The organism is Rhodothermales bacterium, from assembly GCA_041391505.1.
Taxonomy (GTDB): Bacteria; Bacteroidota; Rhodothermia; order Rhodothermales; family JAHQVL01; genus JAWKNW01.
The window spans coordinates 1-57,671 of record JAWKNW010000024.1; the positions used below are offsets into that span (position 1 = coordinate 1).

Here is a 57,671-nt window from a genome sequence, read left to right on the forward strand (position 1 = left end):
CACCTGCAGGATCATGGCTGATGCGCCAATGGCCGGCGCCCGAAGCACCCATAGCTCTACCGTTTTATGACCATCCATCCGATATTCCAGGAAGCGCCGCAGGAAGCCGGCCAGGCGGACGACGCGATCCACACCGCGTACGACAGCACCTGGGCGATCCAGCAAATTCCTGAACGTGGGCCCGTAGGCTCGGAGCGCTTTATGCTTGCCGAAGACAAACTGTTCGTCGTACTCGCGGTCGTCCTGATCATCTGGGCGGGAATCTCATTGTTTCTCATCCGGAGCGACCGCAAATTGACCCGACTGGAGAAGGCCCTCAAGGAACGAAGCTGACCAGCCGGCATTCATTACGATACCGCCTTGAACCGGGCGTCGACACCACGATCACGATCCTGCACAGGACCATGAAAATAAAAAACATCCTCGCACTCGCCCTCGGCATTGTATTCGTCGGGGTGCTGTTCATGAACTTCGGCAGCTCGGTGGGCGGCTACATGGATTTCCAGGAGGCCCAGGCCTCGGGTTCGTCGGCGCACGTGGTGGGCACGTGGGCGAACGACCATCCGATCAACTACGACCCGCAGACGAACACGTTCACGTTCCACATGCGGGATGAAAACGGCACCCTGCTGAAGGTCGAGTACCCGAACCCGAAGCCGGCCAACTTCGAGGACGCCGAAAAGCTGGTGATCGAAGGCAAGATCAAGGGCGATGTCTTCGCCGCCGAGCATATCCTGGTGAAGTGCCCGTCGAAGTATAACGACACCAACGTGATGGGGACGTGAGCTTGATCCCGTTACCCTTTTCAGGAAGGCCGGCGCTGCGCCTCGCAGCCGCCGGCTTTTTCGTTTTCAGCCTCCTCTTCGCGCAAGCGATGTCCGATCCCGTGCCCCCCTGTCCCGAGACGCCGAACTGCGCCCGGGAATCCGCCAGTTTCCCCGTCGCGCCGGACACCCTCCGCGCCCGGGCCCGCGCCGCGCTGGAGGCGATGGGCCCCGGCTCGATCGAAGTCACCGACGAGGGCGCGTTCCACGCCGTCTTCCGGGTCGTGATTTTCCTGGACGACGTGCATGTCGCCGTAGCGCCCGACTCCGCCGGCAGCACCCTGACAATCCGCAGCGCCAGCCGGGTAGGGCACAGCGACCTGGGTGTGAATGCGCGGCGGGTCAGGCGGTTCTGGAGCATATTGAAAGCAAGTGAATCGAAATAAAAAGCCGATTGACACCCGAAACGTTACGGGTTACATTCGGTATATCCCAGCACAACGCTCCCCAGCTTGATACAGTCCTTCCGACATAAGGGATTAAAACGTCTGTTCGAGGAGGACGACCGTTCCCGCGTCAATCAGGAGCACGTCGCCCGACTCCGACGCATACTGACGCAGCTGGAATTTGCACAACGTATCGAGGACATGAACGCCCCAGGCTGGGGACTACATGCGCTGAAAGGCGATCTGAAAGGTTTCTGGGCAGTTAAAGTGAGCGGCAACTGGCGCGTGACGTTTCGTTTCGATGAAGGACACGCCTGGGATGTCGATTATATCGATTACCACTGACAACAAGCGATACGACCATGCGGATGCGTAATCCAGTCCACCCGGGTGAAATACTGCGGGAAGAATACCTCCAGCCTCTGGGCCTGAGCATTACGACGGCCGCCGAAAAAATCGGAGTAACTCGGAAAGCGCTCTCCGAACTGGTCAACGAGCGTTCCGGCGTAAGCCCGCTGATGGCGTGGCGGCTCTCCATCGCCTTCGACACCAGCCCCGAGTTGTGGACCAATATGCAGACAGGCTACGACCTGGCTCAGGAGCGTGACAACCCGGCGCTATCGGCGGTGCAGAATATCTATCGGCCTGAGGGCGTGGCGCGTTGAAAAGCCGGCGAGGATTCTATTATGCGTCCGCCTCTTGGTCATCCCGAGGGAGATGTTCGAGTATGCTCTGTCATTAGTGAAGCGCTCCAATGCCGGCACACTTGACAACATTATTTCCTTCCACGTCACTTCGTGATGCCCGGCCGCATGCTCCCCGTCAGCGAGAATGACTACCTCGCGGCCAATGATATCGAAGACTCGCAGATCGATCACCCCATCCTGCGGCAGATCCGATCCGATCGTTGTGGACGGGTTAAATGGGTTCGGATAATTCTGGTCGAGTATTATCTTCCTGGGCGCCTCGACCTGCAACTCGATGACCCGGGATCCAATCCGCGCTCCGCTATCTGTAAAAACCCCAAACGAGAGGTGCTCCGTAGCACGAATAGGAGCACTTCGATCTATCGAGAAAGAAAATCTAAAAGCCCCTCCCCTCCTGATGCTATCGATGAAATAGCACTTTCTCTTTCATCCAGCCTCAACCACGAAGGTGCTTGCTCTACCCTCACGGCAACACGCTCCGATGTTCGAGATCCGCTGTTCACCACGGAAAGCTCATCTGGTTGCCCTCAGTCGCGAACGGAATGAGGTAGGCTTCACCTGCTTTCTTGGCGCTTTCCTGACCATAGGCCTGCACAGTGAATACCATTGCAATAAAAAGGGGAGACCACGTCATCATAATACCTTTATTGAATACGGATCCTGAGGGCATTCACCGCCGGATTTGTTATTTCGAAAGACGTCCCCGGCCCAATGGTTCGAGTCGCCACCACTTGGCCATTTGCCATTTCTTCCACTATCATCGCCTGGCCTTGACCAATACCGGCCGTTTCAATCGTTACCGGATATGCGCTGGACTGTATCACCACAGTACCAAGACTCCCCTCGACTAGATCGCTGCCAAGTGTATATCGTGCATCGAAGCTATCGGGCACAGGAGGAATGGGCGGCAAGGCGTGTGAATGCCGGTGCTGAGTTGGTAGGTTTCCTCCCATAAACAGCATCCGACTTTTCCCGGTCCTATCGCGCAGGACAAGAGATGTAAATCCATTCTCTTCAGGGCGGAATGCCGCAAACGCGCGTTGTCTCTTACCAGGAGCCGCCGAACAATCCAGCGTAACCTGCCCGCTGGCTATGGTCTTTACCCAATACCCTTTACCCTGCTCGAACGAAGTAGGATTAACGTATTGTCCATCCCAACCGAATATCAATTCATTGCCTTCTCCCTCGATGATTCCCCCTGGGTCGTCAATTGATGAGATGTCGAATTCACAGCTCGGCCCAGCCACCAGATTCCATCCTTCACCAAGATCTAATGTTATAACTTCTACTACGGTACCTATTACGGTCTGATTGCCCGCGGTCCGTGACCAGGCCCAATAGCCTTTACCCATCTCCAACTCCTCTTGGCTTACATAGGCCACACCTGACCATACAAACGGAGGTTGCTCAAGTAATATTTCATCAAATATGGTTTTATAGTTGCTAGAAGGTGGTTGAAGTGGTAATCCAATCATTAAATAGCTACCATTTAAAGGTATATTAACTTCTGAAGGAGGAAATACTCCCAATATATTTCGACTATATCCCTCAATAAATGGCTTTACACTATAATACTCGCTTTCATATCTATCGAGTGCGTTCTTCAGTTCCGAGCCATCACCAATTCTACCCATGATCTGCAATGTCGCAACCTGTAGTTGCCAGGCTGCAGCAGTTGCTGCTCTCAACGTTTCAACTTCTTCGGTAAATTCAACAGGCGTATCCTTAGTCAATTCGCGATATGCTTGATTCAGCGTAGCGTGATCCGTCGCAGTGTCAAGATATACTCGCCGCAATATAACTTTTGATGCCTCAGTATTGATGGCCTCTAGCAACAGTAATAACCCCTCGTATCTACCTGCCTGCATTGTCTCCGGGTACTCTATTAAGTTGGCCGGTAAAACAATCTTTTCACTTATTTTATCCACATACCCATCTGGATCTGACAGCATCCTTTTTAGGGCGTCTGATGTGGGTGTGTCTGGATAATATACCCCATCAGGAGATGATAGTAACAACACAATATCACTCTCAATCTGGCCTGATTGTGCATTTGATGCGTAGTGAAATAGCATAATGCTAATAACAAATGCCAGAAGCATGGCTTTGCCGAATGTTCTCTTCATGTTATTGCTGTATATGAAGAACTGGATTAGTCCGAGCCAGATCCGTTTCTGCTTCTCAGGGCTTTCGCACCGACCCCGACATGGCTTCAAAACAATCTATAAGACAGGGGTAAAGCAGGCCTTCAGTCAGCGCAAATGCCGGAGAGAGGGCTTCAGGATGGCGCCGAGCGGTGTTTTTTACGGCCGATGTGCTGGTGGGCGTGTAGGCCGATGGGGCCGGCAGCACGTTGACGATCCGCAGCAAAAGTCGCGTGGGTCACAGCGATCTTGGGGTCAACCGGCGGCGGGTGCCGCGGTACTGGTGTATGCTACTGGACGAAGGATGAGACCGGTCGACGTTGTGTCGCATGCACGTTCCCGGATCAGGCCGCAGGGATGCGGTAAACCGATGCGCGAGGATGCGCCTAGGGGAGGATCGGCCGGAGGACATGCCGGCCATACGCCACGAAGGCCATGAGCAGGCCAAGCGCAACACTCATCACGATGGGCGAGATCTCGTAGTACTTGAGGTGCACGAACACGAAGACCAGCGTTTCGGCGGCCAAGAGTGATGCGGCCAGGACGGTAAGTTGCGGCTGCCACCGCAGTGCGCTGGGGACGATCAGACCTACGACGCAAACGAGCTCCAGTATGCCCAGCCCCATCCAGACCTCCCGGGGCAACGCGCCGAAGGAAGCTACGTCCTGACTGACCGTATCGAACATGAAGATTTTCATGACCGCCGACGAGCCAAAAATGAGCGCGGCGAGCACTTGCAGAACCCAGAGCAGCACGTTCATAGCACATTACTCCATCGGTTTCACCCCCGTCATGCCGGGGTGCAGGCCCCAACATGATGTGTGAACATGTGATACGCCGGCGTTATCGCTTGTTCCAGCCCTGCGTGGCAAGGCGGAAGTCGCGAGGCTCCTATCCAAAACCACCTATCGCCTCGGACTCGCATACTTCAGTGGCGCGCAGTTGAAAAGTATGGAAGCATACCACATCTTCATACCGAGCCCGGCGAAGCATCAATCCAAGGCGCTACGCCCGGCGACAACGGCATGGGTCGCCTTTCAGTCAGATTACCTTCCATTAGTCACTTCGCTCGTTTCTTCAAGGCGTTCAGTATGACAGGCGCGCATGAGTGCTTAAGACCACTTACAGATAAATAAGCGTCGCGATCAGGAAGTAGACGGTGAGCCCCAGGATATCGTTCAGCGTCGTGATAAACGGCCCCGCCGCCAGCGCGGGGTCGATGCCGAATTTATCGAGGAGGAGGGGGACGAAGGTGCCGATCATCGTCGCGAACATGACGATGCAGATGAGGGACAGGCCGGTCGTCATGGCGAGGTGGACGGGGTCGGAGACGGTGGCGGCGAAGCTATCGACGAGGTGGGGTAAAATCATGATCGCGCCGGCCACGAGGGACGCCAGACAAAGCCCGTTGATCAGCGCCGCGGTCGACTCCTTCCCCAGCCGGCGAATGACGTCGCTCGTCCACACGTCCCCCGAGGCGAGGCCCTGCACGATGATGGCGGAGCTTTGTATCCCCACGTTGCCGGCCGTCGACATCATAATCGGTAAAAACGAGGCCAGCACCACGGCGGCCTCCAGCGCGTGCTCGAAGCTGCCGATCACCATCCCCGAGAAGCCGGCGCCGAGCAGGCCGGCCATCAGCCAGGGCAGCCGGCCGCGCGAAATCCGCAAAACGGAGTCGGTCCGTTCGAGGCCGCCCGTCACGCCGCTCATCAGCTGGATGTCTTCCTCGGCCTCCTCGCGGATGACGTCGACCACGTCGTCGATCGTGATGCGCCCGATCAGGCGGCCCTCGGCGTCGACGACGGGGAGCACCACGAGGTCGTACCGTTCCATGATGCGGGCGACTTCCTCCTGGTCGAGTTCGGTGGTCACCGCCTCGAAGTCGGTCTTCATCAGCGCGTCGATCCGCGCGTTCGCGGGCGAGAGCAGGAGCTGCTTGAGCGACACGACGCCTTCGAGGTGGCCCTCCTCATCGACGACGTACACCGCGTAGATCGGCTCGATGTGTTCGGCGAGCCGGCGCACCTCTTCGGTCACCTGCGCCACGGTCCACGAATGCAGCGCCGGCACGTACTCGCGCTGCATGATGCCGCCGGCGGACTCCTCGTCGTACGCCAGCAGTTCACGAACGTGGTGCGCATCCTCCAGCCCGTGGAGCACCTGCTCGGCCATCTCGTCGGGCAGGTCGGCGAGGATGTCCGTCGCATCGTCGGTGTCGAGGTTATCGAGCAGCTCCGAGATGCGGCCGGGGCGCGATTCCTCGAGCAGGCCGGTCCGGATGTCGCTGTCGAGTTCGGCCAGGACGTCGCCGCCCACTTCGACGGGCAGGTGGTCGAACAGGAGCTGGGCGTCTTCCTCGGCGAGGTGCGAGATGAGGTTGGCCAGATCGGCGGGGTGGAGGTCCGCGATCAGGTTATTCAGCATGCCACGGTCGTCCGCCCGCAGCAGCGCGGAGATGTCGTCGACGAGTTCGTCGTCGACTTCCAGCGAGCTACCCTTTCGGTCTCGATTGTCGTCCATCACGGGATTCGCCATGTTTTCGGTCCTCATTCATGGATGACAGGAGCTAGATGACGCGCCAGCGCGACGAAGTCGGCCGGCGACAGGGTTTCGGGCCGGAGGCCGGCGACCGATTCGGGCAGTTCAACGCCGCGGGCCGATGTCAGGGCGCGCAGGCTGTTGCGCAGGGTCTTCCGCCGCTGGTTGAAGGCCGTCCGCACGACGGTGCGCAAAAACGACACCTCGTCGCCGGCGGCGAGCGCCTCGTGGCGCCGGAAGGTCAATCGAACAACCGAACTCTCCACATCAGGTTTCGGGAAGAAGACGTTCCTCGACACATTAAACAGGAGTTCGGCGTCGGCCTGGAGCTGGACGAGCACGCTGAGGATCCCGTACGTCTTGCTCCCCGGGCCGGCCACGAGCCGTTCGGCGACTTCGCGCTGCATCATCAGCACGGCCTCCGCGAACAGCGCATCGTGGTCCAGCAGGTCGAAAACGATGGGACTGGTGATGTTGTACGGCAGGTTGCCGATCACATGGAGCGGCCCCGCTCCTTCCGCCGCCACCGCCGGCCAGTCGACCTTCAGCACATCGACATGCCGCACATCGACGCCGGGGAGGGTCTCGTCCAGATAGGCCACCGCGCGTTCATCCACCTCGATGGCGAGGAACCGCTCGAAGCGCTCGGCGAGGTGCGTCGTGAGCGCACCGGTGCCGGGTCCGATCTCCACCACGCGCGCGCCGGCGTCGGCGCGCAGGGCATGGACGATCTTGAGCTGGAGGTTACGGTCGTGAAGAAAGTGCTGGCCGAGCCGTTTGTTGGGTTGAATGCCGGACATCCGTCACCGCATGCGTTTACGCCTGTTGCGGATAAAATCCTCGAAGAGAAATTCCCCGAGGTTATCCAGGCTCGCATAATACGCCCGGCCCTGATTCGCTTCTGTTAACTCGCGCACAAAATTCTGGAGGTACGGATCCCTCGCGATCATGAACGTGGTGATGGCGATCCCCTCCCGCCGGCACACGACTGCCTCGTCGAGCACCTTGTTGACGATCCGCCGGTCCAGCCCGAACGCGTTCCGGTACATCCGGCCGTATTCGATGTGACAGCTCGGCTTGCCGTCGGTGATCATGAAGATCTGCTTGTTGCGGTTCTTCCGCCGGCGCAGGATGTCGCGCGCCCGCTGCAGGCCGGACCGGGTGTTCGTGTAATACGGACCCACGTTGAGATACGGCAGATCCTTGATCGACACCTCCCACGCCTCGTTGCCGAACGCCACGATATCCAGCGTGTCCTTGGGGTAGCGGGTGAGGATGAGTTCGGACAGCGCCATGGCGGTCTTGCGCGCCGGCGTGATGCGGTCCTCGCCGTAGAGCACCATCGAGTGCGACAGGTCGATCATCAGGACCGTCGCCATGCTGGTCTGGAAGTCGGTTTCGTAGACCTGGAAATCGTCTTCGGACAGATTCCAGTCGCCGGCGCCGCAGCGCTTGAAGGTGTTGGCGAGCGTCCCGCTCACGTCGATCAGGCTGACGTCGTCGCCGAACTGCCAGTTGCGGGTTTCGGGCATCCGTTCGTCGCCCCGGCCCACGTGCGGCGTCTTGTGGTCTCCGCGTCCGCCCTTGCGCAGCTGGCGGAACACCTCTTCGAGCGAGCGGGAGCGGATCGAGCGCTCCATGCGCGCCGTGATGCGCGGCACGCCCTGTTCGCCCTCTTCCAGAAAGCCGCGTCGCTTCATCTCTTCGATAAAATCGCCGATGCCCATCGACTCGTCCGTCAGCCCGTACTTCCGGTCGAGCTGAGTCAGCCAGTTCAGCGCCTCGCGGGCATCGCCGGCGGTATGCTGCAGGAGCTGCTGGAAGATATCCATCAGCCGATCAAACGCCGGCAGCTGCTCGCCGTGTCGTTCGTCGTCCCAGGCGGTGTAGCGGATGTACATGCGATTAGCGAAAACGATTAGCGATTAGGGATTAGCGAATAACGATTGGCGATTGGAGGCTGGCAAGCATCCCTCACCAATCGCTACTCTTTAATCGCTATTCGCTAATCCTTCAGCCCTGATACGGCTTTTTAAGGTATTCCTCAGCGCGGTCGTGCGCGCCGGCCCAGTCATCGAGCTTGAGGACCTGACGGTAGTATGCCTCAGCGCGGCTCCGGTTCTTGAGGGCGTCGTTTATCATCCCGAGCCGCAGGTAGCCGAGCACCTTGAAGCCCGACGGCACGCCATCGCGGTCGAGTATCCGTTCGAGCCGCTCGAAGGATGCGAGGGCGGCGTCGTATTCGCGATAGGCCATCTGGCTGCGGCCGAGGTAATAAAAGGCCTGCTCGGCGATGGCGTCGCTGTACCCCGGCTCGCCGGCGTCGTAGCGCCGCACCACGTCCTCCATGATCTCCGCCGCCTGGCGCCACCGCCCCCAGCGAACGTACACGCGGCCCTCGAACGCGTGGAAAAAGGAGTTCCTGGGATGCTCCTTCCGCAGCCACTGGATGTATTCCAGACTGTGCTTGTAGTCCTCCTCGTAACCGTAATAGATCTGCAGAAGGAAATACGCCGCCTCGGTGCGGATAAAATACCCCTCGTCCATCGTGCGCCGCAGTTCGGCGAGCCCCCGGTCGATGTCGCCCTTTGGCATGAACAGGGTGAACGGCCGCACCATCGGGTACTGCCGCGGGATGACCACCGAAAAATAGTCGTAGATCCCTTTGCCGAACACGTAGTCGGCGTTCGATGGGTCCTTCTCGGCGATCTTCATCACGTAGTCGAGCGCGTTTTTACCGTCGAGCGCGGCCTTCATCCACTGACCGCGGTTCGACTTGAGCCGGCCGCTGAAGCCGTGCGCGGCGCCTTTGAAGAAGATGGCGTCGAAGTCGTCCCGGTCTCGCTTGAGCATCCGGTTCGATCGGTCGATGACCACGTCCATTTCATGGAAAAACGCATCGTCGTATTCCGTCGAGGTGAGATCGATCATGATGTCCCACCAGATGTTCAGCCCTTTGAGGAAGGGGCCGACGGGATGATCGGGATACAGCGCCTCGATCTGGAGGAAGGCCGCGTTCGCCTCCTCCTTTTCCATGTTGTACAGATGCTCCAGGCCGATCTTGCCCAGTTCGCGAACGCGCGGGTCGTCGAGGATCGTGCCGCCGCGGGACTGGGCGTGCACGGACAGGGTGGACAGCCCGGCGACGAGCAGATGAAGTAATATGGCCATGAGGGCCGGACGGAGAGCCCAGTAGCGACGGAGTGCGGTCATCCTCGAATCAAATGCGGGTACTACGCCTCCCCTCGTCATCCCCAACTCGATTGGGGATCCAAGCAACCAAACAGTCTTGCATGGATCCCCGCTTTCGCGAGGATGACGTATTCGCCTCGTCACACCTAATACAATACCAAAGACCCGATCACGACGGCTTGCCTCCGACGCAATCGGGAGGTGACGGCTACGATCGAAATCCTTTCTATCCAACCTGAAACCCATTTCGTGTAACATAGAGCCATTTACAAAGCGAAAGGGCATCCCATGGAATGCCCTTTCGTGCTAGGTTCTATCGTCGTGACGGCGGGGATGGTTCCTCCCCCGCCAGGGTGCTCAGCGCACAGGGCGCTCGGGCCAGAAGCGGCGGGTGCCGGTGTAGACGAGACTGACGAAGAGGATCTTGGCGAGGTCGACCGGCAGGAACGAAAGCCATCCCTTCACGATCGACTCGCTCCACGTCGCGTGGTTCGCCGCGTAATGGAGCCACGTCACGCCGAAGGCGAACAGGGTGAGCGACCCGAGCAGCATCGCGATCGTGCTGCCGGACAGCGTGTTCCAGTGCCGCGAGGCGCGCCCCACGACGGCGGCGGCCAGCGGCGCGCCGATCAGGTAGCCGGCCGACGCCGCGCTTGCGAGGTAGGCAAAGCCATATCCTTCGCCGGCGAACACCGGAAACACCATGCCGATCGCGAGATAAAGCAGCTGCGACAGCAGCCCCCCGCGCCATCCGAGATAGAGTCCGCTGCCGTAGATGGCGAGCGACTGCAGGGTGAACGGCACTTCCCAGATGTAGATACGCGCCTGTGCGCCCAGCGCGGTCAGCAGCGCAAAACCGACGATGCCGGCCGCCTGAACAAACGCCGAAGCGCGTTCCTGACGCAGGGCATCGACAATAGCGTGACGCGGGGATTCGACCTGGAATAATGAATGCATGGCAGTGATGAAACGTAATGGCTGAAGAACAGGCTCAGGGCGGACCCGGCAGCGGATTTCGCGCGCTGTCGCGTACGCCGGCAAGCAGCACCTGCCCCCGGGATCCGACGCGGAGTTCGGCATACCGGGCCTGCCGGTAATAGTCGGCCTGGTCCTGTTCGATAAAAAAGGCTTCGGCCCCGACGCAGAGGTGATCCACGCAGGTACGATACCGCAAGATACGCTCTTGCGGCGAAAGTTCATCGCCTTCGCCGAAGTAGCGAACCTCCGTACCCACTCGGTTGCTGTCGAGTTTCACCGCGAGCAGCCCGGAGCGCGGCGGCGCCGGCTCCCCGGCCGCGAAGCCCGTAAGCAACGGGTAGCTGAGCCGGACGTACCGGCCCTGGATGATCATCTTGTCTCCGCTGACATCGAGCGGCAGCAGCATCGGCTCGCCGTAGCGCAGCATGCGCTCTCCCTGCACGATGAGCAGGGACGGAACGGCCAGCGCCAGCATCGTCGCCGTGAAAAAGGTCCATGTTTGCCAGCGCGCCGGCGATCTTCGTCTCATGGCGTCGCCTCCTCATCGGTTTCGGGCGCCCGGTAGAGCCGCAGCACGCCGCGCATGGCCAGGAGCACCAGACCGCTGCCCATGAGCAGCAGGGAGCGGTCGAGCAGGTTCATATCGATCTCGTAGACGATATACCCCACCTGGGCCACAAACGCCGCGAGCAGAAACGCCGCCAGCGCCCGTTTGCCGCGGCCGTAGGCGAGCATCGTCAGCAGCAGCGAGGCGATGAGACCGGGGTGATCGAACGCAAAAAAGGCAAACAGCACGGCGAAGCCCAGCGCCGGCCGCGGAGCCACGCGCCGCACCACGTAGAGCAGGCCGATCGCGAGGCCGGCCGACGAGACCCAGATGCGCTGCACCGTGTAGATGGGCTCGATCTGCGCGACGAACAGCAGGGCCGGCAGCCCGAGCGTGAGCCCCAGCGCGAGAGGCTGGGCGAGCCGGGCGACGCCCCGCGCGGCGAGGGGCGATTCGTGCTCCCAGAGGTACACGGCGCCCAGCGCCATCCCGAGCACCAGGACATGCAGAAGCGCGTGCTGCTCCGATGCCGCGATCAGGGCGGCGAGACCAAACACCGCGACCAGCACGCTCAGCAGCCGGTGGATGGGGCTGGGATGGATGAAAAAAAGCAGCGCCGCCACGCCGGCCAGCGACGCCCACGTCCATTCCGGATTCTCCCAGATCTGATAGACGCCGACCGCCGCGCAGGCCTGGCCGGCCAGCCCCAGCGCGACCCCGAGCTGTTGCAGGAACATGGGCCGGCCCACATGGCCCAGCAGCACCGCCACCGCCATCAGGACGAGGCCGGCGACCAGAAACTCGGGGCCTTCGTCGACCCAGTCCACCGCGATCAAAAAAAACAGGATCAGCAGGCTCGCGATCCACGCGCTCGCCGACACCAGCGCGACTACATACCACGGCGCCGGCGCCTCCTCCGTCCGCTCGGACAGCGCCGCGCCCACCCGTTCGATGCCTGCCGCGTCGATATAGCCTTCCGCCGCCAGGGCGACCGTCAGATCGCCCCAGGTCGACCTGGAATCGAGAGGTTGCCGCTCGCTCATGCCCCGTTCGCCTCCTTCCCGATCGTCTGTTTGCGCAACCATCCGGCAGCGAGCGTGGAACCGCCCAGCACCGCGATCGCGGCGACCAGGAAGCCCCAGAACGACGCATCGAACGCGCGAACGATCGCCGAAGCGCCTACCGCGATGAGCGCCATAAATACCGCGGCAATCATCATCGGATCGGGGCGCACGCGCCGGTAATACCAGGTCATGCCGGCGCAGACCACCGCCAGCAGCACGACGGCCACCACCTGGAGCGCCCCATGGCTGAAGACATCGAATATGGCGTCGAGCGACGGTGATACGGTCGCGAACAGCAGCGCCGCGCCCAGCACGCGGGGCGCCCAGCGCGGGGCCAGCCACGAAGCGCCCCGCTGGATGCCTGCCTCCCACACGACCAGCGCCGCGCCGGTGATCAGGACAACGCCGACGAACGGCAACGCCTTGTTGAAGGCCACCATCCCCTCCGTGCTGTAACTCACCCACGTCGCATTTGCGAGGGCGATCGCGAGGATCCAGTTGCCGGCAAACCGGCTCGCCACCGTCCATCCCAGGATCAGGACGAGCCACAGCCCGAACAGCAGATACCAGGGCGAGCCGGTGGGATAGACCTGGCCGTACACTCCCAGCCAGACGCCGACCAGCACACTCGCCGCGATCGAGGCCGCGTGACCGACGGGTTTCCCCCAGCAGATCCAGGCGGTCCACACGCTGCCCAACAGGCCCGCAACCACCAGCGCGAACTTGTAGCGCGGCAACAGGTCGTCCCAGTTATAGGCAAAAAAGACGACGACGCCGGCGAGGACGAGCACTACGCCGAGCGCGAGCAGGGTCCGCTCGATGATGCGCCGCCACGCGCTACGATCCGGCAGGACCCGGATCAGCACGAGGGCGCGTTCGAGGGTCTCGGCGTCGATCACGCCGTCGCGCGCCAGTGCGCGCAGGGTGTGGGGCGAGGGGGGCGTTTCGGCGGATGATGGCATGGTGGGTGGACTCGATGGCGCGGATCGCCTGAAGGTTACGCGAATCCGCTCGATCACGCAATGATTCCTCCGTGTACGGCCGTTTGCGCCGGAGTTGCAGGATGGTCGCTCCGGAGAACGCCGCCTATTCCGCGGCGCCGGACACCCCGATCGCCGCCGGCACCTCCGGATCGTAGCCCAGGCGCGGCGCCAGCCAGCGCTCCATCTCCGCGAGCGGCATCGCCTTGCGGCGGGCATAGTCCTCGACCTGATCCCGCGCGATCTGCCCCACGTTGAAATAGCGCGCTTCCGGATGCGCGAAGTAGATCCCGCAGATCGACGCCGCCGGCCGCATCGCCAGGCTCTCCGTCAGCTCGATGCCGGTGTGGCGCTCCACGTCGAGCAGCGACCAGATCGTCTGTTTTTCGGTGTGATCGGGGCACGCCGGGTAGCCGGGCGCCGGGCGGATGCCCTGGTACGCCTCCCGGATCAGTTCCTCGTTCGCCAGGACCTCGTCCGCCGCATAGCCCCAGTAGGTGAGGCGAACTTCCCGGTGGAGCCATTCCGTGGCCGCCTCGGCGAGCCGGTCCGCCAGGGCCTTCACCATGATGCTGTTGTAGACATCGTTCGCCGCGTCGTAGGCCGCCGCGAGGGCCTCCACGCCGTCGCCCGCCGTGACGGCGAACAGGCCGATGTAGTCCTGCCGGCCCGAGTCGGCCGGGGCGATATAATCCGACAATGCGCGGTTGGGCCGGCCGGGCGTTTTGCGCGTCTGCTGGCGGAGCATGTGCAGGCGCGCCGCCGGCGTCGCGCGCGCCGCGTCGCCGAAGATTTCGATGTCGTCGCCAGTGCTCGCCGCGGGAAACAGACCGAAGACGGCGTGGATCGCCACCTTTCGATCCCGGATCAGCGCATCCAGCAGCCGTTCGGCGTCGTCCAGCAGCCGGCGGGCCTCCGGGCCCACTTCCGGGTCGTCGAGCAGCTGCGGGTATTTGCCCTTCAGCTCCCAGGCCGAGAAAAACGGCGACCAGTCGATAAACGGACGGATGGCATCCAGATCGATATGCCGGAGCGCGTGGATGCCGGGCTGCGCCGGCGGCACGATGGGCGCGGCCGGCCAGTCGATGACCGGCGCGTTGGCCCGGGCGGCTTCCAGCGACAGGTAGTCGGCCGTCGCCGTGCGGTGCTGGTGCGCCTCGCGCACGGCCTCGTATTCGTCCTCGATGCCGGCGACGAACGCGCCGCGCATGTCGTCGGACAGGAGCTGCGAGACCACGCCGACGCTCCGCGAGGCGTCGAGCACGTGCACGACGGCCCCCCCGTACCGGGGCGCGATCTTCACGGCGGTGTGGACGCGCGACGTCGTCGCTCCGCCGATCAACAGGGGCTGCGTCATCCCGCGGCGCTCCATCTCGCCGGCGACATGCGTCATCTCATCCAGCGACGGCGTGATGAGCCCGCTGAGGCCGATCACATCGGCGTTCTCGGCCACGGCGCGGTCGAGGATGATGTCCGCCGGCACCATCACGCCGAGGTCCACCACATCGTAATTGTTGCACGCGAGGACCACGCCGACGATGTTCTTGCCGATGTCGTGCACGTCCCCCTTGACGGTGGCCATGAGCACTTTTTTCTTGCGCTCGGCGGGCCGGCCGGCGTTCGCCGCCTCGATAAACGGGACCAGGTAAGCGACGGCCTTCTTCATCACCCGCGCGCTTTTGACGACCTGGGGCAAAAACATCTTGCCGGCCCCGAAAAGGTCGCCCACCACGTTCATCCCGGCCATCAGCGGCCCCTCGATGATGTCGAGCGGCGAGGGGTAATGCCGGCGCGCCTCTTCCGTGTCGGCCTCGACGAAATCGACGATGCCCTTCACCAGTGCATGTTTGAGGCGCTCGTCGACGGGCCCTTGCCGCCACGCGGCTTCCTGCGCGGTCTCCTCGGGGCGATCGCCCAGGGTGCCGGCGAACGTGACGAGCCGCTCCGTGGCGTCGGGCCGGCGATCGAACAGCACGTCTTCGACGCGCTCGCGCAGTTCGGGATCGATCTCTTCGTAGATGGCGAGCTGGCCGGCGTTCACGATGCCCATGTCCATGCCGGCCTGGATGGCGTGATAGAGGAATGCGGCGTGCATCGCCTCGCGCACCTCATCCTGCCCCCGAAACGAAAACGAGATGTTGCTCACGCCGCCCGAGACGTGCGTGTACGGGAGATGACGCTTGATCCAGCGCACGCACTCGATAAAATCGATGGCGTACCGGTTGTGCGCTTCAATGCCCGTGGCGACGGCAAAGATGTTCGGGTCGAAGATGATGTCTTCGGGCGGCATCCCGACGTCCTCCGTGAGCAGCCGGTACGCGCGCTGGCAGATCGCGATGCGCCGTTCGAGCGTGTCGGCCTGGCCGGCCTCGTCGAACGCCATCACGATCACCGCCGCGCCATACATCCGCGCCGCGCGGGCGTGTTCGAGAAACGTCTTTTCGCCCTCTTTCAGACTGATCGAGTTGATGACGCCCTTGCCCTGGATGCACTTGAGGCCGGCTTCGATCACGCTCCACTTCGACGAATCGAGGACGATGGGCACCCGCGCGATGTCCGGCTCCGTCGCGATCAGGTGGAGAAAATGGACCATCGAGGCCTCGCTGTCGAGCATGGCCTCGTCCATGTTGATGTCGATCATCTGCGCGCCGTTCTCGACCTGCTGCCGCGCCACGGCGAGCGCCTCGTCGAACAGTCCGTCCTTGATCAGGCGGGCGAACCGGCGGGAGCCCGTGACGTTCGTCCGCTCCCCGATGTTGACGAAGTTGGTTTCGGGCCGGAATTCCAGCGGTTCGAGGCCGCTGAGCCGGAGCCGCGGCGGGACGGCCGGCACGGTCCGCGGGGCGATGTCGGCCACGGTTTCGGCCAGACGGCGGATGTGCGCCGGCGTCGTGCCGCAGCATCCGCCGACGATGTTGACAAAGCCTTCGCGCGCATAGGCTTCCGCCTGCGCGGCCATAAAGTCGGCCGTCTCGTCGTAGCCCCCGAACGCGTTCGGCAGGCCGGCGTTGGGGTACAGACTCGTCGGCACCGTCGCCACACGCGCCAGCGCCTCGATAAACGGACGCATCTGCGCCGACCCGAGCGCGCAGTTCAGCCCCACGCTGAGCAGCCGGGGCGTATGGGCGATGGAGAGCCAGAACGCCTCGGGCGTCTGGCCGGAGAGCGTGCGGCCGCTCTGGTCGACGATCGTGCCCGATATCATCACCGGCAGCGCCACGCCGCTCTCGCGCGCATGCCGCTGGATCGCGACGAGCGCGGCCTTGGCGTTGAGCGTGTCGAACACGGTTTCGACGAGCAGGACGTCGACCCCGCCATCGACCAGGCCGGCGACCTGCTCCTGGTAGGCTGCCGCCAGGTCGTCGAACGAAATGGCGCGGAAGCCGGGATCGTTGACGTCGGGGGAAAGCGAGAGCGACTTGTTAGCCGGCCCGATGGCGCCGGCCACGAAACGCGGCTTTTCGGGCGTGCGCGCGGTCGCGGCGTCGGCCGCTTCCCGGGCGATGCGGGCGGCGGCGACGTTGATCTCGTACGCCAGATCCTCCATCCGGTAGTCGGCCTGGACGACGGACAGCGCGTTGAAGGTATTCGTCTCGATGAGATCGGCGCCGGCGTCCAGAAACTGCGTATGGATGCTCCGGATCATGTCCGGTCGCGTGAGAACGAGGAGGTCGTTGTTCCCTTTGAGCGGTGTGGGATGGGAGGCGAAACGGTCGCCGCGATAATCCTCCTCGGCCGGCTTGTACGACTGGATCATGGTGCCCATCGCACCGTCGAGCACAAGGATTCGCGAGGTCAGCAGGTGGTGCAATCGATGAAACGTATCGCTCATGGCGCGTTTCGCGGGATCGGTTTGGGTAACGATAAGGGGCGCGCGGCGGCGTCAGCGCGCCAGAAATGCCATCACAGCCTCGCCGAATGCTTCCGGCGCTTCGGCATGCACCCAGTGGCCGGCGCCGGGCACGGTGAGCAGCTCCGCCGAGGGGAACAGACGGTAGATGTCCTGTTCATCCGCATCGCGCACATAGTCGGATGCTCCGCCGCGTATGAATAGCGCACTGCCTGTAAAGATCCCGCTTTCGGGGACGGCGGCGCTCAGCGCATCGTAATTTCGAATGAGCGCATCCAGGTTCATTTTCCACGTAAAACCGCCCCCGCTTTCGGCGGCCAGGTTCTTCAGCAGAAACTGCCGGACGGGCCAGGACGGGATGTCGGCGGCAAGCGCCTCGTCGATGGCGGCCCTGCTGCCCAGCGCGTTCACATCGAGCCGGCTCAGGGCGTCGAAGATCGTGGTATGATGCGGCGGATAGGCACGCGGCGCGATGTCGGCCACGACGAGCCGCTCGACCCGGTCGGGGTACGTCAACGCGAAGGTCATCGCCACCTTGCCGCCCATCGAGTGCCCGAGCAGGTGGGCGCGTTCCAGCTCCTGGTCGTCCATGAACCGCGCGATGTCCTCCGCCATGAGCGGGTACGACATCGCGTCGACATGGGGCGATCGCCCGTGGTTGCGCTGGTCGATGGCGTAGGTCGAGTAGGCCGGCCCGAAGACGTTTCGGCTCATGGAGTGCCAGTTGCCGCTGGCCCCGAGGAGTCCGTGCAGAATCAATAACGGAAAACCTTCGCCGTAGTGCTGGAAGAAGAGCTTCATGCGTGGTGGCGTTGAACGATCGAATACGGGTTCAACGCGCGAACGGCAATTAGTCGCCCGCCTGGTTGGGCCGGATGCCGCTCGCCGGCGGGGAAAAGACGTCGATGCCGCTGCCGTAGGCGAAGGCGCCGACCGTGATCGGCAGCCGGCCGTTGGCGGACTGGCGGCCGCCCATGATGCGGGAGATGCTGCGGACGCTGGCGAGGGTCTGCTCGTAGGCGATCAGCAGCGCGTCCGCCTCTTCGAACGGCGTTACCGCATAGGGATTGCCCAGCGTCACGATGGCCGTCGGACCCGGTTTTTCCATCAGGCTTTTGACGAGTTCCTGCTGTTCGGGAAACAGCCCCGGGTCGCCGCGGCCGGCGACCAGCCGCAGGTACAGCGCGAAGACGATCGCATCGGCCGATTCGGCGTCCGACTCGAGCCGGCGGCGGTCCGAACCGGACACGGTGCGCCCGTACCGATGTTCGACGACATCGACCTGCGTGCCCAGCTCGTCGGCGAGCAGATCCATCGCCGCGCCGATGCTCGGCGAGTTGTCCCGATTGGTCAGCTGCACGAGGAGGACGCGTTTCGAGGCCTTGAACGGCAGGACGCCGTCGTTTTTGAGCAGCGTGACCGCGTGGTCGGCGGCGCGCTGCGCCAGCGGCTCCCCGCGCGGCAGCGCCACGATGTATTCAAACAGCGCGCGGTTGGGGCTCGGCCGGATGTGCAGGCCGGCCCGGGCCTTCGCGGCCAGGATGCGCCGCACCGAGTCGTCGATCTGCGCCTCGGTCAGCTCGCCTTTGCGGACGGCCTCGCGGACGCTGCGGACGGACTCGTCGAGTCCGGTCGGCGTCAGCACCATGTCGGCGCCGGCGCGCAGCGGCGCCGTGATGCGTTCCGCCAGCGTGTATTCGTTCTGCAGCGCCCCCATGGCCACGTCGTCCGTGATCACCAGACCGTGAAACTGCATCGTATCCCGCAGCAGGTTGTGCAGCGCGTTGCGGCTGAACGTGGCCGGGATCGGCTCGGCGTCGAGGGCCGGAATCCACAGATGCGCGCTCATGACGGCCGTCGGCTGGACGTGCTTGCTCAGCACGTAGCGGTAGGGAAAGAGCTCGACGGCTTCAAGCGCGTGCCGGTCGCCGGGGATCGTGCCCATCCGACTGTGCGTGTCGATGGACGTATTGCCGTGGCCCGGAAAATGCTTCAGGGTGGTCAGGACGCCATGCGCCTGCGCCTCGCGGACGAACGAGGTGGCCATCTCCCCCACCAGCGTCGGGTCCTCGCCGTAGGACCGGATGTTGATGATGGGATTGAGCGGATTGTTGTTGACGTCCACCACCGGCGCGAGGATCATATTGACGCCTACGGCCCGGCTTTCTATGGCCGTCAGTCGGCCGGCGGCGGCGGCGAACACGAGGTCGCGCGTGGCGCCGAGGCCCATGTTCGAGGGCCATTCGGTGAGGTTGTTGTTATGCTGCCCCACGCCGCGCTCGTAATCGGCGGCGAAAAAGAGCGGTACCCCCGAAGCGCGCTGGAGGCGGCCCGTCTCCTCGAAAAGCTCGCGGGGCTCCATCGTGCGGGAGACGAGGAATCCACCGACCGCGTAATCTTCCACCGCTTCCAGCGCGCGGTCGTTGCGCGAGCCGGGCGACGGCAGGTTGACGACGAAGAGCTGGCCGATCTTCTGGTTGAGCGTCAGCGTGGCCATCATGGAATCGACCCAGGCCGACGCGCCGGTCGAGTCCGGGCTCAGCATGGCGAGCACTTCGGGGTCGTAATCGGCGAACAGGCTGTCGAGCGCCAGTTGGAAGGGATCCGCCTCGGCCTGCTCCTGCCGGCTGGCGGCGGGAGCGTCAGCCGCCGGCCCGGTCGGCCCCAGCAGACTCACCCAGATCACCACCACGGCAATGACCACGATCAGGCTTCCAAACTGGAAGCCTTCCGTTCGGGAGATATGGCGCGTCCGTTCGATGGGCGTGTGCCGGGCTTGAGGGTGTCGGTATCTGGACCGTAATGTAAAAAATCTACGCAAAAAGGTACTGTGCTATGCTACGCGCGGTTTCAATTTTTTGGATGTATCCCTCTGGGTTTTTGGCACATAGGCCATGTCCCTATATTTCGGCTGTTTCTTGCAGCCCCATAGCCCAAAAACATGCTCGATCGGTTACGAAACGAAGGCAGACTGCTGGTGAGCACCGTCCGTGGACTGGATCGGCAGACGCTTTTCGTGCTCACGGCGGCGGCGGTCCTGATGGTGACGCAGTTCGTCTTTGGAAGCCGGACCCTTTTCCGGCAGGACATCGCCCCGCACTTTTTCCCCGAAACCTGGCATCAACTCGCTGGCTGGGGCTGGTGGTTCAGCATGCAGGGCATCACCGGCTTTGTCCTGCCCGTCGTGTTTCTCCGCGTTCTCTTCCGGCAGTCCGCCACCGACATGGGCCTCGGCCTCGGCGACTGGAGGCTGGCGTCCACCCTCGCCCTGCTCTACCTGCCCTTCGTCGTGATCGGCACCTGGATCCTCTCGAACGATCCGGCCTTCATCCGCAGTTATCCCCACTACCAGCCGGCGGCCTTCAACTGGGTCGAGTTTTTTATCTACGAGATCCTCTTTCTCTTTTACTGGTTCGGCTGGGAGTATCTGTGGCGCGGATTTATCCTCTTCGGCACCCGGCACACGCTCGGTCTCTACGCGATCCTCGTCCAGACCATCCCGTTCGCCGCGCTGCACGTGACCAAACCCACCGCGGAAGCCTACCTCTCCATCCTGGGCGGCATCGCCCTCGGCGCGCTCGTCTGGCGCTGCCGCTCGTTCTGGATCGCGGTCCCCATCCATGCCGTGCAGATGTTCGTGCTGGATTTCTGGTGCACGCTCCGGGCCCGCACCGGCGTCTCGGGCATCGGCCTCGAGGCGCTCCGCAACCTGTTCGCGACCTGGCTCGGCGGGTGATGCGGCTCTTTCGTCGCCATGCCGCGTTGATACCCTGTGTTCCGTTCAACCGATCCGCTCCGATCTTGCGCTACGTTACCCTGCTTGCCGTCGCCCTCCTCCTCGCCGGCTGCGAGCCCGCCGGCTCCAACCTCCACGCCGACGAACCCGGCTGGCAGGACGAGATCATCTACCACGTCAGCCAGCGGAGTTTTTATGACTCGAACGGCGACCGGCATGGCGATCTGAACGGCATCAAGGTCAAACTCCCCTACCTCAAGGAGCTCGGCGTCACGGCCATCCTGTTCATGCCGCTGTATCAATCGAACGTCTACCACAACTATTTCCCGACCGACTACGAGGCCATCGACCCCGAATTCGGGACGATGGACGACTACCTGGATTTCGTCCGTGCCGTGCACGAAAACGGCCTGAAGTTCATCATGGATATGGAGACGCAGTACGCGGCCAACGGACATCGCTGGTTCGACGACTCGTACAGGAATCCGACCTCCCCCTACGACGACTATATCTACTATTTCGACGACGCGAATGCGCACCCCGCGCAGATGTTCGCCGGCCCCGGGGATTCGCTCATGACCCTCAACGCGTGGCCCGACGTCCGCTTCAACATCGTCTTCCTGAACCTCAACAACCCGATGGTTCGCGCCTGGGAGCAGAACTTCTTCGCGCACTGGGTCGACCCGAACGGCGACGGGCAATTTGACGACGGCGTCGACGGCTTCCGGCTCGATCACATCATGGACGACCTCGATCACAAGGGCGTCTTCACCGACCTGTACGCCGCGTTCTGGAAGCCCATCCTGGATCGCGTCTACAGCATCAACCCGAACCTGTTCATCGTGGGCGAGCAGTCCAATTGGCTGGAATTCGGCGAAGACATGATGGCGAAGACGGGCGCGAACGCCGCGTTCGGCTTTCCGATCCGCTTCGCGATCTCCGGCGCCCCGACCCTCTACATGGGTGGCCGGATCGATCCGGCGGACCGCGACGCACTCAACGCCACAAAGATCAAGGCCGCCGTCGAAGAGACGATGCGCCGAATCCCGCCGGACCGGTACTTCATCAACTTCATCGAAAACCACGACATGGAGCGCTGGGCCAGCGCGATGGAGGGGGATCGAGGCCGGATTCGCGCCGGCGGCGCGCTGACCATGCTGCTTCCCGGCATCCCGTCGATCTACTACGGCCAGGAACTGGGCCTCCCCGGCCTCGTCGGCGAATGGGGGCACGACGGCAACCACATCCCCGTCCGCGACGCCTTCCCCTGGACGCCAAACCCGGACGACGCCGGCATCGCGGCCTTTGCAAAAGACACCGGCCCCTGGTGGGATGTCTCCTACTTCAACACCCCGGAGATCGAGCAGCTCGCCTACGCATCCCAGAAAAACGAGCCGGGCTCGCTGTGGCACTTCTACCGGGCGCTGATCGCCCTGCGCAAACGCCACCGCCCGCTGATGCACGGCGACTACGCGACCATTTCTCATCCCGACTCGTCCGTCTACGCCTTCTCCCGCGCCCTCGGCGACGATCGTGTGGTCGCGGTATTTAACCTGTCGGATGAGGCCAGGTCGCTTTCACTGGATGAGGTCGATGCCGCCGGCTACCACTCGCTCTTCGGCGAGCCGTTCGACGCTGCCGGCCTGCTGTCGCTGGAAGCGTACGGGTTTGCGGTGTTGGGGAATTGAGAGACCCGGCTAAACCGTTGAGTTGTTCTGTTCAATTCATAAAGAGCGGATGTTTGGAGTTCGCCATCCTCCTTGCAATCGTTTCTAAAGGTTGACGCCGAGTGGTGTTTTGAGGGATTCGTTTTGTCATCCCGACCGAAAGGGCCAGCGGCAGCTGGCACTGAAGCGGAGGGACCTCCTCAAATTGGCGCAGATCCGGCTTCGGGAGGTCGCTCCGCTCCCGCTTCGGCTGTCGCCGACGCGTACGGTCGCGATGACAGGGCGACAGTGAGGCTCACACCACGCTGCGCCATGCCTCCGATACGTCTGCCGGGAGCTAACGACAGCTCTGAGGATGCGTACAGGATTGCGGTGTTGGGGAATTGAGAGACCCGGCTAAACCGTTGAGTTGTTCTGTTCAATTCATAAAGAGCGGATGTTTGGAGATCGCCATCCTCCTTGCAATCGTTTCGAAAAATTGACGCCGAGTGGTGTTTAGGGATTGTTTTGTCATCCCGACCGAAAGGCCAGCGGCGCTGGCACGCGGAGGACTCTCAAATTGGCGCAGATCCTTCGGAGGTCGTCGCTCCCGCATCGGCGTCGCCGCGCGTACGGTCGCGATGGGACGACAGTGAATCACCACGATGTCGGAGAGCGTACGGTTGCGGGTGGAATTGAGAGACCCGGCTAAACCGTTGAGATGTTCTGTTCAGTTCATAAAGAGCGAATGTTTGGAGATCGCCATCCTCCTTGCAATCGTTTCGAAAAATTGACGCCGAGTGGTGTTTTGAGGGATTCGTTTTGTCATCCCGACCGAAAGAGCCAGCGGCAGCTGGCACTGAAGCGGAGGGACCTCCTCAAATTGGCGCAGATACGGCTTCGGGAGGTCGCTCCGCTTCCCGCATCGGCTGTCGCCGACGCGTACGGTCGCGATGACAGGACGACGGTGAGGCTAACACCACGTTGTGCCATGCCTCCGATACGTCTGCCGGAAGCTAACGACAGCTCTGAGGATGCGTACGGGTTTGCGGCGTTGGGGAAGTAGACCACGCTTCAAGCACCTTCACTTCCTGTCGACGCCCAGGGCATGTCCAGAGAGGTCATGGGACGTTGCACCACGCGAACACGGCACAGGCACATTTCATCTTCGCAACCAGACCTTTCGGGTCTTCCAGACCCAAAAGGTCTCGCGCGCCTACCACGCGTACTGCATGCTGAGCACGTGCCCCGACCCGCCGAAGCCGCCGTCGAAGGGCACGAAGGCATAGTCCAGGAGCAGTCCGCTCGTTCCGATGCCACCGCCGATCGTGGCCCCCCGAAGTTCGTCGTTGGTGATATAGCCGGCGCGGATGATTACCAGGTCCTCCACCTGCACCGCGGCGCCCACGTGGAGGCGCGTGGTTTCGGTGGGAAGCACGTGGGAGACCTCCCCCGTGAAGTACGCATTGAGCAGGACCGCGTTGTCGGTCATGGTCACGACTCGGAAGGGATAGACGGCGACGCCGGCCCGCAGCGTCGTGGGCAGATCCGTGGCTTCCGCGCTGAGGGTGTTCATCTCGCCCAGATGCAGCAAGGCCACGCCGAGCTTGATGCCGGACTCGAACAGCTCCGTCTGCGCTCCGAAATCGAAGGCATAACCCTCGGCCGAACTGGTGAAGATGCGCTCGGACAGAAACTTGGCCGACACACCGAGCCGCAGCGGCCCGAACGCGTGCGCAAACGATCCCCCCAGACTCACGAACTGCGCGTTGAAGAACCCGTCGGCCGCGCCGGGCGATTCGCGGGCCTCGAGGTCGCCGCTGTCCATCGCCGTCACGAAGACGCCGAAGCCGCTCTGTTCGCCGGCCTGGAAGCGGCCGGCGGCCGAGTACGTCCGTGTGCTGCCGATCCAGATGTGGTGCGAGAGGCCCACCGAGTTGCCGATGCGGCCGGCGAGGCCGGCGGGGTTCCAGTATGTCGAAAACGCATCGCGCGTGTTCGCCGTCTGCGCATCCCCCATGGCAGCGGCCGACGCGTTCGCGCCGATGCGCAGGAACGCGAGACCCGTCTGCGCCGAAGCGGGCAGGGTCATCAGTCCAACAAGGAGGGCGCAGGTAGCGAGGCGGGTGTGCATGGTTACTTCGTTCGCCGGTTCAGCCTTTCGGCAAGAGGTCCCTCGATTCCTACCCGCAAAAGCGGGTATCCGCTCGGGATTACATACAAATTATAAAAACAGCCGCAACGTCATAACGTGCATCGTTCCGACGCTGTACGGCTCGAGGGCGACGGCGTATTCGAACCACACGCCCAGCTTGCCGATGGGCTGTTCGAGGACGAAGCCGGCCGTCGGCTGGATGCGGCTGGAGGATGCGGCGAGACGGTCGACGCCGGCCCGCACCGCGAAGGGCTCCATCAGGCGGTATTCGCCGCCGATGCGAAACCGGCTTTCCTGGATGCGGAGGTCTTCGGTGTCGGTCACCTCGACCGGCCCCCCACCGCGCAGCTCGATGCGGCGCGAGCGCAATTCGAGGAGGCTGGCGCGCGACTCATACTCCGCGGAGAGCGTGCCCCTGCCGCCGGCGAGGGCGTACGTACCACTCAGCCGCACCCGCGCCGGGAAGGCGTCACTCGTCCGCTTGCCGCCGCTGGAAAAGAGGCTCGACGTATCCCAGGTGTACGCGGCGAGCAGGTCGTCCGCCACAAACCCGAGGCGCAGCGCCTCGGTCACCTTCACGGTGAAGCCCACATCGATGCCGACGCTGTTCACCGGTTCGAGTTCGCTGAGGTAATCCGCCCGGAAGATCTGAAAGCCGAGACCGCCGCTGACCCGCTCGCCAAACCGGAGGCCGAAGGCCAGGAAAACGGCGAATTCGTCGGTCGCATAGGACTCCGTGTGGTAGCCGCTCTCGTTGCGTCCGTCGATGTCGTTCACGCCGGCGTGGATGAGCCCGATCGCGATGCCCGCCTTGGGCGGAAGCGCCGACGAAAATTGCAGATGCTGCAACTCGCGGTCGAAGGTCATCAGCGCGACCGACGCCTGGAGCGTCTGGCGCGTGGCGAAGGGCGCCAGCGCGGGATTGTAGAAGGCGCTCGCGTTGGCATCGGAGGTCTGGGCGTTGCCCATCGCCATACCCCGCGCGCCGAAGCCGAGCCGCGCGAACGCGCCGGCCGACTGACCATGCGCCGCAGGGATACCGATGAGGACCAGCAGCGCAATCGCCGCAATCGTCATCCTCGCGCATGCGGGGACCCTCGTCATCCCCGCGCATGCGGGGATCCATGCTAGGAGGCCGGTTGGCGAAGTAGGTGCGATACGCGATGAGGTCCCTCGACTGCGCCCCGCGCACTCGGGGACCCGTCCGGAATGACAAACGTGTGATGCCATAATCGTCAGCCTCCTCACTCGATAACGAGAATTTTACCGCGGAAGGCCCGATCGCCCGTATCCACGACATAAAAATACGGACCGTTGGCAACGCGGAGCCCGTGCGCATCGGCTCCGTCCCACAGGGTTTCGCGGATGCCGGCCTGCTGGCCCGGCGCGTCCAGCTCCCGGATCAGGTTCATCTCGAAGTCGAAGATGCGGATACGCACGTCGCGCTCGCGCTCCAGCTCGTAACGGATCCGCGTGAAACGGTGCTGGGGTGGCGAAAACGGGTTCGGGTAGGCAAAAACGTCGACCTCGGGAATCGATTCGGTGGGCGTAGCCGGATGCAGCGGCACCTCGACGCGGAACACCTGCCAGGTCTCGCCGCCGTCGGTGCTTTTGAAGAGGCCGTCCGTACTGCCCACCCAGAGGTCGCCGTTGGCCGTCACTTCGACGGCGTTGATGCCGACATTCGATGGCACGACGCGGTCGGGCTGCGCGGCATCGACGAAGCTGCGGACGGTGCGCCAGGACGTCCCGCCGTCGTCGGTGATAAAAAGACCCGTTTCGCCGGCGGCATAAACCCGGTCGCCGGCAAAGGCAAAATCGAACACCTGTTCGTCGGTGAGCACTTGCTCGAACGTCTCGCCGCCGTCGCGCGTCACCGTCACGCCCCACTGCTGGTTGGGGCCGCGCCCGTCGCTGCCGTTCCAGGTCGCCATCCAGATGGCGTTGCGGCCGGGCAGGGGCTGCTCCTCGATCGAAACCACCCAGTTGCCCGTCAGGCCGGCGGATGTGCCGTCGAATGCGAAGCGGCGCCAGGCGCGCTCGCCGGACGGCGTCACGTCGTCGGGCGTCGAGCGGTTGACGCCGGCGACCGTGCCGGCCCACACGGTGCCCGTCTCGTCGACCAGCACGCCAAAGCCGAGGTAGTTAAAAAAGCCCGTCTCTCCCCGCCGGGGTTCGAGTTTGAACGCGTAGCTGGAATCGGGATGGATGTAATCGAGCTGGTCCGGCGGCAGCACGACGCGCTGCCACGTCCGCCCCCCATCGGTCGAATGCCGGATGCCGCTCGCCCACGCGGCCACCCACAGCTCGCCCGTGACGGGGTCGTAATCGATATCGAACGGTGGGCTCTGCTGCGGTACGATCACGGGGAGCGCCTCCAGCGTCGAGACGCCATAGGTCTCGGTGTCGTTGTCGGGGCTGTCGAGCTGCGGGAAGCGATAGGCGAAGGTGCGGCCGCCGTCCTCCGAAACGAGAAAACCGCCGGCGGACTGCTCCGAGCTGCCCGAGGCCTCGTCGCTCAGATAGCCGAGACCGACCCAGATGACGGGGCCTTCGACATCGATCGAGAAGACGCTGTTGCGCGAGCCGAAGAGCGAGTCGGTGTCCGCCAGCGACCAGCTGGCCCCGCCGTCGGTGGTGAGGTTGAGAAACGAGCCCACCCACAGCGAGTCGCCCTGCGCATGCAGGTTGGCCGTGCTGTTGCGCACGATCCCGGGGACGCCGGCCGCCTCGAGCGACGGCACCTGGGCCCGCGCGCCGGCGACGCACAGCGCGCCCGCGACCATCAGCACGATCAGGATGACGTTGCGCCTGACACCTCGAACCTGCAACCTGAAACCCTTCATTCGATCGTGATCGTTTTTTCAATGATGTTGCTCTCCAGGCCGGCGCGGTCGATCGCCTGGAAGGCGAACACGCGGGGACCCGGGGTGTTGTCGCTGGCTACCTGGACGGTGATCGTGTAGCGTCCGTCGCCGGCCGTCTCGTCGCCGCCGCCCTGGCCGTCGTCGAACAGGTCGAAGCGATCGCCCGGCGCCGCCGTGTTCCAGAGCAGCACGCGGCTGATGTTGCCGAGTCCATCCGGATCGGACACCGTGGCGACGATCTTGACGAGTGTCTGTTCGCCGGCCGCCGGCCGCTGCACCGTGTCCGGCGCCTCCACCGATTCGACCACCGGGGGCTCCCCTTTATTCTCGAGGACGAAGGTGCCGCGCACCTGGTTGCTGAGCAGGCCGTCTTCATCCACGGCATACACCAGCACGGTGTAGTTGCCGATGTCGCCTTTCGGGAGATCGATGTCGCGGATCAGTTCATACGTGCCGTTCCCACTGCCGTTCATGTTCTGGGCGAGGACGGGTTCGGCATCGACGGTGGGGCTGCGCAGGACCATCACGACCTCGGCCACCTGCCCATCGGGATCGATGGCCTCGACGGAGACGCTGAAGCGCACGCGGACGTTGTCGTCGACGAGCTGGTCGGGGCTGGCTTCCAGCACATTCAGCCGTTGCGGGCTGTAGCTGAACGCGTCGAGGGATGGCGGTATCGCCTGGATGTCCGACGGACCGGGCGCGCTGTCGCAGCCGGCGAGCGCTAGCGCGATGACGGCAGCAGCGACACGAAGGACGACGTAGGAAGGCCTGAAGCGGTTTGCAAAAAGCATAGTCTGGTCCAGGCGAAACGGCCTGGTTCGTAGCAGAAAAATGTCAGTAGCAAACGAAGGCCATCGCGTGTCCGGTTGAGGAGAGAGGATGGGGATGCCGCGAAGCGCTGGACGCGCGTTCACAGGTCTCGGCTCATACCAACCGACCGGGAAGTATGATCCAGGCGGTCAAACAACCCGCAGCGGCGTAAAGCTGAAGCAAAGCAGGAAAATCAGGATGCTGAGGATGGCCAGCGCGCGCCGGCCCGGCGACAGCGGTTCGGGCTTGAGGACGGGGGGATGATCCACCCGGATCAGGAACACGATGAGGAGGCTCCACACGAACCAGCCGGTATAGCCGTACGAGGCCGCATCGTCACTGATGGCGCGCACGAGCACGACCGCCGCGATGATGCTCAGCAGGCTGGGCGCGATCAGGCGGTGATCGCCCTTGAAGATCCGGGACAGATAAAAATACAGGATGCCGGCCAGCACGAACCAAGCCAGCCGGCCGAGGATCGGCGACGTCTCCGCGAGCCACGGAAAGCCTTCATGGACAAATCCGATCGAACCCGATATCAGCAGGAGCATCACGAACAGCCGCGCCACCCGCCCATGCCACTTGGGGCCGATCAGCGTGTACATGATGTGTCCGCCGTCGAGCTGTCCGACCGGGAGCAGATTCAGGGCCGTAAAAAACAGCCCCATCCAGCCGGCGAAGAGCATCGGATAGTGGTACATCTCGTCCATCGGCGGGACGTTGGCGAAGACCTGCGACAACAGCCAGTACAGCGGCGTCTGCCCGACCACGATGGTGAGTGTGTCGGCCTCGGGGGTCATCAGCGCCATGCTGCTCCGGGGGAAGACGCCGTTCTGCTCCACATACGCCTTCAGGGCCTCATGGCCGGGAAGGTCCATGATATACGACGGCGGCGGCAGCGTGGCGAACGCGTACAGCAGCACACCCAGGGCCGCGACGAAACCGGCGAGCGGGCCGGCGACGCCGATATCGAACAGGTTGCGCGTCCCGGGAATGGGCTCGCGGATCCGGATGACGGCGCCCAGGGTCCCCAGACCGAAAATGAACGTGGGGATGTAGTAGGGCAGCGACGTGTTGATGCCGTGAATGCGCGCCGCGATGTAGTGGCCGAATTCGTGGATCGTTAGAAACAGCAGCAACGAGGCCCCGAAGCGCAGCCCGTCCAGCACGAACTGGCGATCCAGTAGCCAGGTGAGCGGGTCGTCGGGGTTGGCCGTCGGGTAGATGAGAAACCGCCCCACCAGCTGCCCGCCGGCGATCACGGTCGACACCAGCGTCAGCGCAAACAGCAACAGGTGCAGCCAGTACCGGTCCTTGGGGAAAACCGGCTCCTGGTAACCCGGAAACAGCTGCTTTCGCGATTCAAAAAGTTCGGTCGATGATGGGATCGGTTCCAAAAGCGTTGCAGCCGATAGCGGGCTTGATAAGGATAACGATGCGACCCGCGCCGCCGCTCCCTCACCCATGGTCAGTCGGGCATGGACGGTGGGATGGGCATGGACGCGCGCGACCGTTTCTGCCTACGCCCTGTATATGCAGAAGTTCAGGAGAGCGCCAGCAGGCCGGCCTTGATCCGCTTCATGGCCTCTTTCAGGTTGTCCATCGAAGCGGCATACGAGATGCGAATCCCCTCCGGATCGCCAAAGCCGCCCCCGGAAACGAGCGCGACGAGGTACTCTTCGAGGAGATACATGCACAGGTCGTCACTCGTCTCGATCCGGCGCCCCGACGGAGCCGTCTTCCCGAGAAAGGCGGCGATGTTCGGGAAAAGGTAAAACGCGCCCTCCGGTTTCGGGCAGCGGACGCCCGGGATCGCGTTCAATTCGGCCAGCACATAGTCGCGCCGTTCGCGGAAGGCGGACACCATCGTGTCGATCGAGTCGTGCGACATCTCCAGCGCGGCGACGCCGGCTTTCTGGGTGATGCTGCACGGGGCCGACGTAAACTGCCCCTGCAGTTTCGACGCCGCTTTCACGATCGACGGCTCGGCGGCGAAATAGCCCAGCCGCCAGCCCGTCATGGCATAGCCTTTCGAAAAACCGTTCACCGTCACCGTGCGCGCCTTCATGCCCGGCAGGCTGGCGAACGATACGTGCTCGGCGTCGAAGATGACGTATTCGTAGATCTCGTCCGACAACACAAAGACCTGCTCGTGCCGGCGCAGCACCGCGGCCAGGGCCTCGAGCTCGGCCGGCGAATAGACCGACCCGGTCGGGTTGGAAGGCGAACACAGGATCAGCAGCCGCGTCCGGGGCGTGATCGCCGCCTCCAGGGCTTCGGGCGTGAGCCGGTACTCCTGCTCGACCGTCGTGGGGATGACCACGGGTTCGGCGCCGGCGAAACGCGTCATCTCCGGATAGCTGACCCAGTACGGAGCAGGGATGAGGACCTCATCGCCCGGCCGGCACAGGACGGAAATCGCGAGGGCGACCGACTGCTTGGCGCCGTTCGAACAGATGATCTGTTCGGGGGGATAATGGAGTCCGTTGTCCTTTTCGAGTTTGGCCGCGATGCGCTCGCGCAGCTCGGGCGTGCCCATCTCGTGCGTGTAGCGGGTAAACCCTTCGCGGATGGCCTGCACGGCGGCGTCCCCGATCGGCGCCGGCGTGTCGAAGTCGGGCTCCCCGGCGCTCAATCCGATCACCGGTTTGCCGGCGCGCTTCAACTCGAGGGCCTTGGCGGTCATCGCCAGCGTGGCAGAAGGCTGCATCGCGGCGACGCGGGGATTAAACGTTAGGGCGGGTGCGGACATGGACATCGGTGAGTTTGGACGAATCAGGGTGTTCTGGGCGGCTTATTGCGCATCGCTTCTAACACCGGGGGCGGGACAAAGGATGCAAGCTCCCCCTTCCATCGGTGGATATCGCGCACAAAAGTCGCATTTATCAAGAGATTTTCTTCTGACGGCATGATAAAGACCGTCTCGAGCGCGGGGAAGAGCCGGCGGTTCGCCGCGGCCAGGCGGAACTCATAGTCAAAATCGCTCACCTGGCGCAACCCGCGCACGAGGGCGGCGGCGCCGCGCGAACGGGCGCGATCCACGATCAACCCCTCGAACGGGGCGACCGTCACCCCGCGGAGGTGTGTCGTGGAGGCGGCGATCAGTTCGCAGCGCTCCTCGATCCCGAACAGCGGGGCCTTGCTGCTGTTGATGGCGACGGTGACTTCGACCTCGTCAAAAATGCGCAACGCGCGTTCGAGCACGTCGAGGTGGCCGAACGTAAACGGATCGAAGGTGCCGGGGAAAAGAGCGAGCGCCATGGCGTTCCGGTCAGGCGGGTTCGTGCGCGTTGAAGAGGCTCACGGTCGTGCGTCCGTACGCGCGGGAAAGCTCGAACGCGGGGTGATCGTCGAACCGGTGCCGGCTGTCATGCTCCAGCACCAGCAGTCCGCCGGGCTCCAAGAGGGGAACGATGAGGTCCGGCAGGCGGGGCAGGGTGTCGAGATCGTACGGCGGATCGGCCAGCACCAGCTCGTAGGGCGGCCCCGACTGGTTCTTGAGGTAAGGCAGCACGTCGGCGCGGACGAAGACACAGGCGTCCGTGAGGTCCAGCGACGCGGCGTTTTCCTGCAGGCATTTCATCACCTGCGCCTGCTGCTCGACAAACGTCGCGGAGGCGGCGCCCCGGCTGAGCGCCTCGAAGCCGAGGGAGCCCGTGCCGGCGAAGAGGTCCAGCACGTGGGCATCGTCCAGATCGAGGCGCGCCTCGACCATGTTAAAAATGGATTCCTTGGCGCGATCCGACGTGGGACGGGTGAGGTGTCCTTTGGGGGCGCTGAAGATGCGCCGGCGCAAGCGGCCGCCTATGATGCGCAATCCTGGCACGGGTGTCGGAAGATGAACGTGAAAGAGGCCGATGTCGTCAGAGCGCCGCGCCGATGCACGGCGCGTAGGCTTCGGCGGCAAAACCGTCGCCGGGCCGCCGGCCTTCCAGCTCCACGACGTCGATGGGATTGAGCGGGAGGCAGGGCGTCTGAAACACGTCGCTCAGCAACGAAATCGCCTCCGCGTGATGCGGCCCGGATCCATAGGTAAACAGATCGCGCACGGAGGCGCGGGGCACCTGGAGGCGTTTGAGCAGGGCGAGGGCGTAATAGACGGCGTCGGCCGGCGCGCCGGCCTCGGCATAGTGGCTGTAGTACCAGCGATGCTGCCGGCAGATCGTGTACTCCACGTGGCGCTCGTAGAAGCCGACGGCCAGGCTGAACGCCGTGCGATCGGCGGACTCGTACCGGGGCCCGCTCTGCAGCGACTCGATGACGCGGGCCGCGCCGCGCGTGCTCAGATTAAAACGGTACCGACGGTGGGGCAGCGTACGAAGGATGCGGTCGAAACGGCTATGCAGCAGTTCGCGCATCCCCAGCACGTGAAACCACTCGACCGTTTTGCCCGAGGCGAGCGATTCGGTAAACACGACATCCGCCGTCAGGTGCAGGGGCATCGGGCTGTCGCCCGACGTGAGCATCGTCGCTTCTTCCTGAAGCCGCCCCTTCCGCTCCTCCTCGTTCATGTCGACGAGCAGCGGCGTAAAAAAGGAGTAGCAATGCGGGGGATGCAGGACGACGTGCAAGTCCGACGCTTCCGTCTGCGCAAATACGTCGTGCAGGGCTTCGGAGAGCGTATCCAGATAGACCGACTGCGCGCCGTTCGACAGCTCGCGCATCATGTCGAAATCGAACTCGCAGCTGCCCAGTTTCAGCAGGCGGAACGAAGCGCCGGAACGTTCGATCTCTGCATAGCGCAGCGTTGCGTCGTGGATATCGACGGCAGCTTGAATGAGAGCTTCCATTCCCAGTCTCTACGCGCCCCACGCCACCCCCAGGAAATGCTCCGGGCGGAGTACGGGCTGCTTATTCCCAGCTGGCCGCGTTCAGCAGGGTGATATCGGCATCCAGGGTACCGATCCGGTCGTCGGAATCGGGGTCTACCAGGAGATACGTTTTTACGCGGGACGTGTCGTTTGCCGTGTACGTAAACATCTTGCCCGTACGCGGCGAGTACATGAGCGAGTCGACCGGCAATCCTTTCAGCAACTGACTCCGGACGCTCTGGAAGGCGGAATCCGTGCCGGCGAACATCACCAGCGTATCCAGCGTCATCGGAAAACGATCGTGGCGCGTTTCGTATTGAATCGCAACCTGCCGGATCTGGTCCATGCGCTGACGCGTCAGCTGCGTCACGCGCGCCTTCTGCTCAACGATCTTGTACGGCTCGGTGATCGAGCGAAACAAGACATAGGACATACTGATAATCAACAGCCAAAGCAACAACTGCAGGCCCGTTCGGAGGCTCTTAGAAGCCATAACGCGTCTTCTCTGTACCCGGTGGGATAGTAGTGGTAAGGGGTGTGAGTCGCCAAGATGCAAATGGTGAGCGAGAAAATAGGCTGCGCCCCTCCTAAATGCAACCTCGTGCAACGGGTGATGTCTCGCGCCCCCAAAACAAAGCACGCCCGATGCGGGTTTCACCCAGCGTTTCGCTAGCAAGGACCCCTGTCCCGCTCATAAGTTGCTCACCCGATGCCACACCGCACCACCGCCGAACCGACCCGCCTGCTGATCAACATCGACCACGTGGCCACGCTCCGCAACGCGCGCCAGGAACGGTTTCCTGACCCTGTTCATGCCGCTATTCTCGCCGAAAAGGCCGGCGCAGACGGCATCGTCTTCCACCCGCGCGAAGACCGCCGCCATATCACCGATCGGGACGTTCGCCTGCTCAAGGAAACGGTGACGACCAAGCTTGATTTTGAACTTTCGACGAATGACGAGATTGTCGCGCTTTGTTGTGAAATCAAGCCCCATCTCGCGACGCTGGTGCCCGAAAAACGCCAGGAAATCACCACCGAGGGAGGGATCGACGTGCTGGGGCATCTGGAGCGGCTGCGCGGCGTAACCGGGCGTCTTTACGACGCCGGCATCGAGGAAGTGGCGTACTTCGTGGACCCGGTGCCGGAGCAGATCGAGGCCTCGGCCCGCGCCGGCGCCAACTGCATCGAATTGCATACCGGCGACTATGCAAACGCCGCGACGGCCGCGGCCCGGCTCGCCGAGGCGACCCGCCTGGCCACCGCCGCGGAACAGGCCCACGCCCTGGGCCTGCGCGTCCACGCCGGCCACGGGCTCGACTATCACAACTTCACCCTGTTCAAAAACACCGTGCCCCACCTGCACGAAGTCTCGATCGGGTTTGCGGTCGTCGCCCGCGCGGTGCTCGTTGGCTTCGAAGAGGCCGTCCGCGAAATGCTTCGCGTCGTAAAATCCTAATCATCCGATCTGACCTGCATGGAATCCCCACCCCTTTTCTCCGATGACATCCCCGCCGGACATCGCAGCGGTTATGTCGCGCTGATCGGACAACCGAACGTCGGCAAAAGCACCCTCATCAACGCCCTCGTCGGGCAGAAGCTGTCGATCGTCACCCCCAAACCGCAGACGACCCGTCACCGCATCCTGGGCATCCTCTCGGCGCCGGCGTACCAGATCGTGCTGCTCGACACGCCGGGCATCATCGAACCGCGCTACCGCCTCCAGGAAGCCATGATGCGCAACGTCCGCCAGGCGATTTCCGACGCCGACATCCTGCTGTTCATGGCGGATGCGACGCGCGACACGCCGGACTCGCTCAGCCTGTCCTTCGTCGGCGAACGCCCCAGCTTCCTGCTGCTGAACAAGGTAGACCTCATCCGCCAGGAAGACGCGCTGCCGCTGGCCCAGGCCTATCTGAACGCGTATCCGTTCAAGGAGGTCTTCCCCATCTCGGCGCTGAAAGGCTTCAACCTCGCCTCGATGCTGGATAAACTCGTCTCCTACCTGCCGGAGGGACCGCCCTTCTACCCCAAGGACCAGTTGAGCGAACACCCGGAACGGTTCTTTATCGCGGAGATCATCCGGGAGAAGATCTTCATGAAATACAGCCAGGAGGTCCCCTACTCCACCCAGGTCAACGTCGTGAACTACGAAGAGCGGGAAGGGCAGAAAGACCTCCTCCACGCCGAAATCGTCGTCGAGCGTGATTCGCAGAAGGCCATCCTGATCGGCAAGGGAGGGAGCGCGCTGAAACGCATCGGCATCGCGGCCCGGAAGGATATTGAGGCCTTCACCGGCCGGCCCGTATACATGCAGCTTCACGTCAAGGTGCGCGACCGCTGGCGCAGCAACGACACCTTTCTGCGCTCGTTCGGCTTCGACGCGTAGCCCCCGGAACGTCAGGCCCCGGCGCTCACCTGCACGCGCAGCCCGTCGCGCAGCGCGCGGCGCGTCGCGGCGTCCTGCGTCCCGGGCGCGACGGTGAACATGGCGAACGTGCGCCGGCGGGGATAGTCCTTGCGCAAGCGACGAAAAAAGGCGCCCTGCGCATCGGCGGGGAGGTCGTAGGCCGTGCGGAATGTGCGGTCATCCGCGGTGATGTCGTACATCTGGTGCACGAGGTCGTGCAACGCCGCCTCGCCGGCGGCGGCCGGCCAGGCGAGTTCGAGGTGATCGCCCGGCCCGGGCGCGAGCACATCCTCCACCTGCCAGGTCCCGGACATCCCCAGATACTGCTGAAGCGCCTCGTAGAGCATGATGGTGCCGTTCACCTTGCCTTCGAACGAATGGCCGGCGATATGCGGCGTGGCCAGATCGACCTTGCGCATGAGGTCCAGACGCACCTCCGGCTCGCCTTCCCAAACGTCCAGGACCACGGCCCCGAATCGGCCGGCGTCGATGGCGGCTTCGAGGGCCCGGCCGTCGACCACCGGACCCCGCGACGCGTTGATCAGCCACGCCCCCGGCTTCATGCGCTGCATGCCGGACGCATCCAGGAGATGATAGGTGGGATACGCGCCGTCGCGCACGAGGGGCGTGTGAAAGGTGAGGATGTCCGCCGCCTCCAGCACCGCCTCATACGCGTGCAGGGCCATCGGCGAGCCGGCCTCGGCCAGCGGAGGGTCGCAGCACAGCACGTTGAGCCCGAGCGCCGGCAGCCGCGCGGCGAGCCGGCCACCCACATGGCCGCACCCGACGATCCCGATCGTCTTGCCGGCCAGCGCCGCCTGCTTCGTCCGCCCCAGATGATACAGGGCGGCGATGACGTATTCGACGACCGCGTCGGCGTTGCATCCGGGGGCGTGCGCGAAAGGAATGTGGCGCGCGGCGAGGTAGTCGCGATCGACGTGGTCCGTGCCGGCCGTCGCCGTGGCTACATACCGAACCGGCGTGCCATCCAGCAGGGCCGCGTCGATGCGCGTGCCGCTGCGAACGAGCAGGATGTCGGTTTCCCGGAGCGCATCGCGCACTATATCGTGTACGGGAAGCGTGGAGACCTCACCCAGGCTCGAGAACGCTTCCCGGGCGTACGGGATTTTTTCTTCACACAGTATGCGAAACATGTGTTTTGTCATGTGTGTTTTGACGTTAGATGTCGATGTGACGGGCAATATCGAAATGCGGGACTCGCTTTCCGAACCCTGCCCGGTTCGACACCGATCAGATTCACGAGCCGTTCAAACGGGAATCTCGAAGAGCACGAATCCACCCGTTCGTCTCCCAGGATGAGACCCGTGCTGAGCCGCCGGCGATGAAACCCTCGCGGTTCTGCTTCGTTGTGCAGGCTCATAGTGAAGTCGGCATGATATCTGCTAAATCCTTCGACAACTCTTTGTACGCCGCCATACATGGCTGAAGTACGTTGTATCCGCTTCAGCTCCCAGTATCTTTCTCGGCCTTTGAAACCATCCTGCGCAGTGCCTTGAGTACATCTCATAGAGCTCGCACGGTCATATACGTTCTAGCGCTGCTAGCCATCGTATTAAGCACCAGCGGATCGCTTTCCCATCTGTCTCCCGGAACCATGCTGGTTCCGCTGACGGCGAAAGCGGAAATCTTCGAACCTGAATCCTCCCTCGCGAATGTAGATACGATCTCATTCTGGCAGGCTTCAGACGGAACCATCCAGTTGCAGCCGCACCGGTTACCTTTCGTGCCGGACTCGGTCATCGACAATGAGACGCTCTGGCTTGCCCGGTGCATCTTCTCCGAGACCAAGCGGCCCGAAGAGCAGGAGCTGATCGCCTGGGTCGTCCGGAATCGCGTGGAAATTGGGTATCGGGGCAAAACCTCCTACAAGGAAGTCGTCCTCGACCCCTTCCAGTTCAGCGCATTCAACAGCGAATCGCCCGAGGCGCCCTATTACTCCTCGCTCGCGCTCCAGCACGATGAGTCCGGGTGGCAGCGCGCGCTCAGCATCGCGTACTACGTGCGCCATGCCCGCCCCCAGTATCGCCCGTTCTCGGCCGAAACCTTACACTTTTACAGCCAGCAATCGATGATCGGCCGGCGCGAGCCCGTCTGGGCCCGTGGCCTGACGCCGATCCGCCCGCCCGAACATTACAGGCTCGACGAGCGCCGATTCCGGTTCTTCGAAGGGATCTCGTAAACGGCTTTCCCGGGCTCCTTCTGCCGGTCCGCCACACCGCGACCCGATCCGTACGGATTGACGTTACGCGCGTCAGCGAAGCGATTGCTGGATGCGGGATGTGGGATACTAGATGCGGGATGCGGGATGCAGGATGCGGGATGCAGGATGCGGGATACAGGATATAACAGAAAAAACGTGCGTTTGATCGTGATCCTGCATCCTGGTATCCTGCATCAGTTGACGTGGATTTGGGGGGCCATGCGGAGCGCGCGCAAGATCTGTTACTGAAAGAACGCACCCGGACGGGTACGAAAAAGCCTCGAGGTTCAGCAGAACCTCGAGGCTTTTCTGTTGGTGACGGATCCCACCGGCCCTGAGCCCTTCCGGGCGGCCTATGCGATCAGCGCTGCTTGAACCCGATGCCCAGACGCAGCATGACGCCGTTGAGCTGCTGGTTGTCGTCGGTCGTAAACGCGATATTTTCGATTTCGAACGTCTGTTCCGTAAACGGCGTGATGCCGAAGGTGAACTTGAGTTCGGGATAGAGCAACACGGCGCCGAGGTTCATTTCGAGGCCGACGCCAAAGCCGCCGGCGACGTTCATCGACTTCATCCCGCTCACGCTGCCTCTCGCCGCGGACGGAAACCGCAGCACAGGGCCCACGGCCACGTACGGCGTGGCAATTTCCATGTTGAAACGGAAACGGAAATCCAGCGGCACCTCGAACATGTTCACGTTGAAGTTATCCCGGAAACTGGTATTCGCGTCGTTGGCAAACTCGAAGACGCTGCCGGCCTGGACGTAGCGAAGACCGGGACGCATCGACAGCGGGCCGACGTTCATGTCGAACCAGACTTCGGCGTGCCAGCCCGACGCATCCTGGAAGCGCGTCGATCCACTGCCGAGATTGATGTCGGAGAGCTTGCTGTAGTTCACGCCGACCGAAGCGCCCAGCTGGCCGGCCGCCTCGCGTGCCGGCATCAGGCCAATCGTCAACAACACAGCGAGCGGTAAGGAGAACAAACGAATCTTTTTCATCGGTCCAGAGCGAAAGCTCTATTAGCGGGTGTAAAGGGGCGGAGTTCGGATGACAGGATCAATCATTTGCTGAGATACGGCCTGTGGCAGGCGTTCCGAAATACCGCAATCGTACGGATAACCAGGAGGGCGATTCATGTCGCCGACAGGCCACACAAAAAGCAGGCCGTATCCGCGCCACCTGGGGGCTAGATTGGTCAGTATGCAACCTGCATGGTCCTTTCGAGTTTCTCACTCGCTCCACCGGGAGGTGGCGTACGCGGCATCTCCACCCAGGACCCTGGGTACGCACCATAACCTGATATTATGCGCATCGGCATTACGTGTTATCCTGTTTATGGGGGAAGCGGCGTGGTCGCGACCGAGTTGGGGAAAGCCCTGGCGGCGCGCGGACACGAGATCCACTTCATCTCCTACGCCCTGCCCTTCCGGCTGGGAAACCTCACGCGCAACCTCTACTTCCACGAGGTCAGCGTCAACGCCTATCCCCTGTTCGAGTACCCTCCGTACACGCTGAATCTGACGAGCATGATGACCGATCTCGTGCGGCATCAGAAGCTCGACGTCCTGCACGTGCACTACGCCATCCCGCATGCCACCAGCGCGGTGCTCGCGCGCCAGATCCTTCAGACGCAGGGCATCCGCATCCCCGTGGTCACCACCCTGCACGGGACGGACATCACCATCGTGGGCCGCGACCCCTCCTTCGCGCCGGTCGTGAATTATTCGATCAACGAATCGGATGCGGTCACCGCCGTTTCGGAGTTCCTCCGACGGGAAACCCTCGACCACTTCGATATCAAGCAGGAAATCGAGGTCATTCCCAACTCGATCGACGCGCGCCAATTCCGGCGCCTCTCGGAACAGGAGCTGCGGATGCACCTCTGCCCGAATTGCGAGAAGGTGCTCGTGCACATCTCGAATTTCCGGCCCGTCAAAAACACGCTGCACGTCGTGCAGATCTTCCACCGGCTTCGCATGCGCGGCCACAGCATCAAGCTGCTGCTGGTGGGCGACGGACCGGACCGCGTGCCGGCCGAACACCTGGCCCGCGAACTGGGCGTCTACGAAGACATCCGCTTCCTGGGCAAGCAGGACTCGGTGGAAGAAGTGCTTTCGATCTCCGACGTATTTCTGATGCCCAGCGGTTCCGAAACGTTCGGTCTCGCGGCCCTCGAAGCCATGGCGTGCGAGGTGCCGGTGGTGGCGAGCGACATCGGCGGTCTTCCCGAACTCGTCGTCGAGGGGGAAACGGGCTTCCTCTGCCCGCTGGGCGACATCGAAGCCTTTACCGAGCGTACGAGCCAGATCCTGCGCGACGAAGCGCTGGCCGCGCGGATGAGCAAGGCGGCACGCGAACGCGCCCTGCGTTATTTTGACGAGCAGACCATCGTACCGATGTACGAAGCGTTGTATGAACGCACCATGGAACGCACGTCCGCTACCCCCGCCCGAGAACGTATCGTGAGGCCATGAACAACCTCATCAGCCGCAAGAAGGAAGTCTATCCGATCAGCGACTATTTCCGGTCTTATCTGGAACGCTACGGCCGGCTGGCTCCCCAGGAATTGCGGTATGAGGACCTCACGCGGTACAACAACGCCATCCCGCTGTACGACGAGCACGGACGGGACACCCTCTGGTCCTCCGTATTTTATGCGCCCACGGAGCAGCAGGAACTCCACGCCGGCCTGAGGCACGCCTACGTCCACCTCAAAGCCGATGGCGACATGGGCGTCGCCGACCAGCTCTACGTCGACCGGATCGACCTCTGCCACTACGCCAACACGCTCCCCTACCGCATCCGCATCGTCAACAAGCTCAACGACAACTACGACTACTTCTACGTCAAACGGGTCGACGCAAACCGGATCTACGGCCTGGAGCTCGAACATATCCTCTCGCCGAACCGGATCCACTACCTCATCAACGCCAACACCCTGATCGAGGAGCACATCATCGGCATTCCCGCCGAGATGTTCGTCCGGGAAAACATGCCCGAGAACCGGTTCGACCGGGTTCGCCTCGCCAAGGAGTTCGTCAAATTCAACGAGCGGTGCTTTGTCCGGCTACTCGGCGACATGCACTCCGGCAACTTCGTCGTGGATATCTCGAAGGACTTTGAGAAGTGGCATTTCCGGATGCGGCCGATCGACTTCGACCAGCAGAGCCATCATCGCGACAAGCAGGTGTACATCCCGCAGGCCTTCCCGCAAAACGCGGACTTTGTCGAACTCAGCCGCGAGCACCTGGTGTACGACAATGTCGTGCAATACCAGAAAGAGGAACGCGCCCTGATCGCTCAGCGCGTGCGCGTCTCGCACGGGCGGTACGCCGCGCTCATGGATGTGATGCGCGAGGACCTGATCTCCTCGGAACAGCACGTTATCGTCCTGGCCGACCAGCTCAGCGAGCATTACCGAAACCCGGCGTTCCGGACATGCGCCACCATGGGCGACATCGTGTACATGTCCGTACAGGATCTCCTGTCGAACAAGATGCCGGCGACGAATCTCTTCGACGCGCCGTCAAACGTCCAGCGCTAGCGGACCGCACGGGTCCGCACCCTTCCGCTGCGCCTCAATAGAGGGACAGACCGGGGATGTAGTCATCCCACGCTGGAATGCGTTCGAGCCCTTCCTTGGCCAGATGGTATTCGGTGCCGGCGACCCACGCGAACGCGAGTCCGACCCAGATACCACACAACACGCTCTCCCCGAGGGAGAACATCGTCATAAAAAACAGACCGTAGAAAAAGCCAAACAGGGCGCCCTCGATCAGGGCCAGGCGGGCAGTATGGTGAAATAGGGGCGGCGGCACATCGAAACCCAGACGCCACAACAACTGAAAATGCGCCGGCGCAGCCACCCATTTTGAGATACCGGCCGACTCCGCTTCACGAACGAAGGCAGCCACTTTATCCCGATGGATCATGCGATTGTAGGGGGCAAGTCGCGGTATACGGTGGGGAGAGCACAGTGGGCTCATGAAAGATATCGGCCGGGTCACCCGTGAACTTGAGCGCCCGGCCGAATACCGCGAAAAAAAGATGCCACCCTGAACCGGGATCAGGTCCGGAACAGATACTGGAATTTGAAGAAGATCTGGCGCTCGGTCTGCTGGTAGAAACGGGCCGCCCCCGGCGTGCGCCCGTCGAACGCATCGTAGGTGTGCGTCGACCCGATGTAAAAGGCCGAGAACGGATTGATGCGGTACGTGATCAGCGGATCGATGTCGAGCCGATCGGCGAACTCGTTGTACTGGAAGACCGTGCGGACGAAGAGGCGGCGCGTGAACTGGTACGTCGCGCGCATGCGGGCGATGTATCCATCGAAAAAGGCGTCGCCCGTATCGAGATCGGTCAGCCGCGAATAGCTGATCTGGGGCGCCAGACGCAGTCGGGAGGTCGGCCGAATCGTCGCATAGGCGGAGAGATTGAGGCTCTGCCCTATTTCAGGGGTTTCGACGTTGCGGGCGATATCCCGGCCGCCTTCGTAACTGAAACCGAGGTTGAGGGGTTCGCTGAAGTTGCTCTCCAGCTCGACATTCAGGCTGCGCAGTCCGTCGAATGCCTCGCCGCGAAACCGCTCCCACGAAACCTGGTAGCCGGCGTACAGGAACGTCTGCCGCTTCATCTGGACGAAGAAGCTCGGGCGGATGAATTCCTCCTTGCGCAATCCGCCGTAATTCCAGAATCGCATCGCCTGGAAACGCGGCCCGATGCGATCGATCAGGCCGATGTTTTTCGGGAAGAAGTTGAACCCCTGCATCAGGAAAAGCTGACGCGCATCGTTCTGGTTGACGAACCCGTTGTCCGCGCGGAAGGTCGGGCTGAACTGTTCGTATTCGGCGTATGTGAACGCGTTGCGGCTCTCGCGGCTGAGGGTGCCGCTGAACGCGGCGCCGGCGTACGACTCGCCGTCCAGCCCGAGCGTGTGTTTGCCGCCGGCAAACGTCTCGTCGTTCAAACCCTCCGAGGTTTCGGGCGCATTGGCCTCGACAGTCTGGCTCATCACCAGCTGGCTCTGGATGCGGTAGTGCTTCAGGAAGCGCACGGAGGCGTCCACCGCCACCGTGCTGCCCGAGCCGCCGTTGTCGAGCCGGCGATCGGTGACCAGCGCGCCGAAATTCGAGTTGTTCGGCAAGGTGCGCATGGCCCGCACGATGTTCGACCAGCTCCGCCCGCCCTGGAGCAGCTCGCTGCGCTCTTCGGAGGGGATCAGCAGCGGCGAGGTGTTGTCACGCGCGCCGATGTAGGCGACGTTGGTCGAACCGAACTGGCCCGTCAACTTGCTCGCCACGATCGGGTCGTTGATCGAACGCGTATACACCGTCTGGATCGGCGTGTCGAAGAGGTCGCTGCCTTCCTGGAAGAAGGGCCGGCGTTCGGGGAAAAAGAGCGCGAACGTCGAGTTCACGTCGATCTGCGCCACGTCGGCCTCGATCTGGCTGAAATCCGGGTTGACGGACACGTCGGCCGTGAGCGACGACGTGAAGCCGTATTTCAGGTCGAGCGAGGGCTCCGCCGTCACGCGGTTGTTGTCGAACCCGCCATCCGGATCGCCGGCGACGGACAGGGCGCCGGCCTGCGAGCCCGTGAGCGCCGGCATCACTTCCAGGTTGCCGCCCGATTTGACCCCGCGGATCCCTTCGATGTACCCGTACTGGCACGTCCAGCAGGGATCGTCCCGATCGACCGCCGCCCAGGTATACTGGCTCCTGCTCGAACGCGGATGGGTGATCCAGAACGTGCCGCGCCAGGTCTGCGCATCGCCGGCGGGGAAGCGCAGGCTCCGGAATGGAATCGCCATCTCGACCTGGTAGCCGTCCTCCGTGATGCGTCCTTCCGACTGATAGATGAGGTCAAACCCCAGATCCTCGTTGTTCGTCGTGATCCGGGTATCGCCCTGGATGCCGTACGGATTGGAGGCGATGAAATAGACTTCGCGCCCATCACCGCGGGTATCGAGCAGGAAACCCACATAGTCGTCCTGCCAGATGTTGTCCCGGTCGCTCATGTTCGCCCGGATGGACGACGGATCGTCCTCGACCACAAACGCGAGATACAGGTTATGTTCGTCGTACGTCATGTAGGAGCGCACGGCGATCGGCGGACGCGCCTGCTCGTCGGGGAAAAACTCCGAGAAATTCTGGGCGATGGCCGCGGACCGCCATCCGGAGTCCGTCAGGTCGCCATCGACGGCGATCTGGCCCTGCATGCGGTTCACGGCCAGATGGGGAAAGGCGTTGGGGACGAAGGTGTCCAGCACCGGCTGGTCGGCGGCCGGGCTATTCGCCGGGCTGGGCTGGGCCTGTACCGGATAGGTCAGCAAAAAAAGAAGGGTACATCCAACCAGTCGTAGAGAGCTGTTCATGCGAGCGTGTCGATTGCCTTCCCCCGCGCATCTCGGGGAAGAGGTGAGCCAGTATGTTAGTATGCTAGTAAACTAGCAGGAACTACGTCCGGCCCGACACGAAGGTTACAGGAGGGCGAATCCCGAAGTGGAAATTTTTTAGCATCCAGCCGAGGGCGTCTCAATCGAGGGTATCGGCCGTCAGGAAGGGGTTCTGGAGTCGTTCGCGCCCGATCGTCGTTTGCGGGCCGTGCCCGGGGTAGACCACGACATCGTCGCCGAGCGGGATAAGTTTCTGAAAGATGGACGTCATGAGCGTCGGCAGCGAGCCCTGCCAGAGATCGGTTCGGCCAATGGAATCCTGAAAGAGCACGTCGCCCGAAACGACGAAGCGGTTCGAGGCGTCAAAGAAGCAGATAGACCCGGGCGAATGACCCGGCGTATGCAGTATCTGCCATTTTGTCTCGCCGAGTGCGATGGTATCGTCTTCGGAGAGGTAGCCGGCCGGCGCGGGCAGCGGTTCCATCGGGATGCCATAAGCCGCCGCCTGGTCCTGGGCGTGCTTGATGAGCGGATCGTCCGTACGATGCAGCCAGTACCCCACACCCAGTGCCTGGCAGAGGGTCGCGCAGCCGAAGATATGGTCCAGATGCGCGTGCGTAAGCAGAATCTGTCGTATCTGGATGTCCTGTTTTGTCAGATAATCGAGAACGGCCTTGATTTCGCTGGGTCGTTGACAACTGGGATCGACGAGAATCCCCTCCCCGCCTTCGCTGAGGATGTAGCAATTGGTGAGAAACGGATTAAAAGCGAACGAATGAACAATCATCAATCTGGTCGTCTGGAAAGGTTCACAACGATACGGTCGATACCCTGCCTGGGAGCGGAGCGAGGCAATGCGCCTGCCCGTACCGGCCTCGACCGCCATCAAGTACGCGTTTGCCGCACCGGGGTTTACCCACCCCCTGAACCTTGCCCCACCGGCCGCGTTTTTTCGATATGAACAGCATGAGCTTCTATTTTGCCGGCATAGTCGTCGCGCTCTTCGCGCTGGACTATTATGTATTTGTGCACTGGAGGCGTTTCGCGCGGTCTTACCGCAAGCTGCGCTGGACGCTGCACGCGTACATGGCCTCGATGGTCGTGATGCCTTTCACGCTGCCCGCCTATTTCGCCTTTTATCGGTGGTGGGAGGTCGAGCCCAAGTTCTTTCGCGCCCTCTTTTTCGGCATCTGGGTGACCTACTACCTCCCCAAGGCGCTGATCGCTCTCGCGCTGCTGATCAAGGACATCGCGCATTTCATCACGTGGCTGTTCCGGTGGTTTCAGTATCAGCTGGCCCCTCCGCAGCTCAGCGAGGCGGCCGTGCCCGCCGCGCCCTCGCTGGACCTGACCGACATGAAGCGGATGAGCCGGCGCGCGTTCATGCGCCAGATGGGCTGGACGGCCGGCTCGGCGCCCTTCGTGATCACCGGCTACGGCGTCTTCCGCTCGCTCTACGACTTCCAGGTGCATCGGGTGGTGGTGCCGATCCCCTCCTTGCCCCCCGCGCTCGACGGATTGACCATCGCGCAGCTTTCCGACCTGCATGCTGGATCGTTTTTTAGCGATCGCCCCATGCTCGAGGCCGCGTCGCTGACCCAGGGACTGAAGCCGGACCTCATCCTGATCACCGGCGACTACGTGAACCGGGACGACGCGGAATTCGACCGCATCGCAGCCGGCCTGCGCATGCTCAAGGCCGACCTGGGCGTCTATGGGTCGCTCGGCAACCACGACCACTACGCCAACGTGGAGGCTGTAGCCCAGCGGGTACGAGCCACGGATGTCGACCTCCTCGTCAACGCCCATCGCTCGATCGAGATCGACGGGGCCCGGCTGAACCTGATCGGGACGGACAACACCGGCTTCAACCAGCACTTTGCCGACCTCCCGAAAGCGCTGCAGGGGATGCCGATGACGGATCAGGACCGGCAGCTGTCCGTTCTTCTGGCGCACGACCCAACCTTCTGGGATGCGCAGATCCGAAAGGAATTCCCGTTTATCGACCTCATGCTCAGCGGACACACCCACGGTGGGCAGATCGGGCTGGAGTTGGGGCCGATTCGCTGGAGCCTTGCCCGTGTCGCCTACCAGCGGTGGGCCGGCCTGTATGCCGAACCCCGCTCGGAAGGCAGTGATTCGCAGTACCTCTACGTCAACCGGGGGCTGAGCACCGTGGGGCCCCCGTTGCGCCTGGGTATTCGCCCGGAGATCACCCTGCTCACCCTTCGCCGGGTGCCGCCCCAGAATGCGTAGCCCGCGCATGGCATGAAACGGATCCATCTTCAGATTCTGCGCATGTTTCCCGGTCCGTTTCTGGGCTGGCTGGGCACGCTCATCTTCCTGCTTGTGATGCAATTCCTCATCCGGTATCTGCCGGATCTGGTCGGGAAGGGCTTGCCTTTGCTGGTCATCGGCGAAATCATCATCTACAACCTCGCCTACATGATCGTGCTGGCCGTGCCTATGGCGGTGCTGATCTCCAATCTCATGACCTTCGGCCGGCTCGCCGAAACCAACGTCTATACCGTCCTCAAGAGTTCGGGCGTGTCCGTCCTTCAGCTGATCTGGCCGATGATGATCCTCGGCCTCGTGATCACCGCCGGCATGTGGCAGTTTAACAGCGAAGTGCTGCCGGCCGCCAATTTCCGGGCCAGCAGCCTCTGGAAAGACATCCGGCGCAAACAGCCCGGCTTCGAACTCACGCCCGGCGTGTTTTACGAGGGCATCGACGACTACAGCATCCTCGTGCGCGAGATCCCGCCGGAATCGAACACGCTGATCGATGTGACGATCTTCGACTATTCGGACAAGGCGGTTCAGCAGGTGCTCATCAAGGCGTCGCGCGGCCATCTGGAGACGCGCGACCACGGCAACCGGGTCGATCTCGTGCTCGAGGACGGCGAGATGCACCGCGTGCTCAATCCGCGAGGACGCGTTCTGGAGGATCGGTACGAGCGCCTGGCCTTCCATCGCCACCGCCTGACGTTCGACCTGAGCGAGTTCAGCTTCGAGCGAAGTAACCCCGACGACGGTTACCGCACGGACCGCACGATGCGCACCGCCGACATGGTTCGGTACGTCGACTCGCTGGAGGCGAGCATCGCGGATCGGGGGGCGTCGCTGCACAAAATCGGGGCGCGCTGGATGCTGGACTCGCTGTACGCGCCGGCCCGTCCGGCCCCCGTCCTCACCGCAGACCCGCTCGACACGACGCTGGCCTACATCGGCGCCCGCCGCCCCCTCCAGGGCTTGACGCAGCTGCAGGTCAAACAGGCGTACGACGGCGCCCTGGGCACGCTGCGGGCGGACCGCTCCGTGATCGAACAAATCAACCGCAGCATCGACTCGGAACGCCAGCGCGCGGACAAGTACCGGGTCGAGATCCACAAGAAGTATTCGATCGCCGTCGCCTGCATCATCTTCGTGCTCATCGGGGCGCCACTCGGGTTGAGCATGAAACGGGGGGGATTGGGGATCGTGGGCGGCATGGCCGTCGGCATCTTCCTGTTTTACTGGGTCACGCTGGTCCAGGGCGAGAAGCTGGCGGATCGCGGGATGCTGATTCCATGGGTGGGCATGTGGGGCGCTAATATCGTAATGAGTATCTTGGGCACCGGTTTACTGTTCTATGTATTGCTCGACCTGAAGGCCCGCCCCCTCTTTCCCCGGAAAGCATGAGCGGCGCCGGCGGGTCGACCGCCCTATGCTTTATCTGGTCCCTACCCCCGTCGGCAACCTCGAAGACATCACGCTGCGCGCGCTGCGCATCCTGAAAGAGGTCCATCTCATCGCCTGCGAGGACACCCGTACGTCGGGCGTTCTGTTGGATCATTACGGGATCCCCACGCCCCGCGCGAGTTACCACGATCACAACGAACGGCAGCGCGCGCCCCAGTTCATCGCGCGGATGCAGGCCGGCGAGTCCATCGCCCTCATCACCGACGCCGGAACGCCCGGCATCTCGGATCCGGGCTTTTACCTGGTCAGGGCATGCCACGAGGCCGGACTTCCCGTCGTCGCGCTGCCGGGCCCCACGGCTTTCGTCCCGGCGCTCGTCGCGAGCGGCCTGCCGGCCGAGCGCTTCGTCTTCGAGGGGTTTCTGCCGGTCAAGAAGGGCCGCAAGACCCGCGTGGATGCGCTCCGCGAGGAAGTCCGCACCATGATCTTCTACGAGTCGCCCCACCGTCTCGTCAAGACCCTCGCGTTGCTGGAAGCGACGTTCGGCGGCAGCCGGCCGGCGGCCGTGGCGCGCGAGGTCTCCAAAAAATTCGAGGAAGTTCGGCGCGGCGATCTCGCCACCCTGCGAACGCATTACGAAAGCCAGGACAAGGTGCGCGGAGAGCTGGTTCTCGTCGTCGGTGGGATCGGCGGCCGCGAGCGTCGCGAGGCGTCGAATCCGGACCAGGAAGACGACTGAATCGCAATACGTGCCCCCGTTCTGCGTTATCTACCGATACGGGGGCCGACCCGGGAGCAACTTCACGCGTCCATACGGCGTTGGAGGCGCGGCAAAGGCCGGCAAAATTGCTTCGCGTCGGGATCTGCGCTGCCAGCCACCCGTCGTTTGATCACGTTTTATCCATCCCGCCAACCGGTCCCACCGGAATCCGAACCCATGAGCTGGAAATCCACCGAGCGCCTGATCGCCACCTTCGTTTTTCTCTGGGCGTTTCTGCTGTACCTGTCGACCGTTTCTCCGACAGCGTCTTTCTGGGACTCGGGTGAGTTCATTGCCATCGCGAACCAGCTGCAGGTGTCGCATCCGCCGGGGGCCCCGTTCTACATGCTGATCGGGCGGCTCTTTTCGATGTTCTCCTCGCCGGAATATGTCGCCCTCTCCGTCAACCTGGTCTCGGTGCTGGCGAGCGCGCTGACCGTGCTGCTGACCTTTCTCATCATCGTGCGCGTCGCCCGCGAGTGGCATCCGGCCGATCGGATGGAGACCACACAGGACCGCATCGCCGTCTGGGCGGGCGGCGTGATCGGGGCCCTGGCCTATGCGGGGACGGACTCGTTCTGGTTCAACGCCGTCGAGGCCGAGGTCTACGCGCTGTCGATGTTCTTCACGGCGGTGGTCGTCTGGCTGATCATGAAGTGGAGCGAACTGGCCCGTCAGGAAGAGGCCGAACTCGCCGGCAAAAATCAGCATCCCTTCGGCCTCAGCGCCAACCGGTATCTGATCCTCATCGCCTACATGTTCGGGCTGGCGATCGGCGTCCACCTGCTGAACCTGCTGGCGATCTTCTTCATCGCCCTGATTTTCTTCTTCCGCGAAATCGATCGGTCGAACTGGTCGACCGGTCAGCGATGGACCGGCCTGATCGCGACGGGCGTCGTTTCGGTGCTGATTTTCCTCGTGATCTACCCGGGCATGATTCAGTGGCTGCCCGGCGTCATCGGCGAGAGCGGCGCGCCCATTTTCTGGACGCTCGCGCTCGTGCTGCTGGTGGTGGCCGGCCTGTACGTTTCCCACACGCGGCAGATGCCCGCGACGAATCTGGCGTTTCTTTATGTCGCGGTGGTGCTGATCGGTTACACGACGTACGCGCTGATTTTCATCCGCAGCGCGGCCAACCCGCCGATCGACGAGAATGACCCGGAGACGGTCGAGGCGATCGTGTCGTATCTCAAGCGCGAGCAGTACGGCGATACACCGTTGTTCAAGGGATCGACGTACGACAACGCGACGAACAAGATCGATTACGATCACGAGAAGCTTTTCCCCCGCCGGCATTCGCCGGCTCCGCCGCATCTGGCCTTCTACGCCCAGTACGATTCCGACTGGGATTTCTTCTGGGAATACCAGGTACGCGACATGTATTTCAGGTATTTCCTGTGGAATTTCTCCGGCAAGGGCAGCGACGAGCAGGATGCGCCGGCCATCACCGGGTTCAGCTTTATCGACCATCCGGACTACGGGCCCGAGCGCTTCGTGCAGACGCCGAGCGAACGAGAGAGCCGGAACGTTTATTTCGCCCTGCCCCTCCTGCTCGGCCTGTTCGGGGCGATCTATCACTTCATGCGAGACTGGCGACGCGCCTTCAGTATTTTTGTCCTGTTCTTCGTGACCGGCATCGGCATCATCCTTTACCTCAATCAAACGCCGATGCAGCCCCGCGAGCGCGACTACTCGTATGTCGCGAGCTTCTTCGCCTTCAGTCTGTGGATCGGGATCGGCGCCACCGGCATCCTGCAGCTGGTGCAGGAGTCGCTATCGAAGAAGATGGCGTCCCAGGGGGGCAACGGGATTCTGATCGGTACCGGGGTGGTGCTGTTCGCGGCCGTGCCGCTCTGGATGACGATCGAAAACTACCACGATCACAGCCGCGCCGGTAATTATGTAGCGCCCGAGTATGCCTATAACATGCTCATGAGCGTGGCCGACGATGCGATCCTCGTCACGAATGGCGACAACGATACGTTCCCGCTGTGGTACCTCCAGGAAGTCGAGGAAGTCCGCCGCGACGTGCGCGTCGTAAACGTTTCGCTACTGAACACCCCCTGGTACATCAAGCAGCTCAAGAATCAGGCGTCGCGGGATTCGGAGCCGCTGCCCTTCTCGATGACCGACGAGCAGGTCGACGAGCTGAACATCCGGCCCTGGCAGCCGCGCGACGTCTCGCTTCCCGTGAACCTGGACGCGATGATGCGGAGCAGCGAAGTGCCGATCGCGATGGACGACACGAGCCAGATCGAAAGTCCGATGACCTGGACCCTTCGCGGCCGGCCCTACGACGAGCGCATCAACCTGCTGTACGTCTCGGATCTGGCGCTCTACGATATCCTGCTCTCGAATGCGCAGAACGATTGGAAGCGCCCGTTTTACTTCGCCGTCACCGTGAGCTCGGATGGGTTGATGGATCTGGACAACTACTTCCAGTTGGAAGGCCAGGCCTTTCGCGTGGTCCCGATCAAGCACGACGAACAGCTGGGCCGCGTCGTGCCCGGCATCACGCCCGAGCGCCTCAAGAAATTCAAGTTCACCAACCTGAACAACCCGGATGTGTATTACGACGAGAACATCCGGCGGATGGTGGACAACTACCGCAACATCTTCTCCACCACGGCGCAGCAACTGGGTGAAGCCGGCGACCGCACCGAGGCGATTGCCCTGATGGATCGGCTGATGGATGAAATCCCCTTTACGACGATCCCCGGCACGCCGCAATCGTACCTGGTGGTCGCACGGGCCTTCCAGCTGCTCGGCGTATCCGACCGCGCCGTGGAGGTCTGGCGCAGCGCGGAGCCCGTCGTGCTCGATCAGTTGCAGCGGGCGCGCACGCGCCGGCAGGTGGACACCCTCATCCGGTACATCCAGATGATCCAGCTCGGCTACATCGAGCTGAGTGATTTCGATGCCGCGGCCGCCTTCAGCAACCGGATCGCCGACGCCCTGAACGACGACGTCTACCGCCAGACGCCGGAGCAGCTGCGCGCCGAACGGGACCGGCTCTTCTCCCCCGAGGATAGCGTCGACGGCAACTGATCAGGGACCTCCCCCCTGCCGGATCGCCCTGTTTTCGTCTCGCCCTGAGCCCGCGTCTCAGTAAGTGTCTGCTTATTTAGCCCAAAAGGAGATTTTTCTAATTTTGGTCGGATTTCCGACCAAATAATTGCAAGGATGTTGCTTTTTTCAGTTGACATGGAGGCCTTCAGGGTTCTATAATGCAAGTTCCGGCATTAAAAATGCCGGTAAAACCCTGAACTCACAACCTATCACCCTGCGCGTCGGGCAATTGCTCTTCCGCCCACTTGCTACGCGCATAGTCAACGTAGAAGGAGGCTTTCTATGTCTGTTCAGACAGGTGTCGTCAAGTGGTTTGACGCGAAGAAAGGCTATGGCTTCATCCTCCATCCCGACGATGGAAGTGACATCTTCGTGCACTACTCCCAGATTGACTCATCCAAGCGTTTCAAAACACTTCGGACAGGAGAGGTGGTCTCATTCGACCTCGTTAATGGCCCGAAGGGACTGCATGCCCACAACGTCGTGGCCTTCAACGAGGAGGATGACGAAGCGGAGGCGGCCTCACTGATGGTGCATGACAGCGCGCACTGACGCGTCCGGGCCCTCCCTCTTGCCCCGGCCCGTCGCCCCGAACCCACATCGCGTGAGCACCCCCAGGCTTCCTCCGATGTGCCGGCGCGCCTCCCCACACTGGATACGTCGTACATCCCCGTCGAGTCCATTTTCACCCGATCCCTCCCGGATGGCTGCGCGCGCGCCGAGCCGCGCTGCCCGCCATGAAAAAAGCCGCGTGGGCACCTGCTCCGGCGCGCGCTGATTTCCCCTGTAGCCGCCCGTTCATGTCCGCCGCGCGATGAACGCATGAGCGCGTTGTTTTTACTCGCTCCAGCGCCTATTTTTGCTGCGGCCGTGCGGACCCTTGATCGGCGGCCACCCCCTTTTCGGTTTAGAACCTCGCGGTAAGGATTCGATGCGTTTTTCCTTCTCCGACAGCGATATGACACGTATCGCTTCGGTACTGGGTATCACACCCAAATACGATGGCGCCCTCGTGCGTATGGAGCTGAGCGACGAAGAAAGCGGACGGACGCTGTCGCTGGAAATCCTGCGGGAGCTCACGCTCCCCATGGAGTTGCATGAAGACCAGACTGCGAACCTGGTATCCGTGTATACCGCCGGCTCGTTTCTCCAGCTGCAGGGATGCACGGGCTTCATCGCCAGCGAGGAGCTGGGCGAAGTCATCTTCGTGGCCCGTCAGGCCGGCCGCACGAGCGGCCTCGTCGTCGAACGCCAGGCCGGCGCCTCGCTGTTCTCCAACGTGGACGAGCGTCTCCTGTCCACGGACTTCGAGAAGCTGCCCCCGGAGATGATCATGAGCAGCGTGGCGCTCTCGCTGGCCGAAACCCTCTTCAACGACCTCGGCTGAGCCGCCCCCGGTGTCGACCCACGACCTCCCCCCCTGGCTCGAGCTCTCCCACACGCATGCGTCCTTGCGGCTGGACGAGGCGCGCGTGGCCGGCGTCATCGCGGCGGTCCTTGCCGGCGAAGACCGGTCGTTCGAGGCGCTCGGCGTCATCCTGGCCGACCGGGAGACCGTCCTCGACCTGAACCGCTCCTTTCTCCAGCACGACTACCCCACCGACGTCCTCTCCTTCCTCATCGAACCCGACGACGGCGCGTCGCCGCTCCAGGGTGAAATCTATATCGACCTGGATACCGCACTCGAACGGCACGCCGAGTTCGGGGCTACGTTCGAGGAGGAAGCGCTCCGCTATATCGTGCACGGACTGCTGCACCTGATCGGGTACGACGACGCCACCGAAGCGGACAAAACGCACATGCACCGCCTCGAGGATCGCTACCTCCAGGGTCGGTGAAGAAGTTGCAACAAACTCGTCACGTCTACTCCACACTTCTACACACAACCTTCATTTAAGGCGCGTACGGGGCACATCCCGGTACCCTGCCTCATTTCGCATCGCCCGGACGCCTGTTGACCCTCTTTTTTTGAGGTCAACTTTTTAGTATCGTCACTTCATCGCGTCTTCAAATACCTTCACCTTCATTCTTCATATCACGGAGGTTGCACATGGATACAAGAATCACGGCACGGCATTTCAGCGCTACCCCCAAACTGAAAGACCACGTGAACATGCGATTGACGAAGCTCGAACGGTTCTACAACGGCATTACCGACGCGCACGTCGTGTTGAGTGTGCCGAACACCGCCGGGCTGAGCAAATCTGCTGAAATCACCGTGCAAGTGTATCGACAGTCTCTCACCGCGCAAGACCGTGCGTCCACGTTCGAAGAAGCAGTCGACCGCTGCGTGCTTCGGCTCCGCCGGCAGGTGTTGAAGTATAAAGACAAGATTCGGGGCTCGTGATCCCCTAAAGACACCCTGCAATCGCGGCCGGCCTGAATAGCCCGGCTCACCGCTCACCACACGGCAGATTGCAGGATGTACCGGTCACCACGGCGTTTCTCACGGACGCTCAAACCCTGCATCCTGCAATCTGCCGGCATCCTTGCCGCCCCGTCTCTCCAGGCCCGAACCCCGGCCACACACGTCACGCCATATCCCGGCACGCCTTCACCACACGCCTCACCACATCGGCCGACTGAATAATGTAGAAGTGGACGCAAGGCAGATTGGCGTTCATCAGTTCCTCCACCTGGCGTAGCGCCCACTCGACGCCGATATCGACCACATGCTCGGGGCGCGCCGCTTCGACTTCCGCCGCCAACGCTTCAGGGATCTCGAGATAAAACTTGCTGGGTAGGGACTGGAGCTGCGCCTTGCTCGTCAGAATCTTGAGGCCCGGAATGATCGGCACCTGGATCCCTACTTCCCGGCAGCGTTCGACAAAGTCGAAATAGTGACGGTTGTCGAAAAACATCTGGGTGGTTACGAAATCGGCGCCGGCGTCGACCTTGCGTTTCAGATTTTGAATATCGCGGGCCAGATTGGGCGCCTGGAAATGCTTTTCAGGATACCCGGCCACCCCCACGCAGAACTCCGTAGGCGCGGCATCCATGATATCTTCCATGTAATGCCCCGAATTCATCTCCCCGATCTGGCGCACCAGATCTACCGCGTATTCATTGATGGACCGATCGGGGGCGAGACGCTTGGGATTCTCGCTCGCGTCTCCGCGGAGGGCCATCACGTTCTGGATGCCCAGGTAATTCAGTTCGATGAGGGCATCCTCCGTCTCCTCCCGGGTGAAGCCCATGCACAGCAGATGCGGGACGGGCTCGATGTTGTACCGGTGTTTGATCGCGGCGCAGAGCCCGAGGGTGCCGGGGCGCTTGCGTTTGACATGCCGGCGCCAGGCGCCGGTCGGCATCTCCTCGTAGTACACCTGGGCGGAATGGCTCGTGACGTCGATAAACGGCGGCTCGAACTCCACCAGATCGGACACGATGCGCATGATCTGCTCGGCAGAACTTCCCCGCTTGGGCGGAACGATTTCGTACGAGATGAGCGTCTCGGTGGCGCGATCAAGGATTTCGCTGATCTTCATCCAGGTAAAAGACAACGTTCGGGAATAACCGGTCGGGGTTTGGTCAAGCCATTAAAATTAACTAGCTTTCCGACCCTGTGCGCTCGGGCGGCACCGCCCGGATCGCCGGGTCTGCCCATCGAACGCTTCCTGACCACACGAAACCGGCGTCGCACGGGCGAGGCTGGAAATATGTGCTGGGTGTAACCTGCAACCATTGCTTCTGTTCGATGAACGCAATCGTCTTTGCTACGGAGCAAGAGGCCCGCTACTTCCTCAAGAATTACGAGCGAGGCCGCTTTGACGGCCTCAACGAGGGCGATGTCGCGCACGACGACACGCTGATCGTGACGATCACCGGTATCGGCAAAATCAAGGCCGCGCTGCGCACCGAACGGATGCTGCGCGAACATCGCGTGCGCCGGCTTCTGCACGTAGGCACATGCACCGCGTTGGCCGAATCGTTCAGTCCGGGCGAACTCGTCGCCTCGGACCAGGTCTTCGAGGGGGATCGGATCGAGTTATCGGCGCCGACCTACCCGCGCATGCCGCTGGAAATCATGGACGCCTCGCTCAAAACGGCCACCCTGGTCACGCAGGATCACACGCCCCAGGACGAAAAAGAACGCACCTACTGGCAGCGTATCGCCCAGATCAGCGATATGTCCGGCTATGCGATCGCCTACGTCGCGGCCCTGCACGGGGCGCCCTGCCACATCGTAAAAGTCGTCACCGGCTACCTGTTTGGCGACGACGCCAATTTCCAGCGCACACTCGAGCGGTCGCATGAAGCGATCGGCCAGTATGCGTTGCGGCGGCTGCCGGCCTGAGGTTCAACCGAGGAAGCGCAGCATCAGAAAAACGAGCACCCCGGTTACCGACACATAAAACCACAGAGGCAGCGTGATGCGCGCGATACGCGGATGCCTGTCGAACCGGCCCGACAGGGCGAAATAGAGCGTGATCAGGGCGAGCGGCAGGACGACGACCGACAGGACGATGTGGCTGATGAGAATCGTGAAATAGACCGGGCGCACGAGTCCCGTTCCGAGGAATGGCGTATCCCCGTGGTAGTAGTGGTAGATCAGGTAGCTGACCAGAAACAACCCGCTGAACAGGAACGCGCCGAGCATGTATCGCCGGTGAGTCGGGATCTCTCGCTTGCGAATGGCGCGATACCCCAGGGCGAGGCATACGGCGCTCATGGAGTTCAACAGGGCGTTCAGCGCCGGCAAAAAGGACACATCGATGCCTCCGTCAGCAGCCGGCTCCTTGAAATAGATCAACCAGATCAGGAACGCGCTCGCCGCCAGACTCGCCGCCAGAATACCGCGAATGGCGCTGGATGTAGACATGTTGGTTTCGGTCATGGGGGTTGCCGGCCTGTTTGTCGGTTGACGTCGGTGCGGAGAAAATTAGGCACGATGGCTTACGATTGCACGCGTCTGGCTTTTAAGACTTGGCAAGGAAAGACCGATCCTACAGACATACCGTGCATCGTTAAACCGCGAGCCATTATGTCGGCATTACAATCCAATATCCTGAAGCCTGGAACGAACGAGTTCGAAATCATCGAATTCACGCTGGGTCACGTCACTGAAGAGGGCGAGGAAGTGATACAGTCACTCGCCCTCAATGTGGCCAAAGTGCGCGAAATCATCCCCATGCCGACGTTGACGCAGCTGCCGCAGATGCCGCCCGGCGTGTGCGGCATCACGCATCTCCGCGACCGGATCATCCCGGTGGTCGACATGGGCTACTTCCTGTACAAGCAGCCCCGGCTCGCCAAGGCGGAGCACCTGATCGTCAGCGAGTTCAACGGCATCCGGCTCGGACTGGTGATCGACACGGTCAAACGCATCCACCGCTTGAGCTGGCAGGCCTTCAAGCCGCCGGAGTCGCTGAAAGGCGTGGACCCCAACTGCGAGTCCATCGTCGGCATCCTGATGATCGACGATCGGACGATCATGATGATCGACGTCGAGCGCATTCTCGCCGAGATCCATCCGAAGCTGGCCTTCATCAATGAATCGGACCTGCCGGCGGATTTTGGCACGCAGTACCGGGTCATGACGGTGGAAGACTCCGCGATCATCCGCAAGCTGATCCACAAGGAGCTCAACTCGGTCGGCTTCCACATCATCTCGCTGAACGACGGGCAGGAGGGCTGGGATCTCCTCCAGTCTTACGCCAAGCGGGTGGGCGAAGGCGAGCATCTGTCCGATCTCGTCAACCTGATCGTGACGGACATCGAGATGCCTCGGATGGATGGGTACACGCTGACCAAGAACATCAAGTCCCACGACATCCTCAAGAACATTCCGGTCATCATCTTCTCGTCGATGATCAGTGACGACAACATGCATCACGGCGAACTGGTGGGAGCGGACGCCCAGCTCACGAAGCCCCAGATCACGCAGCTGCTCGAT

At 62.5% G+C, this 57,671-nt stretch carries 52 protein-coding genes and 1 pseudogene (1 of these 53 running past the window's edge); 23 read left to right on the forward strand and 30 right to left on the reverse strand.

The features are described 5' to 3' along the window. Positions 1–66 precede the first annotated feature (66 nt). The 5 genes from R2834_18890 (at position 67) to R2834_18910 (ending at position 1,875) form a co-directional block, all read left to right on the forward strand. Positions 67–333, forward strand: a complete 267-nt coding sequence (locus tag R2834_18890; GenBank protein MEZ4702407.1) for a CcmD family protein — start codon at positions 67–69, stop codon at positions 331–333. A gap of 71 nt (positions 334–404) precedes the next feature. Continuing rightward, a complete protein-coding gene (locus tag R2834_18895; GenBank protein ID MEZ4702408.1) occupies positions 405–785 on the forward strand; it encodes a cytochrome c maturation protein CcmE in 381 nt (126 codons plus the stop codon). A 101-nt stretch (positions 786–886) separates the two neighbouring features. After that, a complete protein-coding gene (locus tag R2834_18900) occupies positions 887–1,210 on the forward strand; it encodes a DUF1499 domain-containing protein (protein ID MEZ4702409.1) in 324 nt (107 codons plus the stop codon). A gap of 66 nt (positions 1,211–1,276) precedes the next feature. Beyond that, complete coding sequence (locus R2834_18905) at positions 1,277–1,555, forward strand: type II toxin-antitoxin system RelE/ParE family toxin (protein MEZ4702410.1); 279 nt, start codon at positions 1,277–1,279, stop codon at positions 1,553–1,555. 23 nt (positions 1,556–1,578) lie between these two features. Further along, positions 1,579–1,875 (forward strand): HigA family addiction module antitoxin, encoded by a 297-nt coding sequence (locus tag R2834_18910; GenBank protein MEZ4702411.1) that lies wholly within the window; start codon positions 1,579–1,581, stop codon positions 1,873–1,875. Positions 1,876–2,561: 686 nt separating this feature from the next. On the opposite strand, the gene R2834_18915 is transcribed toward R2834_18910, so the two are convergent. After that, on the reverse strand, positions 2,562–4,043 hold the full coding sequence (locus R2834_18915; GenBank protein MEZ4702412.1) for a hypothetical protein: 1,482 nt from the start codon (positions 4,041–4,043) through the stop codon (positions 2,562–2,564). A 227-nt stretch (positions 4,044–4,270) separates the two neighbouring features. Between R2834_18915 and R2834_18920 the strand changes: the two genes are divergently transcribed. After that, positions 4,271–4,369 carry a DUF1499 domain-containing protein gene (locus R2834_18920; protein ID MEZ4702413.1) on the forward strand — a complete coding sequence of 33 codons (99 nt, stop codon included), beginning with the start codon at positions 4,271–4,273 and terminating at the stop codon, positions 4,367–4,369. Between the two features lie 78 nt (positions 4,370–4,447). Here the strand turns inward: R2834_18920 and R2834_18925 are convergent, their stop codons facing one another. From R2834_18925 to R2834_18980, 12 genes are all read right to left on the reverse strand, one after another. Beyond that, complete coding sequence (locus R2834_18925) at positions 4,448–4,822, reverse strand: DoxX family protein (protein MEZ4702414.1); 375 nt, start codon at positions 4,820–4,822, stop codon at positions 4,448–4,450. A 361-nt stretch (positions 4,823–5,183) separates the two neighbouring features. Next, positions 5,184–6,599, reverse strand: a complete 1,416-nt coding sequence (mgtE, locus tag R2834_18930; GenBank protein MEZ4702415.1) for a magnesium transporter — start codon at positions 6,597–6,599, stop codon at positions 5,184–5,186. Between the two features lie 11 nt (positions 6,600–6,610). Continuing rightward, complete coding sequence (gene rsmA / locus R2834_18935; GenBank protein MEZ4702416.1) at positions 6,611–7,402, reverse strand: 16S rRNA (adenine(1518)-N(6)/adenine(1519)-N(6))-dimethyltransferase RsmA; 792 nt, start codon at positions 7,400–7,402, stop codon at positions 6,611–6,613. Between the two features lie 3 nt (positions 7,403–7,405). Beyond that, complete coding sequence (locus R2834_18940; protein MEZ4702417.1) at positions 7,406–8,503, reverse strand: VWA domain-containing protein; 1,098 nt, start codon at positions 8,501–8,503, stop codon at positions 7,406–7,408. A gap of 112 nt (positions 8,504–8,615) precedes the next feature. Next, a complete protein-coding gene (locus R2834_18945; GenBank protein ID MEZ4702418.1) occupies positions 8,616–9,773 on the reverse strand; it encodes a hypothetical protein in 1,158 nt (385 codons plus the stop codon). A gap of 378 nt (positions 9,774–10,151) precedes the next feature. Next, positions 10,152–10,751, reverse strand: coding sequence for a biotin transporter BioY (locus R2834_18950; GenBank protein MEZ4702419.1), 600 nt, complete (start codon positions 10,749–10,751; stop codon positions 10,152–10,154). A 34-nt stretch (positions 10,752–10,785) separates the two neighbouring features. Continuing rightward, positions 10,786–11,301, reverse strand: a complete 516-nt coding sequence (locus R2834_18955; protein ID MEZ4702420.1) for a GDYXXLXY domain-containing protein — start codon at positions 11,299–11,301, stop codon at positions 10,786–10,788. Further along, complete coding sequence (locus R2834_18960) at positions 11,298–12,362, reverse strand: DUF4401 domain-containing protein (GenBank protein ID MEZ4702421.1); 1,065 nt, start codon at positions 12,360–12,362, stop codon at positions 11,298–11,300. The genes R2834_18955 and R2834_18960 overlap by 4 nt, the downstream gene beginning before the upstream one ends. Beyond that, positions 12,359–13,345, reverse strand: coding sequence for a DUF2157 domain-containing protein (locus tag R2834_18965; protein ID MEZ4702422.1), 987 nt, complete (start codon positions 13,343–13,345; stop codon positions 12,359–12,361). Before R2834_18965 ends, R2834_18960 begins: the two co-directional genes overlap by 4 nt. Before the next feature lie 124 nt (positions 13,346–13,469). Continuing rightward, complete coding sequence (gene metH / locus R2834_18970) at positions 13,470–17,195, reverse strand: methionine synthase (protein MEZ4702423.1); 3,726 nt, start codon at positions 17,193–17,195, stop codon at positions 13,470–13,472. Between the two features lie 51 nt (positions 17,196–17,246). Beyond that, on the reverse strand, positions 17,247–18,014 hold the full coding sequence (locus R2834_18975; protein ID MEZ4702424.1) for an alpha/beta fold hydrolase: 768 nt from the start codon (positions 18,012–18,014) through the stop codon (positions 17,247–17,249). Between the two features lie 49 nt (positions 18,015–18,063). Continuing rightward, positions 18,064–19,917, reverse strand: coding sequence for a glycoside hydrolase family 3 N-terminal domain-containing protein (locus R2834_18980; protein ID MEZ4702425.1), 1,854 nt, complete (start codon positions 19,915–19,917; stop codon positions 18,064–18,066). A 237-nt stretch (positions 19,918–20,154) separates the two neighbouring features. Between R2834_18980 and R2834_18985 the strand changes: the two genes are divergently transcribed. Both R2834_18985 and R2834_18990 read left to right on the forward strand, forming a co-directional pair. Beyond that, positions 20,155–20,949, forward strand: a complete 795-nt coding sequence (locus R2834_18985; GenBank protein ID MEZ4702426.1) for a CPBP family intramembrane glutamic endopeptidase — start codon at positions 20,155–20,157, stop codon at positions 20,947–20,949. 65 nt (positions 20,950–21,014) lie between these two features. Then, a complete protein-coding gene (locus tag R2834_18990; protein ID MEZ4702427.1) occupies positions 21,015–22,637 on the forward strand; it encodes an alpha-amylase family glycosyl hydrolase in 1,623 nt (540 codons plus the stop codon). Positions 22,638–23,811: 1,174 nt separating this feature from the next. On the opposite strand, the gene R2834_18995 is transcribed toward R2834_18990, so the two are convergent. The 10 genes from R2834_18995 to R2834_19040 form a co-directional block, all read right to left on the reverse strand. Next, a complete protein-coding gene (locus R2834_18995) occupies positions 23,812–24,729 on the reverse strand; it encodes a PorV/PorQ family protein (protein ID MEZ4702428.1) in 918 nt (305 codons plus the stop codon). A gap of 90 nt (positions 24,730–24,819) precedes the next feature. Then, positions 24,820–25,827: a hypothetical protein gene (locus tag R2834_19000; protein ID MEZ4702429.1), complete on the reverse strand. Its 1,008-nt coding sequence runs from the start codon at positions 25,825–25,827 to the stop codon at positions 24,820–24,822. A gap of 167 nt (positions 25,828–25,994) precedes the next feature. Beyond that, entirely contained in the window at positions 25,995–27,536 is a 1,542-nt protein-coding gene (locus R2834_19005; GenBank protein MEZ4702430.1) for a FlgD immunoglobulin-like domain containing protein, read from the reverse strand. 56 nt (positions 27,537–27,592) lie between these two features. Continuing rightward, positions 27,593–28,411: a hypothetical protein gene (locus R2834_19010; protein ID MEZ4702431.1), complete on the reverse strand. Its 819-nt coding sequence runs from the start codon at positions 28,409–28,411 to the stop codon at positions 27,593–27,595. Positions 28,412–28,579: 168 nt separating this feature from the next. Continuing rightward, complete coding sequence (locus tag R2834_19015; GenBank protein ID MEZ4702432.1) at positions 28,580–29,827, reverse strand: site-2 protease family protein; 1,248 nt, start codon at positions 29,825–29,827, stop codon at positions 28,580–28,582. 146 nt (positions 29,828–29,973) lie between these two features. After that, positions 29,974–31,182: a pyridoxal phosphate-dependent aminotransferase gene (locus R2834_19020; GenBank protein ID MEZ4702433.1), complete on the reverse strand. Its 1,209-nt coding sequence runs from the start codon at positions 31,180–31,182 to the stop codon at positions 29,974–29,976. 23 nt (positions 31,183–31,205) lie between these two features. Next, positions 31,206–31,691, reverse strand: coding sequence for a pantetheine-phosphate adenylyltransferase (gene coaD / locus R2834_19025; GenBank protein MEZ4702434.1), 486 nt, complete (start codon positions 31,689–31,691; stop codon positions 31,206–31,208). Positions 31,692–31,701: 10 nt separating this feature from the next. Further along, a complete protein-coding gene (gene rsmD / locus R2834_19030) occupies positions 31,702–32,247 on the reverse strand; it encodes a 16S rRNA (guanine(966)-N(2))-methyltransferase RsmD (protein ID MEZ4702435.1) in 546 nt (181 codons plus the stop codon). Between the two features lie 46 nt (positions 32,248–32,293). Further along, complete coding sequence (locus tag R2834_19035; GenBank protein ID MEZ4702436.1) at positions 32,294–33,220, reverse strand: hypothetical protein; 927 nt, start codon at positions 33,218–33,220, stop codon at positions 32,294–32,296. A gap of 61 nt (positions 33,221–33,281) precedes the next feature. After that, complete coding sequence (locus R2834_19040; protein ID MEZ4702437.1) at positions 33,282–33,674, reverse strand: hypothetical protein; 393 nt, start codon at positions 33,672–33,674, stop codon at positions 33,282–33,284. A 276-nt stretch (positions 33,675–33,950) separates the two neighbouring features. Here R2834_19040 and R2834_19045 point away from each other — a divergent pair, with 276 nt between their 5' ends. After that, positions 33,951–34,697, forward strand: coding sequence for a pyridoxine 5'-phosphate synthase (locus R2834_19045; GenBank protein ID MEZ4702438.1), 747 nt, complete (start codon positions 33,951–33,953; stop codon positions 34,695–34,697). Between the two features lie 18 nt (positions 34,698–34,715). Then, a complete protein-coding gene (gene era, locus R2834_19050) occupies positions 34,716–35,627 on the forward strand; it encodes a GTPase Era (GenBank protein ID MEZ4702439.1) in 912 nt (303 codons plus the stop codon). Positions 35,628–35,638: 11 nt separating this feature from the next. On the opposite strand, the gene R2834_19055 is transcribed toward era, so the two are convergent. Further along, complete coding sequence (locus tag R2834_19055; protein MEZ4702440.1) at positions 35,639–36,802, reverse strand: 4-phosphoerythronate dehydrogenase; 1,164 nt, start codon at positions 36,800–36,802, stop codon at positions 35,639–35,641. Positions 36,803–37,263: 461 nt separating this feature from the next. Between R2834_19055 and R2834_19060 the strand changes: the two genes are divergently transcribed. Beyond that, positions 37,264–37,848: a cell wall hydrolase gene (locus R2834_19060; protein ID MEZ4702441.1), complete on the forward strand. Its 585-nt coding sequence runs from the start codon at positions 37,264–37,266 to the stop codon at positions 37,846–37,848. Between the two features lie 382 nt (positions 37,849–38,230). Here R2834_19060 and R2834_19065 read toward each other — a convergent pair whose 3' ends face one another. Continuing rightward, positions 38,231–38,869: an outer membrane beta-barrel protein gene (locus R2834_19065; protein MEZ4702442.1), complete on the reverse strand. Its 639-nt coding sequence runs from the start codon at positions 38,867–38,869 to the stop codon at positions 38,231–38,233. Positions 38,870–39,175: 306 nt separating this feature from the next. On the opposite strand from R2834_19065, the gene bshA reads away from it, so the two are divergent. Continuing rightward, on the forward strand, positions 39,176–40,345 hold the full coding sequence (gene bshA / locus R2834_19070; protein ID MEZ4702443.1) for an N-acetyl-alpha-D-glucosaminyl L-malate synthase BshA: 1,170 nt from the start codon (positions 39,176–39,178) through the stop codon (positions 40,343–40,345). Continuing rightward, positions 40,342–41,415 (forward strand): hypothetical protein, encoded by a 1,074-nt coding sequence (locus tag R2834_19075; protein ID MEZ4702444.1) that lies wholly within the window; start codon positions 40,342–40,344, stop codon positions 41,413–41,415. The genes bshA and R2834_19075 overlap by 4 nt, the downstream gene beginning before the upstream one ends. 34 nt (positions 41,416–41,449) lie before the next feature. Here R2834_19075 and R2834_19080 read toward each other — a convergent pair whose 3' ends face one another. From R2834_19080 to R2834_19090, 3 genes are all read right to left on the reverse strand, one after another. Continuing rightward, complete coding sequence (locus R2834_19080) at positions 41,450–41,803, reverse strand: DUF6404 family protein (GenBank protein MEZ4702445.1); 354 nt, start codon at positions 41,801–41,803, stop codon at positions 41,450–41,452. Between the two features lie 134 nt (positions 41,804–41,937). Further along, positions 41,938–44,244, reverse strand: coding sequence for a DUF5916 domain-containing protein (locus tag R2834_19085; GenBank protein ID MEZ4702446.1), 2,307 nt, complete (start codon positions 44,242–44,244; stop codon positions 41,938–41,940). A gap of 160 nt (positions 44,245–44,404) precedes the next feature. Next, positions 44,405–45,151 (reverse strand): MBL fold metallo-hydrolase, encoded by a 747-nt coding sequence (locus tag R2834_19090; GenBank protein MEZ4702447.1) that lies wholly within the window; start codon positions 45,149–45,151, stop codon positions 44,405–44,407. Positions 45,152–45,231: 80 nt separating this feature from the next. On the opposite strand from R2834_19090, the gene R2834_19095 reads away from it, so the two are divergent. The 8 genes and pseudogenes from R2834_19095 to raiA all read left to right on the forward strand — a co-directional run bounded on the left by R2834_19095 (position 45,232) and on the right by raiA (position 54,122). Continuing rightward, positions 45,232–46,521, forward strand: a complete 1,290-nt coding sequence (locus tag R2834_19095) for a metallophosphoesterase (GenBank protein ID MEZ4702448.1) — start codon at positions 45,232–45,234, stop codon at positions 46,519–46,521. A 12-nt stretch (positions 46,522–46,533) separates the two neighbouring features. After that, positions 46,534–47,946: an LptF/LptG family permease gene (locus R2834_19100; protein MEZ4702449.1), complete on the forward strand. Its 1,413-nt coding sequence runs from the start codon at positions 46,534–46,536 to the stop codon at positions 47,944–47,946. Positions 47,947–47,971: 25 nt separating this feature from the next. After that, complete coding sequence (gene rsmI, locus R2834_19105; GenBank protein MEZ4702450.1) at positions 47,972–48,685, forward strand: 16S rRNA (cytidine(1402)-2'-O)-methyltransferase; 714 nt, start codon at positions 47,972–47,974, stop codon at positions 48,683–48,685. Between the two features lie 198 nt (positions 48,686–48,883). Beyond that, the gene (locus R2834_19110) at positions 48,884–51,754 is read left to right on the forward strand and encodes a DUF2723 domain-containing protein (GenBank protein ID MEZ4702451.1); all 2,871 of its coding nucleotides are present in this window, start codon (positions 48,884–48,886) and stop codon (positions 51,752–51,754) included. 303 nt (positions 51,755–52,057) lie between these two features. After that, a pseudogene (locus tag R2834_19115) lies at positions 52,058–52,264 on the forward strand (cold-shock protein). A gap of 469 nt (positions 52,265–52,733) precedes the next feature. Next, positions 52,734–53,162 carry a hypothetical protein gene (locus R2834_19120; GenBank protein ID MEZ4702452.1) on the forward strand — a complete coding sequence of 143 codons (429 nt, stop codon included), beginning with the start codon at positions 52,734–52,736 and terminating at the stop codon, positions 53,160–53,162. 10 nt (positions 53,163–53,172) lie between these two features. Continuing rightward, complete coding sequence (gene ybeY, locus R2834_19125) at positions 53,173–53,613, forward strand: rRNA maturation RNase YbeY (GenBank protein MEZ4702453.1); 441 nt, start codon at positions 53,173–53,175, stop codon at positions 53,611–53,613. A gap of 212 nt (positions 53,614–53,825) precedes the next feature. Beyond that, positions 53,826–54,122, forward strand: coding sequence for a ribosome-associated translation inhibitor RaiA (raiA, locus tag R2834_19130; GenBank protein ID MEZ4702454.1), 297 nt, complete (start codon positions 53,826–53,828; stop codon positions 54,120–54,122). A gap of 184 nt (positions 54,123–54,306) precedes the next feature. Here raiA and metF read toward each other — a convergent pair whose 3' ends face one another. Further along, on the reverse strand, positions 54,307–55,263 hold the full coding sequence (metF, locus tag R2834_19135; GenBank protein MEZ4702455.1) for a methylenetetrahydrofolate reductase [NAD(P)H]: 957 nt from the start codon (positions 55,261–55,263) through the stop codon (positions 54,307–54,309). 209 nt (positions 55,264–55,472) lie between these two features. Between metF and R2834_19140 the strand changes: the two genes are divergently transcribed. Beyond that, positions 55,473–56,072, forward strand: a complete 600-nt coding sequence (locus R2834_19140) for a 5'-methylthioadenosine nucleosidase (GenBank protein MEZ4702456.1) — start codon at positions 55,473–55,475, stop codon at positions 56,070–56,072. Between the two features lie 3 nt (positions 56,073–56,075). Here R2834_19140 and R2834_19145 read toward each other — a convergent pair whose 3' ends face one another. Further along, positions 56,076–56,597, reverse strand: a complete 522-nt coding sequence (locus tag R2834_19145; protein MEZ4702457.1) for a DUF420 domain-containing protein — start codon at positions 56,595–56,597, stop codon at positions 56,076–56,078. A 162-nt stretch (positions 56,598–56,759) separates the two neighbouring features. Between R2834_19145 and R2834_19150 the strand changes: the two genes are divergently transcribed. Next, positions 56,760–57,671, forward strand: the 5' portion of a protein-coding gene (locus tag R2834_19150) for a chemotaxis protein (GenBank protein MEZ4702458.1). The gene runs 51 nt beyond the window's last position; 912 of the gene's 963 nt are visible here — the first part of the coding sequence; the start codon lies at positions 56,760–56,762; its stop codon lies off the right edge, out of view.

What these genes read in the sequence shown, in the direction of transcription:
- R2834_18890 (MEZ4702407.1), top strand. Translation starts at nt 67, where the DNA reads ATGACCATCCATCCGATATTCCAGGAAGCGCCGCAGGAAGCCGGCCAG.
- R2834_18895 (MEZ4702408.1), top strand. Translation starts at nt 405, where the DNA reads ATGAAAATAAAAAACATCCTCGCACTCGCCCTCGGCATTGTATTCGTC.
- R2834_18910 (MEZ4702411.1), top strand. Translation starts at nt 1,579, where the DNA reads ATGCGTAATCCAGTCCACCCGGGTGAAATACTGCGGGAAGAATACCTC.
- R2834_18915 (MEZ4702412.1), bottom strand. Translation starts at nt 4,043, where the DNA reads ATGAAGAGAACATTCGGCAAAGCCATGCTTCTGGCATTTGTTATTAGC.
- R2834_18925 (MEZ4702414.1), bottom strand. Translation starts at nt 4,822, where the DNA reads ATGAACGTGCTGCTCTGGGTTCTGCAAGTGCTCGCCGCGCTCATTTTT.
- mgtE (MEZ4702415.1), bottom strand. Translation starts at nt 6,599, where the DNA reads ATGGCGAATCCCGTGATGGACGACAATCGAGACCGAAAGGGTAGCTCG.
- rsmA (MEZ4702416.1), bottom strand. Translation starts at nt 7,402, where the DNA reads ATGTCCGGCATTCAACCCAACAAACGGCTCGGCCAGCACTTTCTTCAC.
- R2834_18940 (MEZ4702417.1), bottom strand. Translation starts at nt 8,503, where the DNA reads ATGTACATCCGCTACACCGCCTGGGACGACGAACGACACGGCGAGCAG.
- R2834_18945 (MEZ4702418.1), bottom strand. Translation starts at nt 9,773, where the DNA reads ATGGCCATATTACTTCATCTGCTCGTCGCCGGGCTGTCCACCCTGTCC.
- R2834_18950 (MEZ4702419.1), bottom strand. Translation starts at nt 10,751, where the DNA reads ATGCATTCATTATTCCAGGTCGAATCCCCGCGTCACGCTATTGTCGAT.
- R2834_18955 (MEZ4702420.1), bottom strand. Translation starts at nt 11,301, where the DNA reads ATGAGACGAAGATCGCCGGCGCGCTGGCAAACATGGACCTTTTTCACG.
- R2834_18960 (MEZ4702421.1), bottom strand. Translation starts at nt 12,362, where the DNA reads ATGAGCGAGCGGCAACCTCTCGATTCCAGGTCGACCTGGGGCGATCTG.
- R2834_18965 (MEZ4702422.1), bottom strand. Translation starts at nt 13,345, where the DNA reads ATGCCATCATCCGCCGAAACGCCCCCCTCGCCCCACACCCTGCGCGCA.
- metH (MEZ4702423.1), bottom strand. Translation starts at nt 17,195, where the DNA reads ATGAGCGATACGTTTCATCGATTGCACCACCTGCTGACCTCGCGAATC.
- R2834_18975 (MEZ4702424.1), bottom strand. Translation starts at nt 18,014, where the DNA reads ATGAAGCTCTTCTTCCAGCACTACGGCGAAGGTTTTCCGTTATTGATT.
- R2834_18985 (MEZ4702426.1), top strand. Translation starts at nt 20,155, where the DNA reads ATGCTCGATCGGTTACGAAACGAAGGCAGACTGCTGGTGAGCACCGTC.
- R2834_18995 (MEZ4702428.1), bottom strand. Translation starts at nt 24,729, where the DNA reads ATGCACACCCGCCTCGCTACCTGCGCCCTCCTTGTTGGACTGATGACC.
- R2834_19000 (MEZ4702429.1), bottom strand. Translation starts at nt 25,827, where the DNA reads ATGACGATTGCGGCGATTGCGCTGCTGGTCCTCATCGGTATCCCTGCG.
- R2834_19005 (MEZ4702430.1), bottom strand. Translation starts at nt 27,536, where the DNA reads ATGGTCGCGGGCGCGCTGTGCGTCGCCGGCGCGCGGGCCCAGGTGCCG.
- R2834_19010 (MEZ4702431.1), bottom strand. Translation starts at nt 28,411, where the DNA reads ATGCTTTTTGCAAACCGCTTCAGGCCTTCCTACGTCGTCCTTCGTGTC.
- R2834_19020 (MEZ4702433.1), bottom strand. Translation starts at nt 31,182, where the DNA reads ATGTCCGCACCCGCCCTAACGTTTAATCCCCGCGTCGCCGCGATGCAG.
- coaD (MEZ4702434.1), bottom strand. Translation starts at nt 31,691, where the DNA reads ATGGCGCTCGCTCTTTTCCCCGGCACCTTCGATCCGTTTACGTTCGGC.
- R2834_19035 (MEZ4702436.1), bottom strand. Translation starts at nt 33,220, where the DNA reads ATGGAAGCTCTCATTCAAGCTGCCGTCGATATCCACGACGCAACGCTG.
- R2834_19040 (MEZ4702437.1), bottom strand. Translation starts at nt 33,674, where the DNA reads ATGTCCTATGTCTTGTTTCGCTCGATCACCGAGCCGTACAAGATCGTT.
- R2834_19045 (MEZ4702438.1), top strand. Translation starts at nt 33,951, where the DNA reads ATGCCACACCGCACCACCGCCGAACCGACCCGCCTGCTGATCAACATC.
- era (MEZ4702439.1), top strand. Translation starts at nt 34,716, where the DNA reads ATGGAATCCCCACCCCTTTTCTCCGATGACATCCCCGCCGGACATCGC.
- R2834_19055 (MEZ4702440.1), bottom strand. Translation starts at nt 36,802, where the DNA reads ATGTTTCGCATACTGTGTGAAGAAAAAATCCCGTACGCCCGGGAAGCG.
- R2834_19060 (MEZ4702441.1), top strand. Translation starts at nt 37,264, where the DNA reads ATGCTGGTTCCGCTGACGGCGAAAGCGGAAATCTTCGAACCTGAATCC.
- R2834_19065 (MEZ4702442.1), bottom strand. Translation starts at nt 38,869, where the DNA reads ATGAAAAAGATTCGTTTGTTCTCCTTACCGCTCGCTGTGTTGTTGACG.
- bshA (MEZ4702443.1), top strand. Translation starts at nt 39,176, where the DNA reads ATGCGCATCGGCATTACGTGTTATCCTGTTTATGGGGGAAGCGGCGTG.
- R2834_19075 (MEZ4702444.1), top strand. Translation starts at nt 40,342, where the DNA reads ATGAACAACCTCATCAGCCGCAAGAAGGAAGTCTATCCGATCAGCGAC.
- R2834_19080 (MEZ4702445.1), bottom strand. Translation starts at nt 41,803, where the DNA reads ATGATCCATCGGGATAAAGTGGCTGCCTTCGTTCGTGAAGCGGAGTCG.
- R2834_19085 (MEZ4702446.1), bottom strand. Translation starts at nt 44,244, where the DNA reads ATGAACAGCTCTCTACGACTGGTTGGATGTACCCTTCTTTTTTTGCTG.
- R2834_19090 (MEZ4702447.1), bottom strand. Translation starts at nt 45,151, where the DNA reads ATGGCGGTCGAGGCCGGTACGGGCAGGCGCATTGCCTCGCTCCGCTCC.
- R2834_19095 (MEZ4702448.1), top strand. Translation starts at nt 45,232, where the DNA reads ATGAGCTTCTATTTTGCCGGCATAGTCGTCGCGCTCTTCGCGCTGGAC.
- R2834_19100 (MEZ4702449.1), top strand. Translation starts at nt 46,534, where the DNA reads ATGAAACGGATCCATCTTCAGATTCTGCGCATGTTTCCCGGTCCGTTT.
- rsmI (MEZ4702450.1), top strand. Translation starts at nt 47,972, where the DNA reads ATGCTTTATCTGGTCCCTACCCCCGTCGGCAACCTCGAAGACATCACG.
- R2834_19110 (MEZ4702451.1), top strand. Translation starts at nt 48,884, where the DNA reads ATGAGCTGGAAATCCACCGAGCGCCTGATCGCCACCTTCGTTTTTCTC.
- R2834_19120 (MEZ4702452.1), top strand. Translation starts at nt 52,734, where the DNA reads ATGACACGTATCGCTTCGGTACTGGGTATCACACCCAAATACGATGGC.
- raiA (MEZ4702454.1), top strand. Translation starts at nt 53,826, where the DNA reads ATGGATACAAGAATCACGGCACGGCATTTCAGCGCTACCCCCAAACTG.
- metF (MEZ4702455.1), bottom strand. Translation starts at nt 55,263, where the DNA reads ATGAAGATCAGCGAAATCCTTGATCGCGCCACCGAGACGCTCATCTCG.
- R2834_19140 (MEZ4702456.1), top strand. Translation starts at nt 55,473, where the DNA reads ATGAACGCAATCGTCTTTGCTACGGAGCAAGAGGCCCGCTACTTCCTC.
- R2834_19145 (MEZ4702457.1), bottom strand. Translation starts at nt 56,597, where the DNA reads ATGTCTACATCCAGCGCCATTCGCGGTATTCTGGCGGCGAGTCTGGCG.